Origin of the sequence: Promicromonospora sp. NPDC023987, assembly GCF_040639055.1 — a bacterium.
In the GTDB taxonomy this organism is placed as follows: Bacteria; Actinomycetota; Actinomycetes; order Actinomycetales; family Cellulomonadaceae; genus Promicromonospora.
This window is the reverse complement of the sequence record NZ_JBEZZF010000049.1, coordinates 1-45,803: the sequence shown is the minus strand read 5'-3', so window position 1 is coordinate 45,803 and position 45,803 is coordinate 1. Positions and strand designations below refer to the sequence as shown.

General features: G+C 68.2%; 39 protein-coding genes and 1 pseudogene. 18 read left to right on the top strand and 22 right to left on the bottom strand.

Annotated elements, in window-relative coordinates:
- On the top strand, nucleotides 1–363 hold a 363-nt coding region (locus AB0F40_RS19565), incomplete at its 5' end, for a hypothetical protein (RefSeq protein ID WP_357471253.1).
- Between the two features lie 67 nt (nucleotides 364–430).
- On the opposite strand, the gene AB0F40_RS19560 is transcribed toward AB0F40_RS19565, so the two are convergent.
- From AB0F40_RS19560 to AB0F40_RS19520, 9 genes are all read right to left on the bottom strand, one after another.
- Entirely contained in the window at nucleotides 431–1,651 is a 1,221-nt protein-coding gene (locus AB0F40_RS19560; RefSeq protein ID WP_357471250.1) for a restriction endonuclease subunit S, read from the bottom strand.
- A complete protein-coding gene (locus AB0F40_RS19555) occupies nucleotides 1,648–3,255 on the bottom strand; it encodes a class I SAM-dependent DNA methyltransferase (RefSeq protein ID WP_357471247.1) in 1,608 nt (535 codons plus the stop codon). Before AB0F40_RS19555 ends, AB0F40_RS19560 begins: the two co-directional genes overlap by 4 nt.
- A 14-nt stretch (nucleotides 3,256–3,269) precedes the next feature.
- The gene (locus tag AB0F40_RS19550; protein ID WP_357471244.1) at nucleotides 3,270–5,354 is read right to left on the bottom strand and encodes a hypothetical protein; all 2,085 of its coding nucleotides are present in this window, start codon (nucleotides 5,352–5,354) and stop codon (nucleotides 3,270–3,272) included.
- Nucleotides 5,351–8,689, bottom strand: a complete 3,339-nt coding sequence (locus AB0F40_RS19545) for a type I restriction endonuclease subunit R (protein WP_357471242.1) — start codon at nucleotides 8,687–8,689, stop codon at nucleotides 5,351–5,353. The genes AB0F40_RS19550 and AB0F40_RS19545 overlap by 4 nt, the downstream gene beginning before the upstream one ends.
- A gap of 118 nt (nucleotides 8,690–8,807) precedes the next feature.
- Nucleotides 8,808–11,837 carry a DEAD/DEAH box helicase gene (locus AB0F40_RS19540; RefSeq protein ID WP_357471239.1) on the bottom strand — a complete coding sequence of 1,010 codons (3,030 nt, stop codon included), beginning with the start codon at nucleotides 11,835–11,837 and terminating at the stop codon, nucleotides 8,808–8,810.
- A complete protein-coding gene (locus AB0F40_RS19535; RefSeq protein ID WP_357471236.1) occupies nucleotides 11,837–13,369 on the bottom strand; it encodes an EH signature domain-containing protein in 1,533 nt (510 codons plus the stop codon). Before AB0F40_RS19535 ends, AB0F40_RS19540 begins: the two co-directional genes overlap by 1 nt.
- Nucleotides 13,369–14,166: an OmpA family protein gene (locus AB0F40_RS19530; RefSeq protein ID WP_357471233.1), complete on the bottom strand. Its 798-nt coding sequence runs from the start codon at nucleotides 14,164–14,166 to the stop codon at nucleotides 13,369–13,371. The genes AB0F40_RS19535 and AB0F40_RS19530 overlap by 1 nt, the downstream gene beginning before the upstream one ends.
- Entirely contained in the window at nucleotides 14,132–15,757 is a 1,626-nt protein-coding gene (gene zorA, locus AB0F40_RS19525) for an anti-phage ZorAB system protein ZorA (RefSeq protein ID WP_357471230.1), read from the bottom strand. The genes AB0F40_RS19530 and zorA overlap by 35 nt, the downstream gene beginning before the upstream one ends.
- A 210-nt stretch (nucleotides 15,758–15,967) precedes the next feature.
- Complete coding sequence (locus AB0F40_RS19520) at nucleotides 15,968–16,843, bottom strand: DUF4352 domain-containing protein (RefSeq protein WP_357471228.1); 876 nt, start codon at nucleotides 16,841–16,843, stop codon at nucleotides 15,968–15,970.
- A gap of 137 nt (nucleotides 16,844–16,980) precedes the next feature.
- On the opposite strand from AB0F40_RS19520, the gene AB0F40_RS19515 reads away from it, so the two are divergent.
- Nucleotides 16,981–19,392 carry an AAA family ATPase gene (locus AB0F40_RS19515; RefSeq protein WP_357471225.1) on the top strand — a complete coding sequence of 804 codons (2,412 nt, stop codon included), beginning with the start codon at nucleotides 16,981–16,983 and terminating at the stop codon, nucleotides 19,390–19,392.
- Complete coding sequence (locus tag AB0F40_RS19510) at nucleotides 19,389–19,766, top strand: hypothetical protein (RefSeq protein ID WP_357471222.1); 378 nt, start codon at nucleotides 19,389–19,391, stop codon at nucleotides 19,764–19,766. Before AB0F40_RS19515 ends, AB0F40_RS19510 begins: the two co-directional genes overlap by 4 nt.
- A gap of 94 nt (nucleotides 19,767–19,860) precedes the next feature.
- Here the strand turns inward: AB0F40_RS19510 and AB0F40_RS19505 are convergent, their stop codons facing one another.
- Nucleotides 19,861–20,529, bottom strand: coding sequence for a YdcF family protein (locus AB0F40_RS19505; protein ID WP_357471219.1), 669 nt, complete (start codon nucleotides 20,527–20,529; stop codon nucleotides 19,861–19,863).
- 86 nt (nucleotides 20,530–20,615) lie between these two features.
- Here AB0F40_RS19505 and AB0F40_RS19500 point away from each other — a divergent pair, with 86 nt between their 5' ends.
- Nucleotides 20,616–23,819: a tetratricopeptide repeat protein gene (locus AB0F40_RS19500; protein WP_357471217.1), complete on the top strand. Its 3,204-nt coding sequence runs from the start codon at nucleotides 20,616–20,618 to the stop codon at nucleotides 23,817–23,819.
- 10 nt (nucleotides 23,820–23,829) lie between these two features.
- On the opposite strand, the gene AB0F40_RS19495 is transcribed toward AB0F40_RS19500, so the two are convergent.
- The 5 genes and pseudogenes from AB0F40_RS19495 to AB0F40_RS19475 all read right to left on the bottom strand — a co-directional run bounded on the left by AB0F40_RS19495 (nucleotide 23,830) and on the right by AB0F40_RS19475 (nucleotide 29,238).
- Complete coding sequence (locus tag AB0F40_RS19495) at nucleotides 23,830–24,630, bottom strand: protein phosphatase 2C domain-containing protein (RefSeq protein ID WP_357471214.1); 801 nt, start codon at nucleotides 24,628–24,630, stop codon at nucleotides 23,830–23,832.
- 9 nt (nucleotides 24,631–24,639) lie between these two features.
- Nucleotides 24,640–25,437: an NUDIX hydrolase gene (locus AB0F40_RS19490; RefSeq protein ID WP_357471211.1), complete on the bottom strand. Its 798-nt coding sequence runs from the start codon at nucleotides 25,435–25,437 to the stop codon at nucleotides 24,640–24,642.
- Between the two features lie 7 nt (nucleotides 25,438–25,444).
- Nucleotides 25,445–27,000, bottom strand: a pseudogene (locus AB0F40_RS19485) (gamma-glutamyltransferase family protein).
- A 254-nt stretch (nucleotides 27,001–27,254) separates the two neighbouring features.
- Nucleotides 27,255–27,860 carry a response regulator transcription factor gene (locus tag AB0F40_RS19480; protein WP_357471209.1) on the bottom strand — a complete coding sequence of 202 codons (606 nt, stop codon included), beginning with the start codon at nucleotides 27,858–27,860 and terminating at the stop codon, nucleotides 27,255–27,257.
- A gap of 115 nt (nucleotides 27,861–27,975) precedes the next feature.
- Entirely contained in the window at nucleotides 27,976–29,238 is a 1,263-nt protein-coding gene (locus AB0F40_RS19475; protein ID WP_357471206.1) for an FAD-dependent oxidoreductase, read from the bottom strand.
- A 119-nt stretch (nucleotides 29,239–29,357) separates the two neighbouring features.
- On the opposite strand from AB0F40_RS19475, the gene AB0F40_RS19470 reads away from it, so the two are divergent.
- Entirely contained in the window at nucleotides 29,358–29,876 is a 519-nt protein-coding gene (locus tag AB0F40_RS19470) for a DUF6650 family protein (RefSeq protein ID WP_357471203.1), read from the top strand.
- A 16-nt stretch (nucleotides 29,877–29,892) separates the two neighbouring features.
- On the opposite strand, the gene AB0F40_RS19465 is transcribed toward AB0F40_RS19470, so the two are convergent.
- Both AB0F40_RS19465 and AB0F40_RS19460 read right to left on the bottom strand, forming a co-directional pair.
- On the bottom strand, nucleotides 29,893–30,657 hold the full coding sequence (locus AB0F40_RS19465; protein WP_357471200.1) for a glycerophosphodiester phosphodiesterase: 765 nt from the start codon (nucleotides 30,655–30,657) through the stop codon (nucleotides 29,893–29,895).
- Nucleotides 30,654–31,904, bottom strand: a complete 1,251-nt coding sequence (locus AB0F40_RS19460; RefSeq protein WP_357471197.1) for a hypothetical protein — start codon at nucleotides 31,902–31,904, stop codon at nucleotides 30,654–30,656. The genes AB0F40_RS19465 and AB0F40_RS19460 overlap by 4 nt, the downstream gene beginning before the upstream one ends.
- Nucleotides 31,905–32,325: 421 nt before the next feature.
- On the opposite strand from AB0F40_RS19460, the gene AB0F40_RS19455 reads away from it, so the two are divergent.
- Complete coding sequence (locus AB0F40_RS19455; RefSeq protein ID WP_357471193.1) at nucleotides 32,326–32,919, top strand: hypothetical protein; 594 nt, start codon at nucleotides 32,326–32,328, stop codon at nucleotides 32,917–32,919.
- A 139-nt stretch (nucleotides 32,920–33,058) separates the two neighbouring features.
- Nucleotides 33,059–34,888, top strand: a complete 1,830-nt coding sequence (locus AB0F40_RS19450; protein ID WP_357471190.1) for a calcineurin-like phosphoesterase family protein — start codon at nucleotides 33,059–33,061, stop codon at nucleotides 34,886–34,888.
- 146 nt (nucleotides 34,889–35,034) lie between these two features.
- On the opposite strand, the gene AB0F40_RS19445 is transcribed toward AB0F40_RS19450, so the two are convergent.
- Nucleotides 35,035–35,373, bottom strand: a complete 339-nt coding sequence (locus AB0F40_RS19445) for a nucleotide pyrophosphohydrolase (RefSeq protein ID WP_357471187.1) — start codon at nucleotides 35,371–35,373, stop codon at nucleotides 35,035–35,037.
- 186 nt (nucleotides 35,374–35,559) lie between these two features.
- Between AB0F40_RS19445 and AB0F40_RS19440 the strand changes: the two genes are divergently transcribed.
- The 3 genes from AB0F40_RS19440 to AB0F40_RS19430 all read left to right on the top strand — a co-directional run bounded on the left by AB0F40_RS19440 (nucleotide 35,560) and on the right by AB0F40_RS19430 (nucleotide 38,349).
- Nucleotides 35,560–37,212, top strand: coding sequence for a polymorphic toxin-type HINT domain-containing protein (locus AB0F40_RS19440; RefSeq protein ID WP_357471183.1), 1,653 nt, complete (start codon nucleotides 35,560–35,562; stop codon nucleotides 37,210–37,212).
- Between the two features lie 481 nt (nucleotides 37,213–37,693).
- Complete coding sequence (locus tag AB0F40_RS19435) at nucleotides 37,694–37,849, top strand: hypothetical protein (protein ID WP_357471180.1); 156 nt, start codon at nucleotides 37,694–37,696, stop codon at nucleotides 37,847–37,849.
- On the top strand, nucleotides 37,846–38,349 hold the full coding sequence (locus AB0F40_RS19430) for an HAD domain-containing protein (RefSeq protein ID WP_357471177.1): 504 nt from the start codon (nucleotides 37,846–37,848) through the stop codon (nucleotides 38,347–38,349). Before AB0F40_RS19435 ends, AB0F40_RS19430 begins: the two co-directional genes overlap by 4 nt.
- A gap of 281 nt (nucleotides 38,350–38,630) precedes the next feature.
- On the opposite strand, the gene AB0F40_RS19425 is transcribed toward AB0F40_RS19430, so the two are convergent.
- Nucleotides 38,631–39,350 carry an ASCH domain-containing protein gene (locus AB0F40_RS19425; protein ID WP_357471174.1) on the bottom strand — a complete coding sequence of 240 codons (720 nt, stop codon included), beginning with the start codon at nucleotides 39,348–39,350 and terminating at the stop codon, nucleotides 38,631–38,633.
- Between the two features lie 307 nt (nucleotides 39,351–39,657).
- Here AB0F40_RS19425 and AB0F40_RS19420 point away from each other — a divergent pair, with 307 nt between their 5' ends.
- Nucleotides 39,658–40,119 (top strand): NUDIX domain-containing protein, encoded by a 462-nt coding sequence (locus AB0F40_RS19420; protein WP_357471171.1) that lies wholly within the window; start codon nucleotides 39,658–39,660, stop codon nucleotides 40,117–40,119.
- An 18-nt stretch (nucleotides 40,120–40,137) separates the two neighbouring features.
- Here the strand turns inward: AB0F40_RS19420 and AB0F40_RS19415 are convergent, their stop codons facing one another.
- The gene (locus AB0F40_RS19415; protein ID WP_357471168.1) at nucleotides 40,138–40,632 is read right to left on the bottom strand and encodes an SMI1/KNR4 family protein; all 495 of its coding nucleotides are present in this window, start codon (nucleotides 40,630–40,632) and stop codon (nucleotides 40,138–40,140) included.
- Nucleotides 40,633–40,638: 6 nt separating this feature from the next.
- On the bottom strand, nucleotides 40,639–42,321 hold the full coding sequence (locus tag AB0F40_RS19410; protein WP_357471165.1) for a polymorphic toxin-type HINT domain-containing protein: 1,683 nt from the start codon (nucleotides 42,319–42,321) through the stop codon (nucleotides 40,639–40,641).
- Nucleotides 42,322–42,491: 170 nt separating this feature from the next.
- On the opposite strand from AB0F40_RS19410, the gene AB0F40_RS19405 reads away from it, so the two are divergent.
- Entirely contained in the window at nucleotides 42,492–43,007 is a 516-nt protein-coding gene (locus tag AB0F40_RS19405; RefSeq protein WP_357471162.1) for a GNAT family N-acetyltransferase, read from the top strand.
- A gap of 73 nt (nucleotides 43,008–43,080) precedes the next feature.
- On the opposite strand, the gene AB0F40_RS19400 is transcribed toward AB0F40_RS19405, so the two are convergent.
- Nucleotides 43,081–44,202, bottom strand: coding sequence for a GTP-binding protein (locus AB0F40_RS19400; protein WP_357471159.1), 1,122 nt, complete (start codon nucleotides 44,200–44,202; stop codon nucleotides 43,081–43,083).
- 123 nt (nucleotides 44,203–44,325) lie between these two features.
- Here AB0F40_RS19400 and rpmB point away from each other — a divergent pair, with 123 nt between their 5' ends.
- Genes rpmB through rpmF form a run of 6 tightly spaced genes read left to right on the top strand, consistent with a single transcriptional unit; the run spans nucleotide 44,326 to nucleotide 45,729 of the window.
- Nucleotides 44,326–44,562 (top strand): 50S ribosomal protein L28, encoded by a 237-nt coding sequence (gene rpmB, locus AB0F40_RS19395; protein ID WP_357471156.1) that lies wholly within the window; start codon nucleotides 44,326–44,328, stop codon nucleotides 44,560–44,562.
- Nucleotides 44,562–44,867 (top strand): 30S ribosomal protein S14, encoded by a 306-nt coding sequence (gene rpsN, locus AB0F40_RS19390; RefSeq protein WP_357471153.1) that lies wholly within the window; start codon nucleotides 44,562–44,564, stop codon nucleotides 44,865–44,867. The genes rpmB and rpsN overlap by 1 nt, the downstream gene beginning before the upstream one ends.
- A gap of 37 nt (nucleotides 44,868–44,904) precedes the next feature.
- The gene (ykgO, locus tag AB0F40_RS19385) at nucleotides 44,905–45,027 is read left to right on the top strand and encodes a type B 50S ribosomal protein L36 (protein ID WP_253871467.1); all 123 of its coding nucleotides are present in this window, start codon (nucleotides 44,905–44,907) and stop codon (nucleotides 45,025–45,027) included.
- 16 nt (nucleotides 45,028–45,043) lie between these two features.
- Nucleotides 45,044–45,349, top strand: coding sequence for a type B 50S ribosomal protein L31 (locus AB0F40_RS19380; protein WP_357471150.1), 306 nt, complete (start codon nucleotides 45,044–45,046; stop codon nucleotides 45,347–45,349).
- The gene (rpmG, locus tag AB0F40_RS19375) at nucleotides 45,349–45,516 is read left to right on the top strand and encodes a 50S ribosomal protein L33 (protein WP_253871463.1); all 168 of its coding nucleotides are present in this window, start codon (nucleotides 45,349–45,351) and stop codon (nucleotides 45,514–45,516) included. The genes AB0F40_RS19380 and rpmG overlap by 1 nt, the downstream gene beginning before the upstream one ends.
- A 42-nt stretch (nucleotides 45,517–45,558) precedes the next feature.
- Nucleotides 45,559–45,729, top strand: coding sequence for a 50S ribosomal protein L32 (rpmF, locus tag AB0F40_RS19370; protein WP_357471147.1), 171 nt, complete (start codon nucleotides 45,559–45,561; stop codon nucleotides 45,727–45,729).
- The last annotated feature ends 74 nt before the right edge of the window (nucleotides 45,730–45,803 follow it).

The window sequence follows — 45,803 nt, the reverse complement described above, 5'->3', positions numbered from 1 at the left end:
CTCTTGGACAACGAGAACGGCCGCATCTTCCGCGAAGCCTGGATCGCCGGAGTCACCAACCACTACCCCGGCGAACCCAAGCCCGGCTACATCACCCCCTGGGACAGCACCCCGGAATGGGAACGATCCGCCGCCGCAGCCGTCCACGACCAAGTCCGCGCGTTCATCGACACCACCGACGGCGCAGCCGGACGCCTCACCCGCGAGCAGAAGAGCCGCTTTGTCGCGCTGTGCTGGATCGGCCAGATCTACAAGCACATCCCAGACCCCAAGCCCTCCTACGTCGCCGACTGGAACGACCTGCCCGCCTGGCAACGGGAAACCGACGCAGACATCTTCGAGACGATCGAACGAATCTCGTAGGGCTGCTCGGCAACATGGCCGGTCGGTTCCCGGTAGGCGGCGGCGGACTCTGGCCCGCCGCCGATGGTCACCAGAGGGCGCCGCTTGCCACCGGTTCGGGTTCGATGGCTCCGCTATCAACGGCACGCTCGACGGCAGCCTCCGCGTCTCGGACAGCGAGTCGACCAGACATGAGAGCGGGTAGGAGGGCATCGCGGGTCGCTGCGAGGCGGCGGTTCTCAACCATTTTTAGAGAAACCGCACTACGCACCGCAGCCGCGAGTTCGTTGAAGACTTCTCGGGCTGCCGAATCAACAACCGGCAACTTCGCATCGAGGAATTTGTCTGCCCGCACCGCTGGGTATGCACTCCCCTCAGCAACCGTCTCAAGGTAAGCGGTAAACTCTGGCCGCCGCATGGCCTCGTAAACCCATGGCCACTCAACCGATCGGATAACCGCCAGGCCGGTCGAGACTACCAGCGATGGTTCCTCCTCAAGAATGATCGCATGGGATCGGCGATTCGGCCGGACTGTCGACCAAACAATATCTCCCGAACGAACCCCTCGGCGCGCTCGACCGGGCGCGTCGGCCCATGACGTCTCCTTTGGAAACTCGAAGGACCCGACGGCGACAGACGCAATGTCAATGTAGCGCAGGAAGCCATCCGAGGGTGATCGTTTTTCAGGATTAACTTCGGCAATGTCCCGTAGCCTCACTTCACCTCTGCCGTTTCGAAGGGCGCCTTCAAAGAGCGCGCTCAAGTAGACGTCCGCGGCGGAAGCGAGCTTGGTGTTGGTCGCAATCTTGTCGTCGAGGGCGCTCAGGACGTCGGCGATGGCACGCTGCACTCCGAGGACTGGGATACGAACAGTCCACTCGCCCATCGTTTTTAGCGGAATCCGATTCACAGTCGCACCCTGAATCGTGTTCTGCTCGATTGTCGCTTGAAAAGCTGGGGCTAGGTACATGTAGAGCAGGAACCTAGGATCTATGATCGATCGGTCTGGCCGAAGAAGAGCCATCCTCCGCCCGAGGCACGCTTGGACACCGGCGGGCATCAGTGCGGCATCACCCAGCCGAGTCTCGTAGGAGAAAAGGAGGTCACCTTCCTCTGGCTCCACACGTTTGGTCCAGCGTGCGAAGTCATCCGCAGAGACATGATCGGATTCCGAAATGTCGAGGCGACCATCTTTCAGGCTCGAGATACTCAAAAAATAGGGGCCTTCATCGATTCGCTCGGGAGTTGCATGTGGGCCGTCGAAGATCTTCCCAAGAGCTCCGAAGGTCGTCTCCCGCCACTCGCTCACTCGACCCTCCCCAGTTGCTCCCGCACAACAGCCTCCAGCCGTGCCGACTCATCAAAAGCTGCGTAAAGGTCCTTCGTCAGCCGCGCAACCTTCTCGTCCAGCGGCTCCCCGTCCTCCTCGACCTCGGCAGCCCCGACGTACCGACCAGGCGTCAACGCGTACCCGGCGTCCTTGATCTCCCCGAGAGTCGCCGAACGGCAGAACCCGGCCACGTCCTCGTAGACGAGCCCCTTCTCGGCAGCCGAAGGCTTCCCCCTCCACGCGTGGTACGTGTCCGCGATCTTGGCGATGTCCTCGTCGGAGAGCGCACGCTCGGCCCGGTCCACCATGTGCCCGAGATTCCGAGCGTCGATGAACAGCACCTCACCCGCCCGCGCGCCCTTGTCCCGCGCGAAGAACCACACGCATACCGGAATCCCGGTCGACCGGAAGAGCTGCGTCGGCAGCGCGACCATGCACGAGACGAGGTCCGCCTCGACGATCTGCGCCCGGATCTGGCCCTCTCCCCCGGAGTTGGACGACATCGATCCGTTCGCCATCACCACCCCCGCGGTACCCGTCGGGCCCAGCTTGGACAGGATGTGCTGGATCCACGCGTAGTTCGCGTTGCCCGCCGGAGGCACCCCGTAGGCCCAGCGCGCGTCGTCCTCCGACCGTGCCCAATCCTTGATGTTGAAGGGCGGGTTGGCCATGACGTAGTCCATCTTCGTGTCCGGGTGCAGATCCCGGACGAAGGTGTCCTCCCACTTCGCGCCCAGCTGGGCGGTCAGACCGTGCACGGCCAGGTTCATCTTGGCCATGCGCCAGGTGCGCTCGTTGAGCTCCTGACCGAACACGTAGATGTCCTGCGGGTTGGCGCCGTGCCGCTCGAGGAATTTCTCGGCCTGCACGAACATGCCGCCCGAACCACATGCCGGGTCGTACACGTTGCCCTGGTACGGCTCCAGCACCTCGACGAGCACCCGCACCACACCGGGCGGCGTGTAGAACTCTCCGCCCCGCTTGCCCTCGGCCGCGGCGAACTTACCCAGGAAGTACTCGTACACCTCTCCGAGCACGTCCCGTGCCCTGCGCGCACCGTCTCCCCGGAAGCGCGCGGAGTTGAGCAGGTCGACCAGCTCGCCCAGGCGGCGCTGGTCCACCGAGTCGCGGTTGAACAGGGTCGGCAGCGTTCCGTTGAGGGACGGGTTGGAGCCCATGATGTGCTCCATCGCCGCGTCGATCAGCTCGCCGATCGTCGCGGGGTCCACCGCCTCACCGTCGGCTCTCGCGGGCCGGCCCTTTGCGAACCGCGCGAGGTACGACCAGCGAGCGTGCCGCGGAACCCAGAACACGCCGGTCGCGCGGTACTCGTTCGGGTCGTCGAGCAGCTCGGCGATCGTGGCCTCGTCCAGGCCCTCCGCCTCAAGCTCCGCGCGCACCGTCTCGCGCCGCTCGTCGAACGCGTCGGACACGTACTTGAGGAACACCAGCCCCAGCACCACGTCCTTGTACTGGCTCGCGTCCATCGAGCCCCGGAGCTTGTCCGCGGCCTTCCAGAGCGTGTCCTTGAGCTCCTTCATCGTCGACGCCGCAGGCGCCGACAGCTTCAACTTCGGAGGCACAATGCCTTCCTCTCTCATCGACCGCGCTCATCCTCGCGCGGCACACTGACATTCTCGGTGCTCAGCCCGACCACCCCGGACGCGACGCCGTCGAGCAGGCCTCCCCGGAGGTCGGTGAGCGTCTCCAGGCGAGCACGGAGCGCGTGTTCTTCCTCGCGCAGCACCGTGAGCGCCTCGGACAGTGCAGGGCCTTGGTCCAGCGGAACGAGCCGGACGGTCCAGCCCTCGGGATCCCGGGTCTCGACGCCGGCCGCATTGATGTCCGCAGCCAGCACCTCCGGCACGACCCTGCCGCGCGCCCGGCCTGGAACGCGGAAGATCCGTGCCGGTGTCTCGACCACGCAGAATCCCTCGACGTCTACGACGGCCGCCGGTCGCGGGGCGGTCACGTAGACGATGTCGCCAGGTTCGGTCAGCCGTCCGCTGCTGTACCGGGCCAGGAAGCCGAGCCGGTCGATCCTGCGGCCACCCCAGGCAGCAGCCCCGAGCACCTCCGCAGTTCCGATCACGGGCACCGTACCTTCCAGGACACCCTGCACGACGTCTTCGACGCACAGCCGGTGACCGGGCCGGCGATGGACGAACCCGTGCCCGACCAGTCCCTCGATCGTGTAGCGCCCACCCGGCTCGCCACCGGACAGTCCGCGAACCACGGGGAGCTCGCTGGGTCGGACGGGATCCGTCAGGTGTGCCATCAGCTCGTGCAGGTAGTGCTCGGTCCCGGCAGGATCACGGAAGACCAGGTCTCGGGTCGCCTTCGCAGCGCCGAGCAGGCTCTGTCGGCGAGCGACCACCGCGCCCGAGTCCAGGAACTTGGCGAACCGGAAATGGTGCGCGTCGGCGTCACGGTCGGTGCCCTGCGCGGCGATGAGGTCGGTCAGCAAATCACCCACCACACTGCCGTCGAACTCGTCGCCGTCGGGGGCGTGCTCGCTGAGGTCGGCCACGACCAGGTGCTTCTTACCGAACGATGCGCTCGGCAGCACCGTGCCCAGCACCCAGATCGCCATCTTCTGCCGCGGGCGGGACACCACGAGCCCCGCCGGCAGCAGCACCACCGACCGCAGCCGCCCGGATCTCATCAGGTCGTCGCGGATCTTCTCCGCGCCAGGATCGCGGAGCTCGTCGACGAGAGCCGACGCCGGCCCCACCACGACCGCTGCGCGACCGATCGGCAGGCCCAGCACGGCGTCTTCGACCCTACTCAGCACGTCCACAGGGTCGAGGTCAGGTTCGTCGAGCGCCGGCACCTGCGTCACGAGGTGCGCGTCCACGTCGCCAGAGGAGGCCTCGACCGGCCAGGAATTCGCCGCGAGCCGACGGCGGGCGAGCCGCAGCACGTGGTCGCCTCCGGCGGGCACGTGGGCCAGCACGGGCTCGACCCGCTCCGTACGTCCGAGCACCGCGGCCAGCAGGTCACCGCAGCCGGGCCTCGGGTCGGTGACGACCAGATCCTCGTCGTCCGGCGCCAGAGCGGCAAGCACGTCCGCGACCAGGTTCAGGACCGGCGCCCGCAGCACCGTCCCGGTCAGACGCGGGTCACCGGTGCGGTGCCTGGCCCCCAGCAGACGCTCGATCGCACTCGCGGGGTTGTAGGCGGCCGAGGCCACCGCCCCAGCGTGCCGAGCCGCATCGCGCAGGTGCGGCCCGAGACCGACGGTCTCGCGGTAGGCGAACCGGTCGTGCGGGTCCACCTCGTCCGCAAGGTCCACCAGGTCGTCCGGGTCGATCGTGGCAAGCGGCGCGGACGTGTACGGCGCGAGCGCGAGCAGCGCTGTCAGCGCGTCGAACGCCCGCGTAGGATCGCCGTCGTCGGTCAAGGCGGCCACGACCGCGGCGTCCGCGCGAAAGTCGGGGTTGTTGCCCTGTCCGCGCCGCTCGACCCAGGCCGCGACCTCAACGGCGCGGAAGCGGGGCTGCTTCGCCTCTGCGTCGACCGGCGCGGGAAACGGGAGGGCACCGTTCGCGTACCGCCTGCGCCACATGGAGACGACCGCTCGCTTCACCTGCGCGAGCTCCGCGACGTCAGGCATCGTGAGCGTGAGACCGCTCAGCGCCGGATCAGACTCCTGGCCGGGCGCACCCTGATCAGACGTCACGACGCCCATACCTGCCGGGTGACGACCGCCATCTGCTTGAGCACGAGCACCACGGCGTCCTGGCGCAGGTCGGCCGGGTAGCGGTGCTTGGCCAGGAGGCGGTTGACGGAGGTGAACAGCTTGGCCTTGACGTCGTCGCGCACCGTCCAGTCGGTCCGGGTGTCGCGGTTGACGATCCGGGTGAGCTCTTCCGCGACCTCACGCAGCGCGCTGTCGTCCAGCACGTCGCCCACGCTGCCGGCCGCACGCAGCACGTCGTAGAACGCCACGGCCCGCACGGAGAGATCGAGCTCCGCCGCACGACCCTCCTCCTTGGCGAGGTCCTGCGCCAGCTCGAAGAGCGCCACGATCACCTCGGCCGAGGTGAGGTTGGTGTTCGTGTAGCGCAGCATCACCTTCTGCAGCCGCTCGGAGAACAGCTCGCGACGCACGATGTTGCCGTCGGTCAGGCGCACGGTCTCCTGGGCCACCAGGTCACGCAGCGCCTCCACGGCGAGCTGCTGGTTCTCCGACTTCTGCGCCCGCTCCAGGTAGGACCCGTCCAGCTGGTCCAGGCGCGGCGTCGCCAGGCCGGCCTCCTCGTAGATGTCGACCACGGAGTCGGACTCAACCGAGGTCGCGACGAGCTGGCCGAGCAGGCGCAGCACCTCCTCGGGGATCGGCTGCCCGGTCGCCTGACGCTCGCGCGCGTCCTGCTTGCCGTTGCAGATCCGCAGCTCCTCGTAGAACCGCACGTCCTCGGCCACGTCCCGCAGCGCTGCGGCCCGACCCGCGAGCGCCCATGCCCGGTTCAGCATGGCGGCCCGGCGCCGGAACTGGTCCAGGCGGGACTCGAACCCCTGGTCGCCACCGTCGGGTACGGCACCGGTCGGTGGGCGGTTTCCCGGTGTGTCCGGGCTCCGCAGCCAGCCGAGGGTCCTCAGCAACGTGTCGGTCCAGGCGAGGTGCGGGCTCTTTTGCCGGAGGTCCCGGAGGCGCGCCCGCCAGCCTGACGGGTCGACCAGATCGGCGATCTGTGCGATGAGCTCGCGGGCGAGCTTCTCGGCGTCCTCCACGGTCCGCCCGACTGGCTTCTCCCGGCGGTCGTCGTCGGTGTACTCCGCCAGGGCCTCGCGCAGGTTGTCGGCCACTGGGGCGTATCCGACGAGCAGGCCGGCGTCCTTGCCACGGAAGGTGCGGTTCACGCGGGCGAGGGTCTGCATGAGCAGGGCGCCGCGCATCGGGCGGTCGAGGTAGAGCGTGTGCAACGACGGCGAGTCGTAGCCGGTGAGCATCATGTCCTTGACAATGACGATCTCCAGCGGGTCCGTGGGATCCTTGAGCCGCTGGCGGATCGTCGCATTCTCCTGGTCCCGCCGCACGTGGTCGCTGATCGGTGCCTGGTCCCTGGTGTCGCCGGAGTAGACGACCTTGATCCGCCCGGCCGCCAGGTCCGGCGAGTGCCAGTCGGGGCGCAGCGCGACGATCTGGTCGTAGAGCCGTGCGCAGATCTCGCGGGTGGAGCACACGACCAGGGCCTTGCCGGGCGCCCCTGCCGCGAGCACGACCGGCGGCTCAGTCGCCGATGTGGCCGCGGGGACCGTGTCGCGTACGAGCTCGACCATCGCGTCGCGGCGCGCCTCCCAGTGGGTCACCAGGTCCTGGGCCAGCTCCTCCAGGCGCGCGGGGGCGCCGTAGATGGCGTTGATCGCCGCGACCGACTTCTGCAGGCGGTCGCGTTCCGCGTCGTCCAGTCCAGCGGTGACCTCGTCCGCCGTGGCGTCGATGGTCTCGGCATCGATCCCACCGTCCAGAGCGACCCGGATCATGCGCTGCTCGAAGTAGACGGGCACGGTGGCGCCGTCGCGCACGGCGCGGGTCAGGTCGTACACGTCGATGACGTCGCCGAAGACGGCCTTCGTGTCGCGGTCGCGCTCGGAGATCGGGGTGCCGGTGAACGCGATGAGGGTGGCGTTCGGCAGGGCGTTCTTCAGGTGCCAGGCGTACCCGTCGAGATCGTCGTAGTGGCTGCGGTGCGCCTCGTCGACGATCAGCACGATGTTGCGGCGTGCGGACAGGACGGGGTGCGCGTGCCCAGCCCGCTTCTCGTCCACCGTGAGGCTGAACTTCTGCAGGGTCGTGAAGTAGATCCCGCCCGACACGCGGTCGCCCAGCTCCTGCCGCAGCTCTGCGCGCCGCAGCACGCGGCGTGGGACCTCGGGGAGCAGCGCGGAGGACTCGAACGTCTGGTGCAGCTGGCCGTCGAGCTCGGACCGGTCGGTGACCACGACGATCGTCGGGTTCAGCAGCTCCGGGTGCCGCGCCACCTGGTTGGCGTACAGCTCCATCTCCATCGACTTGCCCGAGCCCTGGGTGTGCCAGACGACACCGGCCCTGCCGTCGTCACCGACCGCCTGCACGGTGGCGCCGACCGCCTTGGTGACCGCGAAGTACTGGTGCGGCTTGGCGATGCGCTTGACCAGGCCGTCGTCCCCCGTCGAGAAGGCGACGAACCCGTGCAGCAGCTGTCCGAACCGCTGCTGGTTGAACAGGCCTTCCAGCGCCACCTCCAGCGCGGACAGCGGCTGGTCGTCTTCCACCACGCCCAGCCCGCCCGCGACCTGGCGCACCTGCGCGCCGAAGGTGACCTCCGCGCCGTCGTCGTCCACGTTCCACGGCGAGAAGTGGTTCAGGGGCGTGAAGGGTGTGCCGTAGCGGGCGTCCACCCCGTCGGAGACGAGCGTCAGCACGCAGAACCGGAACGCCAGGGGCAGCGCGCGTACGTAGCCGGCGACCTGGGCGTGTGCCGTCGCGACCGTCGCGTGCTCGTCACCGGCGTTCTTCAGCTCGATCACGACCACCGGCATGCCGTTCACGTACAGCACCACGTCGAACCGGCGCTCCACGTCACCGACGCGTACCGTCACCTGGTTCACCGCGAGGTACTCGTTCGCGGACACGTCGTCCGAGACCAGCCGGACGGACGGCGTGCGCTCGCGCCCGTCCTCGATGTACGTCAGCGGGTATCCGTTGGTCAGGATGTCGTGGATCCGCTTGTTCTCGGTGATCGCGTCCTGCGACGTCGGGCGGAGGATCTCCAGCAGGGCCTGGTCCAGGAACCGCGTGGGCACGCCGGGGTTCAGGCGGCCCATCGCGGCACGCAGCCGCGACGGGATCGCCACCTCGTCCCACGACTCACGCTGGGGTAGTGCAGCACCCGACGCCGCGTACAGCGGGTGGCCCTTCGTGGACGTGGCTCCCGGCGCGATCTCGGTGCCGTTCACGCGCTCCCACATGAGGGACGTCCCGAGGTACTCCAGTGCGCGGTGCTCCCACTCGGACTCCGTGCCGTGCATGGTGCCTCCCCTACGAAGGTGCTGGTCAGTGAGCCTAGTTGCGTACGTGCGGTGTGACTCGTCCAGGATGCTTCCGGCGCCGCACCAGGCAGCAGCGAGACCTTGTGAACCCGGGTTATCAGCCGTCTCGGTCGACCGGGTCAGACGCGGTGCCGGCGTCCAGGCCCAGGCCGTTCAACAGCTCGTCGCCGCTCACGGTCTCCGGCGCGACCACGGCATCGGACAGGAAGGTCTTGTTCGCCAGCAGCCGGTCGAGGTTGACGTCGAACGAGTCCCGGTCCGGGTGCAGCGCCATCGGCAGGTAGACGTGCACGTCCCGCTTCTGTCCGATGCGGTAGATGCGGTCGGTCGCCTGTGCCTCCTTGGCCGGATTCCAGTGCCGCTCCAGATGGATGGCGTGGTTCGCGCCGACGATCGTCAGACCGACCCCGACAGCCAGCGGAGACATGATGATCACGTTGAAGCCGTCCGCCTGCTCGAAGCGGCGGATGACGCTCTTGCGGGTCGCACCGCCGCCCGTCGAGGTCGCCGCCGTGTCGCCGTTGACCACGCTGACGGCCAGGCCGTAGCGCTGCATCATCCAGCCGGACAGCGCCCGCTGGACCCCCTTGTCGATGACGAAGACGATCGCCTTCTCTCCGCGGTCCCGCACCTCGTCGAGGATCTCCGCCGTGGCGTGTGTCCGGGCTGACAGCTGCAACGCGCTCTGGTCGCCGCCGAACGGACCTGGCGCCTGTGGATGCAGGCTCACCAGCCGCAGCCCGTGCAACGCCTTGAACGCAGCGCCCTGGACACCGCGGCCGAACGTCCGGAAGCGGTGCAGCACCTCGTCGTAGGCGTCGACCTGGACCTGGGGCATGGCATGCCGGACAGTGTGCAGATGCTTGGCCGGCAGCTCCTTGAGGTGGTCCTCCTTGACCCGGCGCAGCATGAACGGGCCGACCGCGGCGCGCAGGTCGCGACCGAGCTCACTCTTCTCGACACCCGATGCCGACTCCATCGGCTTGACCCACCGCGACCGGAAGTCGGCGGGTGTGCCGAGCAGGCCCGGCTGGGCGGTGTCGACGAGGGACCAGAAGTCCCCGAGCTCGTTCTCCACCGGCGTGCCCGTCGCGAGCAGCTTGAACCGCGCTCTCAGGCCCTTGGCTGCTCGGGCGGCCAGCGTCTCGGGGTTCTTGATCTTCTGTGCCTCGTCCATGACCACGACGCCCCAGTCCACCCGGCTCAGCGAGATCTGGTAGCGCTGAAGCGTCTCGTAGGTGGTCAGCACCAGCCGGTTCGGCATGTCGAGGCGAGTCGCACCGTGCTCCGGCCCGATCCGCAGGCTGGTCCGCTGCGCGATGACGTCGTCGCGAACCATCCCACGGGAGTCCAGGTCGTGCTCCCCCACCGCGGTCTCTCGTCGCGCACCGCGGACCCGGAACTGTTTGAGCCCTGGGCCCTGGAGCAGCACGACGTTGTCGAACGGCGACTCCGGGAAGACACGGTCCAGCTCCTCGAGCCAGTTCTCCAGCAGCGCGACCGGCAGGACCGCGAGCGTCGGACGGCCCTGACCGACAAGGCCGTGTCGCTCGTCGTCCTGCTCCGCGCGGAGGTACTCACGCAGGGCGACCAGTGTCATGAACGTCTTGCCCAGGCCCATGTCGTCCGCGAGGATCGCCCCCTGGATGCGCGCCGGGGCCTCACCGTCGGCGTCGAGGGTGCCGTGCATGAGACCGGTCATCCACTCGATGCCCTCACGCTGGTGCGGATACGGGTCCATGCGCAGGTCGTCGTAGGTGACGGCGCGCCGCGGCTGAGCGGCCCGCGCTGCGCCGCGCTGCTGCTCGGCGAGGTCAGTGGCATCGGCAACGATCACCCCGACCCGAACGGTGTCGCGCTGCTCCTCGTCCGGGCCGGAGAAGGCGCCGGCCAGGTCCGCTCCGAGTTGTTCGAGCTGGGCCCGCGACGCTTCCAGCACCTCACGCACCCGGCTTCGGTCGGCGATGTCGACCAGCCCGTCGTCGAGCGTGACGACGTCACGGCCGGCCTGCCAGGCCTCGTCGACCTTTGTCTCGATCTCGGCGTGCTCGGGCAGGGAACGCGCCTTCGTGGCGAGCGCCTCCGGGCCAGCTACCCCGTCCCGGGCGAGCCAGGATATGCCGCTCTCGCCGGCCTTGGCGAAGGTCATCGGCGCGATCCTGCCGATGCCCGTGACCCGGAACCCGAATCCGAGCTCGACATCGACCAGATCGGGGTCGAAGAAGTCGCCGGGCGCCTGGATGAAGTCGTCGACCTGGTCCGCGGCGATGTGGGCGTTCTCCCGGACCTCGCTGACAGCGGCGCGCTCGTGCTCGTCCAGCAGCACCAGGTCGTCCTCGATGCGCAGCACGCCGCCGTCGGCGGCGTCAGAGTCCAGGTGGTGCCAGCGGCGGGCAGCCTTGTCCGGGTCAACGCCGGCGCCGAGGTCCGGCTGGACGTCGAGGCCGCCGTCGGGCCGCTGCTCGACGATCAACCCGACACGATCGGGCCGGACCACCCGTGTACCGGCGAGCTGGCGCAGGTCGACGTCCAGGGCCGGGGACTCGCGTTCCGGCTCGTCCTTGGTGGCCCCGTCCAGTGCCTGACGCAGCTCGGCGAGCAACCGCACGTTGCGTGTCTCGGTGCGCTGCTCCGGTACGAGGGCAGCGTGCGCCTCGACGGCCCGGACCCCATCGAGCACCGCGGGCGCCAGGCGGTAACGCCGAGTCCCGACGTCGATGAACGGGCCCGAACGCCGTACCGGCTGCGCGTACCTGCCGTCCATCACCTGCAGATCGACAGCGAAGTGTTGGCCCGTGGTCGTCCCGCGGACCTGGCCGGCGATCGTCCCAGGGAATACCTCCGGAATCCCGAGGAAGGCGGCCTCGTCGGTGTCAAGGTTCGCGACGACGTCGTCGGGTACCACGTAGCCGTCTGTGACCGGAAGGGCCACCCCCTGTTCGGCCAGCGCTTCCAGCGCGAGGAGCTGCAGCCGTCGTCGCACCGGTCCGGTGCCGGTGCGGAGCGCTGACAGGTCGTCCGCCGTGGTGGTGAAGGCGACCATGCCGTCGCGCGGCTCGACGGCGAAGCCGGTGTCCTCCGGCTCGGCTGTGGTGCCGCTTCCTCGCAGCAGATTGCGCAGCTTCATCAGTTCCATCCCCTGGGACGGTGGGTCGTGGTGTAGGTGGTGGCGCCGTACAGCTCGCGCCGGCGTTGCTTCTCGTAGTCCTCGGCCGAGTACACGACCCGCGGGTCCACGCTCACTCCGATGCCACGGAGGAAGTCGAGCGCCTTGGGCTGCCAGATCTCGTTGTGCCGGTACTGCGTCTGCCGACCGTCGCCATGGATCTCGCGGTGGCGGGCGGGGACGGTGTCCTTGAAGTCGGTCAGCGAGTAGACGCGCCGACGAGGGTCGGTCAGGATCGGCAGGGGATCGCCCGCGTACAGGTAGATCTGGAAGTTGTGCGATCCCTCGACCACCGTGAATCCCTCGCAGGTGAGCACCACGACGGCGGTCTCGGCTGCATTCGTTCCCGTGTACCGAGCGGGGTGGACTGGAAGCCCTCCGGACCGGCGCGAGACACCGCGGCGCACCTCGTCACCGAGGATCAACCGCACCTCACGGACCAGGCCGCTCCGGTAGAGGCCGCTCAGGAACGTCGTGCGGGCGGGGAGCATCCGCCGCATCGCCTCGCTGCCGTGCGAGGTCGCGTAGGCGTCCAACGCGTCGAAGTACACCTGGAGGTCGGCACCGACCATCCAGCGCGCGGCCCGCTCGGTGAGTTCGGTGGGAATCGCCGACCACCAGCGGCGCCACTGCACGGTCTCTCGCAGCCGGGGGTCACCGCCAATCCCGGTGACCGCCTCCAGCCAGTCGGCGGACGGGTCCCGCGTGACAGGCTTGTCGCACAACGCCGTGAGCAGGCTGTGACCGAAGGACAGGTCGTCCTCTGTCTCGGCGGCCTTCACGGCCTCCCGGGTGACGTCAGCCAGGAAGGCGTGGCCGACGGCGGTGTGGTCAGCTCGGTCGATCTCGGCGAGGTAGTACTCGCGGCGGGCGAGGATGCCGAACCGGCCCTCCATCCCGGCGACACCGACCGCGCGGAAGTGGTCGTCCATGCTCCGACCGGTAGCGACGAGGTCCGCGGCCAGTGTGGCCGGCGACTCCGCAGTGAGCCAGTGCCCTGGTGCCCGAACGATCGCCCCGAGCGGGCCCGCCGTGTCCCCGTCGTCGGCCATGGCCTGGCGAGCCACCTCGTAGAGCGTCCCGCCGACAGCGGCAAAGAGGCCAGGACTGGCGGCGTCGAGCCGGTCGAAGACACGCCAGAAGAGCGCGGCGAGCACCGTGCCGGCCAGCCGGCTCGGCCGTTCGATCAAGCGCTCCCGGGCGGCGGGGAACAGCGTGGGCATCGACATCCAGGCGAGATCGTCGCCCGCCCAGACGGTGAGCAGCGCGCGCAGCACGCGCCGCTCCCCGAGGCGTTCCAGGACGGCGTCGAACGCCCCCTGCGCGAGCAGGCTCCGGATATGCGCGACGAGATCGGCGAACCGAGGCCCCGAGGACCCCATCCCCTGCCCGACGCCAGAGGCCTGTTGCGCGAGTCCTGACCAGCGGACCGCGTTGTCGGCGGGCCACTCCGGGGTGGAGAACCGCACGACGCGCTGGAACATGTCGGCCATCAGCCCTGTGCCTCGCCGAGGTCCGCCTCGTGCTCGATGATCGCGGCCAGGTCGTCGGCCGTCGGTCGCACCACCGTGAACCGCAGGTCGATGCGGCGGTTCTTCGCCCGGGCCGCTTCCGTGGTCTGGTCCGGACCGGTCGGCCGGGTCTCGCCGTAACCGGACACCGAGAACAGCGGTTGGTCGGCCTCGCTGCGCAGCTCCTTCAACGTGCTCGCGCCGGCGTCCGACTCCCAGAGCCGCCACAGCGAGATCGCTCGGAACGTCGACAAGCCCCAGTTTCCCGTTCCTTCCAGGCCTGTGAACGGCGCATTGTCGGTGTGCCCCTCGACGAACACCGTGTCCAGTGCCTTGTAGCGGTCGTCCTTCGCGACGACCTCGGCGACGACCTGACCGATCGTGAGTGCGGTCTGCTGCTTACCCTCCGCGATCTCGTACGAACCGGAGTCGAAGCCCAGCAGTGAGGTCGGGATACTGAGGACCGACGATGACTCGTCGACCTCGACCGGGATGCCACGCTGGGCGAGCTGCTCCTGAATCTCGAGAAGCATCTGCGCACGGACAAGCTCTGACTCGCGGACCGAGTCGATCTGCGCGGTGAACATCGCTTCCTGCTCCTGGACCGTCTTCTGCGCGACGACGAGGTCTTCCTGCTGATCCTGCAGACGGATGATCACCACCATCAGGGTCAGGATGAACACGAACAGCAGTGCCGACATCAGGTCCGAGAACGAGATCCAGTAGGGGCTCTCGCCCGCCTGCTCAGCCCTGCGCGTTCGTGACGTCCGACGGAACACCGGTCACCTCCCCTGCGCGTGCCACCTGCGTGTCTGCGGTGCGCGCCACAGGCTCGGGGGCGATCCGGGTGATCGCGGTGCCCAGCGTGTCGGTGTAGACACCCAGGCTTTCGTGGAGCCGGTCGAACTGGTTGCCGGAGCGGCTGGCCGACGACTCGAGCTCCTCCAGCAGGTCCGCGAGCGCACGGGTGACCCGGGTCATCTGGTCGGAGTAGTCACGGGTGTGGGTGTTCCACTCGGACATGCGGGTCTCGACCTGCTTGCCGACCTCGCGCTCGTAGTCGTTCAGCCACTCGTTGACCGACGTCGTCAGGGCCTTGAGCCGGTCCTGAAGCTCGGTGAAACCGCCGTTCACCTGGCCGGCGGCCTCCCCGATGAGCTCGGCCGCCGTGAGGGTGGTCGCCGAGAGCGACTCCAGCTGCTCACCGACCCGGGCGACCGTCGTGACCGCCGACGCCGTCCGGTCCCCCAGGTCGTCGAGCTTCTCGACGCCGTCGGCCACAGCGTCTCCGAGTGCACCCGCGGACCGATCGAAGATGTCAGCGGTGGCGCGAAGTTTCTCGGCTGCGGGCCCGAGACCGTCACTGACTTCCTTGATGCGCACCGCCGCGTGGTCCAGGTTCGTCACGACGCGCGGCAGATGCTCGTCGAGCAGCGCCACCTGGCGCGCAGTCGCCTCGGCCACGCCGTTGAGCGTGGTGGAGAGCTCGGTCGTGGCGTTCTCCAGCCGGGACGCGAGGCTGGTGCCCATAGCCCGGAACTCTTCGGTGAACTTTTCGACGAGTACCTCGAAGACCTCGCTCGACTGCACGGCGGCCTGAGCGTAGCCCTGGCCCATGACCTCCTGGAGCTTGTTGCCGATCTTCTCGCCCATGGCGTTGATCGCCTTGACCGACTCGTTGGTGTCCTGCTGGATGTGCAGCAGGGACTCTTCTGGCGAGTGGTTCTCGAAGAGCCCGTCGATCGTCCGCTGCAAGGCATCGATCCTGCTGTCGGTGCGCTGCTCGATGATCCGGTGGGTGATCGTGAGGACGACGCTGAAGAACACACCCCACAGTGACGTGACAAAGGCTGCTCCGGCACCTTCGATCAGCACATCGAGGCTCGACATCAGGTCTTCCAGGGACGCCCGCGAAGACAGACCCATGTTTCCGAGTCCGTACGCCAGCCCCGCAAAGGTGCCGAGCACACCGAGTGCAGTGAGGATCGACGGTGACGCGGTGAGAAACCGGTTGTGATGGATCTCGGGCGCCAACTCCTGGGTCCCGAAGAACATCTCGGCAGGCTGGGTGTTCCAGATTCGCCCGCCGTCGCTCGTTGCAACGAGTGTCTCGTCGAACTCGCGCCACGCATCCCGGATGTGCTGGTCCGACGAACCGTTCGCGACCTCGGCAAGCTCCCCACGCCGCCAGACCAGGTCGGCCTGCTCAAGGCCCGTGATCATCCGCTGCAGCTCGGCAATACGGCTCTTTGCGTTCCGAGCACCGAGCCACATCATCACCGCCGCTCGCACGGCGATCGCTCCGACCAGCAAACAGACGCCGATGGAGATCGGTGACGTCGGGACAAACGCCATGAGGGACGAAAACATCGCGGTGTGGCACTCCTTCTGTGGACACGTCCGCACACGGATCTGCGGGGTGGTGGACCAATCCTCAGGTCTGGCTCGGGACGCCCGACCCGAAATCGCCAGGGATGACGCAATGTCACCCGGGTGATTCGCACGCTTGCGGCGCCTCCGCCGCGCCAGCCTCGGCTGATTCGACGGAGCGCCGGCTCTCCGGGCACGTGGTCATGCGCGTCAGCCCAGCGTCACCTCGACGCCCCCAGAGAAGGCAGAGTCGTGCAGTTCCAGGCGGCTCAGCTCGACGTCCGCGGGGACGTCGAAGACCACGACGCCCTCCACCGAGTTCCCGGGGTTGATCTCGTTGAGGAACGAGTTGGAGTCGTCGAGGTAGATCGCCGCCTCGGTGTCTGCCGTGAACTCTCGGTTCTTCGCGTCGTACGCCGTGACGTTGTTGCCGTCGAAGTACTGCGACTCGTCACCGATGTTCTCCACCGTGAGGTGAACAAGCACGAACTGCCCCTGCGCTTCCTGGCTGAGGAACTCGTCACCGATCTCCTGTACCCCGGGTTCGACCTGGGTGACGGTGAACTCGAACTTGCCGTCGCGGACGGAGTCGCCGACTCCGGGCAGGGCAGGTTCCGTCGCGGGCTCCTCTGCCGCCTTCGTGGGCTCTGTGGCTGCGCCGTCGTCGGCCTTGTCGTCGTCGGTTTCCTGCTGCTGCACGACAGGGGCCTGCGCACCACCGGATCCTGAGTCGTCGCCACTCGTGAGCGCACTGACGATCCCTATCCCGATGAGCAGGCCAAGCACGGACAGCACGATCCCGGTGATCGCCTTGCCTCTCCCGACCTGCGGTGTGAGCCGACGGGCCCGACCGATGCCGACGATGCCAAGGACCAGGCCGACGATCGCGGGAACGAACAGCAGGCTCGTGATGATCGAGACGATGCCGAGCACCAGGCTGGCCGTCGCCGCACCATTCGTCGGCAGCACCGGCGCGTTCGGGTACGCCGGTGCCGGGTAGGTCGACGCGGGGCCAGCTGACCACTGTGCGGGGACCTCGCTGATGGGTTCCGGCCGCTGAGGCTCGGGAACGGGTGGGACGGACATGATGGCGCTCCTCTTTGGTGTGGTTCGAACGCACTCATCGAATCGACCGGCGCGACAGATGACGAGGTGTCGGCTGATAACCCCGGTTCTCCCGTCCATTCGCGCCAAGCGCTTCACCCGCCGGTTCCATGAGCCCCATGAGCGAACTCACCGAACTCGTCGGCCGCCGCCTCGCTGAGGACGGCGCACTGGACGAACCCGTGCGCCTGACGGTCCGCACCGCCCTGGACGCCGTCGACAGCCCTGTGGGCGGCCCACCGGACGGCGCCGCTGCGCCGACTCCCGATGATGCGAGCGCAGACGCGGCGGGTGGTGTCTACCTTGACCGGATCACTGTCCGGTCCTTCCGCGGGATCGGCCGTGAGACCCACCTCGAGATTCCCGCTGGTCCCGGCTTGACGGTGATCTCGGGACGCAACGGCTCCGGCAAGTCATCGTTCGCTGAGGCACTGGAGGTGGCGCTCACAGGCACCACCTACCGGTGGCGGAACCGCAGCGCTCAATGGCAGGGCCCGTGGCGCAACCTGCACTGCGATGCTCCGCCAAGGGTCGAGGTCCAGCTCCAGGTCGACGGCGGAGACAGGGGTCTGCTGGTCAACGAGTGGACGAGCGACGACTTCGACTCCCGGTCCACCGCTCTGACCGGCGACATCGGCGTCGGCAGCCCGCTCTGGGAGTCCGCGCTGGAGACCTTTCGCCCGCTGCTGACCTACGAGGAACTCGGCCAGGTTCTCTCCGCCCGACCGAGCGAGCTCTACGACGCCCTGTCTACCGTCCTGGGCCTGGGCCAGCTTGCAGATGCGATCAAGCACCTCGACTCCGAGCGCAAGAGGCTTGAGCAGCCGGCACGCGCGCTGAAGCAGTCTCGTGGCGACCTCCTCACCATCCTGGGCACTCACGACGACGGCACGGACCTGCGCATCACCCAGGCTGTCGCCCTGCTGCGGCGCACCATCCCCGACGCCGCCGCACTTCGGACCTTGGCGACCGGCACGGAGGCCACGCCCGGGGCGGGCATCACCACTCTTCGTGCACTCGCGAGCCTGAACAGTCTCAACGCCCCTGCGGCCGAGGCGGCCGCCTTCGAGCTGCGCGCCGCCGTCGCATCGTGCGCACAGGTCGCCGACGAGACCTCGGTCGCCCTGCAGCGCCGCCTCACGGTGATCCGCGCCGCCCTCATGGCGCACCAGCATGACGGTGACATGGCTTGCCCGGTGTGCGGGGTCGGAACGCTCGACACGGGCCGAGCCTCCATCCTCCGCACCGAGGCCGACGCTGCAGATGCCGCCCTCGGCAGGCTGGCTGCGGCGACGTCACGCCTCGACCAGGCCCGCGCTGCGGCCCGTGCCGTGATCCAGGGTGTGCCGGCCGTGCTGTCCGCGGCAGCAGACCCCGCTGTCGAGCGCGTACGGGACGTCACGCTTCGTGCCTGGTCTGAGTGGGCCGATGCCCCCGAAGACGACCTGGAGCTGGCCGACCACATCGCCACCCACCTGCCGCGCCTCGCTACGTCCGTCGCGCACGTACGCGCCGCGGCCGCATCAGCCCTGACCGCGCGCGACGACTCCTGGGCTCCACTGGCCAGCAGGCTCGGGAGCCTTGCCGACCTGGCGGACGAGGCGGCTGCTGCCAAGCCCGACGCCGACAATGTCAAGGCCGCACTGAGCTGGCTGAAGGCGAACGATCAGACCCTCAAGAACGTGCGGCTCGCCCCCATCAGCGAGCATGCGGCCCGCATCTGGGAGCTGCTACGGCAGGAGAGCAACGTCGAGATCGCCGGGCTGTCCCTGTCCGGCACCGCGACCCGTCGCCGAGTCACGATCGAAGCCACTGTCGATGGTGCGGATGCTTCCGGGATCGCAGTGCTCAGCCAGGGCGAGCTGCACGCCCTGTCCCTGGCACTCTTTCTCCCACGCGCCACCATGGAAGCCAGCCCATTCCGCTTCGTGGTGCTCGACGACCCCGTCCAGGCAATGGACCCCGCGAAGGTGGACGGGCTGGTCGAGGTCCTGGCCGAGATCGCCGAGACCCGGCAGGTCGTCGTCTTCTCCCACGACGACCGGCTGGCCGCGGCTGTGCGCCGCTCATCGGTCCGGGCGACGGTGCTGGAGGTGACCCGTGGCGCGTCGTCGGCCGTAGACGTGGTCAACACCTACACGCCGGCCAGACGGTTCCTCCAGGACGCCAGGGCGCTCTGCAAGGACCCGGGCCTGCCCGCGCCGACTCTGCGCAAGGTCCTGCCCGGAATGCTGCGAATGGCGGTCGAGGCCGCGGCCCGGGACCGCTACTTCGCGACTGCACTGGCCAACGGGGTCCCGCACCGCGTCGTCGAACGAGACTGGGAGCGTGCACACCGAACCCGGGAGCGGATCGGACTCGCTGTGGGCGGCGACGCGACGGCCTGGTCCCGGGCACCGGGACACGGCTACCGCAGAGCAGCCCTCGGCGTGGCAGGCGCCGGAGTGCACGAGGGGCTGCAAGGCCCTGCGGAGAGCGCGCTGGACGCTGTCCGCAAGACGATCGAGGACCTGGTTGGAGGCGTCCGATGAGCCGGGGTCGCTGGGCCGCCGACCTTGAGCAGGCCGAGCGTCTGATGCATGGCTCGGGCCCCGTGGGACACCAGTCGCTGCGCATGGTGTGCTGGCTGCTGCGGTCCGTGCTGGAGCAGACGTACTGCGAACTCGTAGATGCTCAGGGCGCGGCGCTCGGCAGTTCATCGAACAGGGCGGCTCTCATCTGCCTGCGGGCGTTGTACGAGGACACCGCGCCGGACCTCGCAGACGATGCGGAGTCAGCGTGGAACCGCCTGTCCCGTGCGGTGCACCACCACGCCTATGAACTGTCCCCCACCCTGGGTGAGGTGAAGGATCTGATGCGTCAGGTGACCGACGTGGCGGAGTTCGCAGCACGGCAGGGCAGATGAAGCAGCACGCAGGAGGAGGGCCGAGCGAGTGGTCGCGGTGCTGACCGACACCGCCTACGTCAAGCACCCCACTTTGGTCACGGACCGCCTCGAGTCAACGAAGAGCGAACGCGTCGTTGACCCGCTGGAGCGAGACGAAGCTGCCGTCGGTGATGCGTCGGCGGGTCTCCTGCCACTCGCGGATCACACGTCGCCGCCCGTCGGGATGCTCGGGCCAGTTGTCCCGTGTGACGGGAACACCCGAGTAGACCGGCTCGTAGCTCAGCCCGTGCAATGGCGCGGCCTCCGGATGCACGGTGGCAAGAACCTGGATCGCGCGACGGTGATACCACTTGGTCACCGCCGTAACGGGCAGGCCGAGCCGAACGGCCTCATGGAGGAACGCGGCCGAGCTCTGCACGTTCTGCCAGGTGTCTACCGACTCGGCCTCGACGCGAATCACGTCCTCGGGGACACCGCGCTCGATGAGCAGGTCGCGCAGTACGTGCCCTTCGACGATGCCGTTGTGCCGGTTGATCCCGCCGGTCACGATGATCAACGGGGCCAGACCCTGCCCGTAGCGGTCGGCGACGAGGTCGGCTGGCAGCGTCTGGTTGGTGCCGAACACGAAGTAGGCCGCCGGGCCGGTCGATGGCGCCTCGATGTCCACGAACGCCGTGATCTGCGGGACCCGTACAGGGCTGATGTCGGCGACGCTGAAGTCGATCCCGTCGTACGCCGAAGCTGCGCCGCCGGGCACCGGTGATTCCCCGCGGATGGTCACGTCCTGTTCCCTGAGTCGTCGGCGTCTGAACCCACTAACGAGGCCCCATGCTCCAAGTACATCGTGCGTCCGGCGAGCCATGCGGCATGCGCCTGCCGGATCCGCCGCTCAAGCCGCGAGATGACGTACTCCCCCAGCTTGCCGAGATCGACCCACTCATAGGCATCAAGCTCCACCCCGTCCACCCGGATCCGCGACTCGTCATCGCCGAGCGGACCGCAGTCGAACAGGTAGAGGATCGCCTGGGCCAGCACGAGCCACGGAGAAACACTCTTCTGGCGTGTCGACACGGACTGCCGCCGAACGCGGCATGCACGTCAGCCAGGTTGCGCCCGTCCTCCAGCCTTACCTTCCCGAATTGTCCGGTTGCTCGTACCCTCGTGAGGGTGACGGAGGCGGGGTTCGGGGGTTACCGGGGCAAGAGCGCGCGACGGCTGTGGGTATACGGCATCGCTTCCACGCTCGCCGTCATCGTGGGGATCGCCGCGGCGATCCTGCCGGAGTCGGTACCGACCTGGGTGCGGCAGACGATGGTCGCAGGCGCAGTCGTGGGCGGCGTCCTGGGCGCGACCCTTTTGGAACGCTGGTTCACTCTGCACGATCGGCACGAGGAAGCAGCCGATAGAGAGGCGCGCGACCGGCTCGCCTCCCAACAGCTCGGCGTGCGGCCGCCGGGGGACGAAGACGCGCCGGGCCGGCTACTCTCGCCTGTTCGAGACGGTGACGAACAGATAGTCCGGTTCGTCGGCCGCGACGACGTGCTTCAACAACTCGTCGACTGGTGCATCGACGACTACGACCCCGGCAGCCGCTCCCTGCGGGTACGGCTGGTGACCGGGGCCGGCGGCGTCGGCAAGACGCGCTTGGCGCATGAGCTGCAGAGAGCCATGCGTACGAACCACGGCTGGGAGTGCCGCAACTTACGCACCGGCGTCGAGCCGGAGGCCATGCAGGTGCTGCGCCGCGGCCACCGCGAGGCACCGGTTCTGTTCATCGTCGACTATGCGGAGAACAGAAGTGAAGGCGTCGCCGAGCTCCTGCGCCAGGCGAACAACGATCCCGGTGCCGTACGCGTCCTTCTTCTCGCACGGCGAGGTGGTCTGTGGTGGTCGGATCTGTGCCAGCAATCCGATGTCGGAGCGGTCGTCGGCAGATACGACCCGATCGAGCTCTCTGCTCGGGTCGTCCCGCACGATGCGGATGACGGGCACCTCGCAGAGCAGCAGAGAATCGTCGACGTCGCGGTCCAGGACTTCGCCGCCTTCCTCGGTAAGAGCTCTGCGCGCCTGACGCTGCCCGAAGTCGTGCCCGGTGCGCGAATGCTCGATCTGCTCTCCATCGCACTTGTCCATGTGCTTCGGGTCGAAGTCCATGCGCCTGACGCCGCGACCAGCCCGCGGCGCCCCCAAGCGGGCGTATCGATGCACGCCGTGTTCGATGAGCTGCTCCGGCACGAGGCACGAAGCTGGACACGATCGGCTGACGAAGCCGGTATCCCCAGCGACGGCCAGACACTGCGAATCCTGGTCGCCGCCGCGTGTCTCCTCGGCGCGGAGAGCCAGGACGAAGCCGAATTGCTGGTCGGCCGCGTCGCTCGGCTGTGTCCGCCCGGTACCCGTCTGGACCCCAGGGCGGCCGCACGCTGGTTGCGTGAGCAGTACCCGCCGAGCACCGGCTTCACGGACAGCTCGGACGACCTGGTCCTCGTCGGCGACCCCGGCTGGATCGGAAGCCTGCACCCGGACCGCCTTGCCGAGCACCTCGTCGTGTCGATGCTGACGGCCACCGACGCCAACGACACGACGCGTGCCTTGGTGAGCGCCGAACGGCGCGACGTCCTGCTGAGCGACCTGAGCGAACGCCAGGCCGTACGGGCCATGATCGTCCTGACGCGCGCTGCCTCCGATCCGTCACGAAGCCAGGACGACAGGCCGTCGAACAACTCCAGCTCGCACGGCCAGGATCATCGGCCCACGAGCGAATCCGATCCGGATCGTCTCGATCCACGCTGGGGCGACGACGTCGCGCGGCTTGCCCTGGACCTCGTGCGAGGCATCGACGTGAAATGGCGCATCGTCAGCGCCGTCCACGAGGTGCTCCCTTGGCCCGATCCACCGAGCGCGCTTCACGAGGTAGGTCACCACGTCGCTGAGCTCCTTGTCCGCGCGGTCAACAGCGATCGGCTCTTCGAGCGCACGGTCCGGACCGCTCACGCACAGCACGTTCTCGGGAACTGGACCTTCACACTTGGCTACTACGACAGGTCCCTGAGCGCGCGGGAAGAAGCGACACGCCTGTATCGGAAGCTCGCCCGATGGCGACCGCGCCGCTACTGGTCGGGCCTGACCAGGTCGCTGGACAACCTGGGCGACTCGTATGCCGTCCTCGGGCGCAACGACGAGGCGCTCGACGCTCGTCAGGAAGCAGCAGGAACCTGGCGCCAGCACGCACAGGTCGACGCCGTACGTCTTCTCCCGGACCTCGCGAAGTCGTTGCACAACCTCGGAGTTTCCTACCGAGACCTCGGCCATCCGCGCGAGGCGCTCGTGACGCACAGGGAGGCGCTGGCTGCCCGACGACGTCTTGCCGGGCAGCACGATCGCCACCGCGCCTCGCTCGCCCGGTCGCTCAGCTCCATCGGGCGCTGCCACACCGACCTCGGCGACACCGAGCAGGCACACTCTGACTACCTCGAGGCGCTGGAGCACTGGCGACAGCTGGACACGCAGACCCCGACTCGCTACGAACCAGATCTCGCGCTGACCCTCGGCGATCTTGGAGCCACGTACGGCCTGCTCGACCTTCCCGAGGCAGCGCTCGCCATGCATGAGGAGGCGCACGAGATCTGGCTCCGACTCGCCGCCCGGAACCCGGTCCGATTCGAACCCGGACGCGCGCGCTCCCTGACCAACCTGGGAGCCGCCTACGCGGACCTGGGCCGCGTGGAGGAGTCCGTCCGAGCACACGACGAGGCCATCGCCGTCTACCGAGACCTCACCCGAAGGTATCCGAGCCGGCGCGAGCAGAACCTCGCCTGGAGCCTCGGAAATTCCGCGGCCTCACTCGTGATGTGTGGACTCGACGACCTCGCTCGGGAGCAGTTCGCCGAGGCGGTCGAGCTGTATCGGCGTCGTTATGAGACGGGCATGCGGACAGTCCTGTTCGTCACCGCCTACCGGTCCACCTTGAACGGGTACGCGACCCTGCTGGCCCGTGCCGGACAGCACGACCGGGCTCGCGAGCTCTATGACGATGCGGAACCGATCGATCAGTTCCTCGCCAACCTCTGACCCCTGTCGCTCACGTGAGCGGCACGACCACCAGAGTCTTGTCATCGTGCCGCTTCGAGCGCGCCCACCGGAGTCCGTCCGGGTCGGCAGCCTCTGCGGCATGAAGATCGTGGAGAACCCGGTCCGGGCCGTGTTCCACGGTCTCGGTGTAGAGGTCCCACCACGTCCCGGCCCGGGGATGCCGGTCCGGGTCCACACCGTCCGTCGCAAGCAACAACCCGGTCAATCCGGCGCGTTCGACCGTGCCGACGACACCCTGGTAGGCGGCGGCCGGATCAGTACCAGCCACGTAATAGCCGCCGGGCCGGTTGCGCCACCGTGCCTGGACCTTCTGAAGTTCGATGAGCAGGTCGCGATGCGCCTCGTCGAAACCGTGTCCGTCCGCGATCCGAGCGCGATACTCCGCCCGCATCTGACCGACCGCGTCGCCTACCTCGTCGTCGAAGTAGACGGACTCGGTCCCGTCCCTGTGCAGCAAAGCGATGGTGCTGTCGCACAGCGCATACGTCTCGACGGTGTCCCCTGACCAACGTGCCACCGCGACCGTGCACGTCGGACTCGTCTCGGGGACGAGCTGGTCCGCGTCGCGGACCTCCGCGATGGCGCCCGCGACCAGATCAGGGATCGGTTTGCCACCAGGAACAGTGCGGGCCAGGACCTCGCCGATCCGCCCAGCGAACCAGCCTGGATCGTGCGAGCGGTCCCCGGCGACCGATGTGGCGCCGTCGAGCACAACCGCGAAGCCTTCACCCGCCACGTAGCGGTCCTGGTTGTTGGAATTGCCGGCAAGGGTTGCTGCGAGCAGAGTCACCCGCAGACCCTAGACGGCCGCGAGATCCCTGGTCGAAGAAACTACCGGTTCGGGTACTGGCTGCTCCAGAGGCCTCGGTTGCCCTCTGTCGCAGAAGACCGTCACGTACGCAGGCTGCGTCGTTTGAGCTGCCAGAGCCGCATCGAACGCGACCCGCAATCTCAACGCCAAGGGCTCGCTCGTCCGCTGCCGAGCTTCGTCAACCGACAGAAGCTGCACTGATCTGATCTCGTTCTCGTTGGCGCTCCCAAGGTGCTCACGCTCAGATTCGCTCAGTGAACCCCCGTCAAAGATCCAGAGCAGCCCTTCAGGTACTCCATCTGGCGTGCGAGGAACGTAGTCAACAACGAGAACCGGCATATTTTGCCGAACCAGACCGAGCTCTTCCTTCAGTTCGCGCTCGGCAGCGACCCACGGTGATTCGTCCGCTTCCACCACACCGCCTGGAATCTCCCAAGCGTCCTTATAGGTCGGCTCGACAAGAACGATCTCGTCCGCATAGCGAAGGAGCACGCCTGCCGCCATTCGCTTGTGCGGCAATCTCCGCAGGTAGTCCTCACGGGAAAGATCTTTCACAGGAGTTAATGCAACACCCACTTTGCGCCACCGCAACTTGGGGCCGGAGCCGCGCACCATCAAGAGAAGCGGTTGCAGCAGTCGAGCAAGGCTCGACGGCTCAGTCAGGCGCCTCAGCCAACCGGTCAAGCGCGCGAGCGTCGCGGGGGGAATCTCCCGTGAGAGTTCAACCACCTGCATGAAGATACTCCCAAATCGGCACTTCTGAGACCACCCGGTCTCAGCCGTCACCAGAACCTCACCGTCCCCCGATACTCCCGTCCCGCCGGTAGTCGGCCCCGCCCACCAGCGCCTCCGACGTCACCTGAATAACGCTCAGCCCGCTGGCCTGCTCCGTCACCGTCACAGGATGGCCCCGAGCCTCGAGCGCGGCCCGCAGCGCCGCCACGTCGTAGTCCAGCGTCACACCCGGTATCGGCGGCTCCAGCGCGGTCGAGCCGTTGTTGTTCTGGACGTGCGGCACGTTGATCGCCTGCTGCGGATCCAGCCCGAAGTCGATCACGTTGACGATCGACTGGGCGGTGTAGCCGATGATCCGAGAACCGCCCGGGGAGCCGGTGACCAGCTCCAGCCGGCCCTCGGCGTCCCGCACGATCGTCGGGGACATCGAGCTGCGCGGCCGCTTGCCCGGCTGCACACGGTTGGCGATCGGCGTGCCCTCGGCGTCGGCCGCGGCGAACGAGAAGTCGGTCAGCTCGTTGTTGAGCAGGAACCCGCCGCCGTCGACCATGACGCCGTTGCCGAAGCCGCTCTCGACGGTGGTGGTCATCGACAGGGCGTTGCCGTAGCGGTCGACGACCGAGACCTGGCTGGTACCCGACTCGTTGGACTCGGTCTGCGGCGCCGCCGGGTCGAACTCCCCCGGTGGGACGCCTGCCTCGGCCGTGCCCATGTCCTCGTCGGTGATCAGCCCGGCCCGCTCGGCGAGGTAGTCCGGGTCGAGTATGCCCTCGGCCGGCACGGTCACGAAGTCGGCGTCGCCGACGTAGAGGTTGCGGTCGGCGAAGGCCAGGCGCCCGGCCTGGGTGAACAGGTGCACCGCATCGGGGTCGAGCGGGTCGGAGCCGAGGTCGAAGTGCTCAGGATGCCCAGCATCTGCCCGACCGCCAGCGCGCCGGAGGACGGCGGGCCCATGCCGCAGACCTCGTGGCCGCGGTAGTCGCTGCACACCGGCGACCGCTCTGCCACCTCGTAGTCGGCCAGGTCCTCCAGCGTCATGTCACCGGGGAGGTGCGGGTCTTCCCGCACCGCCTCGACGACCGCCTCGGCGAGCTGGCCGGTGTAGAAGCCCTCTGCGCCCTCGTCTCGCAGCGTCCTGAGGGTGTCCGCGTAGTCGGGGTTGCGCATCCGGGTGCCGCCGGGCTTGGCCGCGCAGTCAGTCTCGGACCCGTTGGTGAAGTACTCGAACGCCACCGGGTCGCGAAAGAAGAGCCGGTCGCTGCAGCTGTCGTTCTCGGCCAGGTAGGCGTCGACCAGGGCAGCGGTCCGGTCGGTCATCTCGTAACCGCCCAGCGCCAGGCGCATCCCCGGCGCGAACAGCCGCTGCCAGGGCAGCGTGCCGTGCTCGGTGTGGATCTCCTCCATCAGGGCGGGCGTGCCCGGCACGCCGGCCGACAGCCCGCTCTGCCAGGCGTCAGTGAACGACAGTCCGGCGAACCGGTCCTCGGTCGCGGCCAGGGGCGCCTTCTCCCGGCCGTCGTAGGTGGTGGCCTCGCCGCTCGCGCCGTCGTGCCACACGACGAACGCCCCACCGCCCAGGCCGCTGGACTGGGGCTCGACCAGACCGAGCACCATCTGCGCCGCGACGGCCGCGTCGGCTGCGGTGCCGCCGTTGCGCAGCACCTGCGCGCCTGCCCTGGTCGCCAGCGGGTTGGCCGTCACCACCATCTCCTGAGCGGTGGTCACCGCCTCTGGAACGGTCGCTGCGTCCGGAACCGTCTGCTGCTGCGCGGCCACCGGTGCCGCGGCCGTAGCGGCCAGGGCCACCGCGACGGTCAGCGCGCCCAGGCCTCGCCTCGATCGGACTCGCATGGGCCCTCCGAGCCGAGTCACTGGGCCGGCTCGACGAGCAGGTCGCGCCGGGTATCGACTCGCAGCTTGCGAAGAACGCTGCGCATATGGGTCTTGACCGTCGACACCTCGATCGTCAGGCGTGCCGCGATCTCCGGGTTGGTGAGACCGTCTACCACCAGGCCGAGGATCTCCTCCTCGCGCTCGGTGAGCGGTTCCACGGCGTCGAAGGTCGCCGCTGCGGTCTGCGGCGTCGGGCCGGATCCCACGAACAGCGCCTGCCGACCGGCCTTCACCTGCTGCAGGGCAGCGATGAAGACGTCGCTGGCTGCGGTCTTGCTGATCAGCGCGTCGGCGCCGGCCAACATCGCGACCTGGACGTCGACCGTCCTGGTGAACGACGTGAAGACCACCACCCGTGCGCTGCACACGCTCTTGATCGACCGGCAGAGCTCGATGCCGCTGCGGGTGCCGCCGAGCCTGACCGGCACGACCACGACGTCCGGCTGCAGCTCGCGAGCGCACTGCACGGCCTCGGCCGCGGTCGCCGCCTCCCCCACCACGTCGATCGTTGGGTGGTCGGTGCAGATGGCACGCAGGCCGTGCAGCACCACGGGATGATCTTCGACCAACAGGACCCGCATCCGAGCGTTCATATCCTGTGCCCTCTCTCTGGATCAGGCCGTCGTGCCGCTCGCCGGAGCATAGCCGCTGCACGGTTCTTCCGCGCTCGAGCGATGACTGGCTGTGCGGCAGAGATCAGGCTGTGCGCAACGTGCGGTGGTGCCTCGCCGGCCGGCCGTCGTACCGGTCGGGGCTCAGCCACGCGTCCTCGGCCGGCTCGACGTCGTCGACGACGGCGTCGGTGATCATCCGGGCGGTGACCGGAGCCAGGATCATTCCCCACATCCCGTGTCCGGTGGCGACCGAGAGGTTCTGCACCGTCCTCGATCGGCCGATGACCGGCACTCCGTCCGGGGTGCACGGCCGCTCACCGGCCCAGCGGTCGACGACGGCGGCTCGCTCGAGCCCCGGGAGCACGCGCGCGGCCACGGTCTTCAAGGCTTCCGCTCGGCCCGGATCCATCGGTCTGCGCTCGTCCCCGAACTCGATGGATCCGCACACACGGACACGGTCCGCGAGCGGCGTCACGACGACGCGGTGCTCCTTGATGCGAACGGGCATCGCGGGGGCATGGTCACCGGCGGCGACGTCGATTACGTAGCCCCGCCCACCACGTAGCGGAAGGTGCAGACCGACCTGAGCGGCCAGCGTCGCCGACCCGAGCCCGGCCGCGAGGACCACGTGATCGGCGAGGAGGGTCATTCCCTCCGCCGCGACCCCGACGACCCGCCCGTGCTCCGTCAGCAACCGCTCGGCCGCCGTGCCGAAGAAGACGTCGGCGCCATGGCGGCGCGCGTCGTCCAGCATGGCCTTGACGAAGCTGCGGCTCTCCAGCGTCCACTCCTCGGCGTCGTGGGCCCCCGCCGCGACCGGCGCCAGCGCCGGTTCGATGGCTTGCAGCCGTTCGAAGGAGAGCAGGTCGGCACGCCGGCGCCGCGGTGGCCGGAGGTAGACGTCGATGGCCCCCGTCTTGCGCAGCGTCGGACTGAGGCCCTCGTCGGCCAGCAGGCAGTGGAGCCGGGTGCTCTCGGCCGCCAGCCTGCTCAGCCGCTCCCCGGCCAGGTGTGCACGGCGAGGGGCGGCAGATGCCACCAGGCTCCCGGCCCACGGGACCAGGCTCGGATCGGGCTGCATCCGCACGGCCGGCGGGCGGCGCAGCATCTGGACCGGGGCCTCGCGGAGCAGTGCGGGCGTCGCCAGCGGCGTCACATGGTGTGGCGCCACGATCGCGGCGTTCGCGTACGAGCAGCCGCCGCCGATCCCGGGCGCGCTGTCGATCAGTGCGACCCCGACGCCGCGGCGGGCGAGCTGCTGAGTGATGGTCGCTCCCACCACGCCTGCACCGACGACGACGCAGTCGACGTGGTGGACGCGCGGCAGGGGGATGCGGGACTCCATGCCCCGACCGTAGATATCGGGTACCGGTCTGCGCCTCCTCCCTCAGTGGGGAGATCTGTGACGGTCATCCGCCGCACCAAACCCTGCCGGAAATGACCGACCGTCGTTAGCATGACCGGATGGCTCGATGGCGGTTGCCCTGGCGTCTGACCGGATTCTCGACGCCAGTCGTAGGGGTGCAATGGGAGCACCGCGACGGCGACCGCGAAGTGGTGCGCCGAGTGCTGAACGCGCTCGAAGATCGACGGCTCCTCTTCGCGGAGTACGGTGCCGAGTCACCCGATCATTGCGTCGCCTCAGCGATCCAAGTTCGAGGCATCCTGACCGATGCAGTGAACACACGTGGGATCAGCGACCGCTTGGAGCTGGCCCTGAAAGACATCCGTGCGGTGTTCACCGCATTCGTGGACGCCATGCAGAGCGAAGAGGCGCGGAGCCACGGAGTGAACCACTTCGAGTTCACCGCGGCACTGGCAACTCTGCGGTCGCTCGTAGGTGAACGCCTGGCTCCGCTGTGTGCGGAGTACGAGATCGAGATCGTCGGAAGACTTCGGCTGATCGTTCCCGACAGCTCGAACTGGTTCTTTCTGAACTTCAACCACGGCCGCGACGACTACGGGTTCGTCAGGGAGACCTGACCGGCCGCGCCGCGGCCTACGCAGCCTTGACCAGCTCGATCGCACGCTCGGGGTAGTTGGTCGTCACCAGCCACGCGGCATCGGGCGCCAGCCAGTACGCGAGCGCCTCCGGCTCGTCCACGGTCCACACCAACAGCGGCAACCCCCGGCGTCGTGCAAAACGCGCCACCGTGTACCGGGCGATCCTCTGGTGGCAGACGACGAGGTTCGCGCGCGAGCCGCGGATGCGCGCACCGGGGAAGAACTCCGACAGCCGGGTCCGCACAGCCTCCACCAGGGACATGTCCGCCGTGTCCCGCCCGAGGGAGAGCCCGACGAGTAGGTCGAGTCCGGCGCCGTCAGCCCAGTCACGCACCGCCCGCACCGACTGGTCCTCGAGGGTCGTGATGATGAACTGGCCGGCGCCGAGAATCTCCAGCGCCTGCTTCGTTGCGGCCACTTCATACGTGCTCTCGGGGTTCGCGTACGCGGACTCCGGCGAGACGAACTTGAGGTCGATGTGCGCGTGCTTCACACCCTTGAGCGCGGCGAGCACGTCGTCGTACCGCATGAAGTGGTCCGCCATGCCGGAGAACTGCTCGAACGTCAGGTCCGCCATCGGGACGCGACGACCGTCGAGCTCCACGAAGTCGTCGTGGAAGAGCACGAACGTGCCGTCGCCCAGCCGCTGGACGTCGAACTCGACGTAGTCCACGTCGAGCGTGAGCGCCCTGTCGAGCGCGGCCCTGGTGTTCTCCAGGTCCAGGTCGCTCCCGGCCCCGCACCGATGCGCGCTGATCATCGCCATGTCGTACTGTCCCCGTTCTTTGTGCGGAAGTACTGCCTGAGTGTCATCGCGGCGATGGTCACCGCGGAGGCGACCGCCAGCGCCCACACCAGACCGTAAACCGTGAGGTCGTAGATCGACCGGTCCGCAGGGATCGTGGCCTCGCTGGAGACGCCGAAGTACGACAGGAGCAGTGCGACCGGGATCGCGATCCCGGACGCCATACCGACCCCGAGCTGCCAGCGGCGCTCACGCGTGTCGGCGAGCTTGGCCGCACGCAGCTGGATGTCGGCGAGGCTGGAGCCGATCACGTCGCTGAGCGCGTCCATGAGTCCCACCGTCGAGTCGGTGAGCTCGCTGAGCCGGAGCGCCTCGGCGAAGCTCGTGCGGAAGCTGTCGATCACCAGCTCGGGCATGAACAGCCCGTCGGCGTAGCCCTGCACGTCGAGCGCCATGATGGTGCGCTGCCTACGAACCTCCCTGGCGACCTCGCTCAGTCGTTCCGCGTCGTCCCAGATACCGGCGGCCTCGTCCCGAGTGCGTGATCCCTGGAGAAGGTTCTCGATCTTCGCTCGTGCATGCCGCGCCCGCCCGACGGCGAACAACAGCTCGCACGCCGTGAGCCGCACGGTCAGCGCAGTCGCCTCGCTCTGCCCGCCGAGGACGACGACGCCCCGCCCGTGGGCAGCGAACGCACCCGCCAACGAGTTGAGCGCCGCCGGCACGTGAGTCGGGACGCCGCCGTCGGGCAGCCGCTCAGCGGTGCGGTAGATCATTGCGATGGCGTCGTTGCTGGGCTCGTCCTTGTCGGTGGCAAGCCCCGCGGCGTCGTCGAGCTCGACGAACTGCAGGACGTCCTGGTCCAGCCGGGGTGCCCGGTCGAGGCCGGCCTTGCCGACGAGCCAGTCGACCAGCGCAACGCCGTCGAACGACAGGGAGGTCCGCTCGTGGCAGAAGATCGCCAGATGGTTCGCGACCTCGTGCGGGGATGGGTCGTTGAGCCCGTACGACAGGTGCAGCTGTGCGAGGGACGCCCCGTCCGACCACAAGCGTGCGGTGATGTCGAGCGGCGCGAGAGTGGACTGTTCAGTGGTGACCCGGACGTCGGTGTGCCGGCCAAGGTTCGTGACACGCAGCATGTCGCCGGGGCGGTTCACCAGGTGGGGAGTGAATCGCCCGAAGTCATAGGCCTCGGTCAGCGGAACGCCATCGGATACGGTCGGGAAAGCGCGGAACGTGAAGATGTGCACGATGCGGGCCATAGGCGGCATCGTGCCACGTGAGAGGCCTGGACAGTCGCTTCTCAGCGCTCCCCGTCCGTCAACCACGAGGCGATCACAGCCAGATCAGCAGCCGTGACCCCCACATCCGAATCCACCTTGTGCAGTGACGATCACGTGCTCATCTCGAACCGCGTGGGTACCCGATCCGGCGACTGAGCGCATCGGCTACGGTCTCCTGCTCCAGATGCTCAGAAAGCTCGCGGCAGACTTCGCGCTCGGAGCACGAACGGTCGACCCGGCCCTTGCTGCCATCGAGCCGTTCGATCAGTGGCTCACCTGGGCAGACACCGGAGCGGACCGAAAGCACTGACAGGCCCCGGCCAACGGCCAGCAATGCCAAGGGGAAGGTAGACGCCTCGATGTGGAGCCTGTGGTTCCCTGCTCGATGTGCTACGTCCGAATGACCTACACCTTTGCGTGTGACCGATCCGAGTACGGCGCGTTCCTGACCCGCATGCGGCAGGTCATCGATCCCGGGACGCGGCTGCCCGCTTGGCCTTTCCGGTCGGAACTGGGGCAGGTTGACGTCTGCGAGTACAACGAGTTCTCCGACGACGGCTTCGCCAAGGCACTCGAGGTGCTGGCCCGGGTGCACGGTGACGAGAGCATCTCGCTGGTCGTCGTGGATCCCGACCCGGAGGAGTACCACATCCGGGACCTCGGACATTTTCCCTGTTCCTCCGTTCCGACCGGCCACATCGGGAGCTCGTACTGGGAGGCGGTGTCCTACGAGCCGCAGGGCGACCCGGGTGGGGCGGTGCTGTACGCCGACACCTTCGCCATCTTCGGCGAATCGGGGAGCTGGGCCGTATGGGGGCAGCGGGATTGGGAAGTCGTGGTCGTCCGGGCGGAGGGCACGACGCGTTCGTGGCGCGAGCAGACGGACATCTTCGTCTCGCCCGAGGTCGCCGTCCAGAGGTTCATCCAGCCCGAGCTGGGCGGTTCGAGGTGGTCCCGTGAGGAGATCGACGGGTTCGTCTCGCGGATGAGTTAGCGCGAGCCCGCGACACCGCCACCAGGACAGGTCAAGTTCACCCAGCAATCAACAGAAAGCCGGGTCCGGTTCACACCTGATCGCCAGAGTGCGACCTGCCGGCCACACAGGTCGGCGTCGCTACTTCGAGGAGGCCCCCGTGAATCCGGTGTCTGGATCACGCACCCGCTCCCCGCGTTCGGCGCGGTTGGGCGTCGGCGCACTGATCGTCACCCTCTCCGGCGCACTGCTGGCGCCGGTGGCCAGCAGTGCCGCACCCGCGAACAGCACGGCCCCGGAGGCGTCGTCGGCCACGGAGAGCTGGAACGAGACCGCCTACCGCGGCAGCGTCGACGTCGTCGAAGGCTCCGCCGCGGACCGGAAGACCGTCACGGGCACCGTCTTCGTGGACCGGAACCGGAGCTCGGCGCAGGACCGGAACGAGCGCGGCCTCGCCGGCGTCTCGGTGTCCAACGGACGTGCGGTGACCACCACCGACAGCAAGGGCCGCTACGAGCTGCCGGTCGAGGACAACATGACAGTCTTCGTCACCCAGCCCCGCGGTTACCAGGTCCCGGTCGACGAGGACAACGTCGCCCAGTTCCACTACCACCACCTGCCCGAAGGCTCCCCCGAGCTGCGCTACGGCGGCCTGGAGCCCACCGGACCGGTGCCGGACGAGCTGAACTTCCCGCTCACCGCCAGCACCGAGACGCGCTCACCCGAGCAGCACTGCGCGATCGGCGCCGACGTGCAGACCTACAACCCGAAGGAAGCCGAGTACGCGAGGGCAGGCGTCTTCGCCGACCTGGCCGAGCGGGACGACTACGCCGGCTGCGGCGTCCTCTTCATCGGCGACGTGGTCGGCGACGACCTGTCGATGTTCGACGAGACACGCGACCTGACCGCGACGCTCAACGGTCCGGCCCGGTTCCTGCCCGGCAACCACGACCTCGACTTCGACTCCCCGGCCCGGGAGCACAACTTCGACACGTTCCGCGCCCAGCTCGGCCCGGAGTACTTCTCCTACGACGCCGGCAAGGCGCACGTCGTGGCCCTGAGCACGATCGAGTACCCGGGCACCACCAGCAAGTACACCTACGGCCTCGGCGAGCGGCAGCTGGAGTGGCTGCGCAACGACATCGCGGCCGTGCCGGAGGACCGCGCGATCGTGCTGGCCGGACACAGCCCGCTGCTGGAGTTCTGGTACAGCGACTCGCACCGCACCAAGCAGCTGCGGGAGATCTACGACATCCTCGAGGGTCGCGAGGTCATCTCGCTCGGCGGGCACACGCACATGTCGGAGAACCTGCGCGAGGGCGACCTGATGGCGGGGTGGAAGGATCTGCTGGGCGAGGACGGGCTCCCGTTCACACACCTCACCGTCGGGGCGGTCTCGGGTCACTGGTACGCGGGTCGGCAGCTCGACGCCGGCTACCCCACCGCCGTCCAGCGCGACGGGACGCCGCCGGGCGTGCTGACCCTGGACATCAAGAACACGAAGATCACCGAGCGTTACACCGTGCGCGGCGATGACGGCTCTCATCAGCTGGCGCTCGGGCTCAACACTCCCCGGTACCGCGACTGGTTCACCGCGAACAGGAGCAAGGCCGGGTCCGCGCCCGAGCTGGCCGAGCCGCTCTCCGTGTCTCGGGACGGGCTCGCCGAGACCTGGCTGACCACGAACTTCTGGATGGGTTCCACCGGGTCGACCGTGCAGGTTCGGGTCGACGGCGGCAGCCGCGTCGAGGCGGAGCGCACCCAGCAGCTGCGGGGCGAGGGCGTGCGCATCGGCGCCGAGTGGTCGGACCCGACGGCCAACCTGGAGACGCTCCCCCACGGCGGCGGCCTCGTGGAGCGGACCATGCACCTGTGGCGCCTGGAACTGCCCTCCGACCTGGCTGTCGGTGAGCACACCGCCGAGGTGACCGCCACGGACGTGCACGGGCGGGAGTTCACCGAGTCGCTGACCTTCGAGGTCACCGAGTGACTGTCGCTCCCGGGTCCTAGCCCGTTGCAGTGCCGACGTCCCCTGGCCATCCCGGCCAGGGGACGTCGGCGGCATGGGCCACTTGGTCATCGTCTTCATCGCCGACGGCGGATGAGGGCCAGCGAGATGCTGCTGCACGCGCGAGTTCAGGAGGCGTCCGACGACGGCGGGAACCGCCCGTCGTTCCGCGTGATCTTCGCGTGCCCCGCCTGGATCAGGTCGACGCCGCAGATGTCGGCGAGCTGGACCAGGTACAGGAAGACGTCAGCGAACTCTTCCTCGATGCCGTTCCGGGACTCGGGGTCGGCCAGCTTCTCGTGGACCTGGCCATCGGTCAGCCACTGCATCTCGGCGAGGAGTTCACCCACCTCACCGCCGAGCGCCATCGCGAGATTCTTGGGTGTGTGGAACTGCCCCCAGCTTCGCACGGACGCGAAGTCGCGAAGTCTGTCGCGTACGGACTCGATCGTGGCGTCGTCGTTCATGTGGCTCATGATGCCCGGCCACGCGGTCGCCCTGCCTCGAGTCAACTATGCCGGCCGATGGTCCTGGCTGGCAGGACGCACTTTTTCATGGTCCGGGTGACGCTTGATGGGTACGCTCATCAGCGTCGTTGTCGTTGCTGCTCAGGGATGGGGTTGATGAGGCCGTCTGATTGGTCGCCTGTCGGGTTGGACGCTGATCCCACTCCCGGTGATCCGGTGCTGGTGCTCTCTGGCGGGCAGGAGTATCAGGAGGTTGCCCGCTCGATCGACAACGCTGCCTCCGCGATGTCCCGCCTCGATGTTGAGGGGACGATCTCGCAGGCCGTGGACTCGTTGATGAGTGCCAAGGAAGACACCATCGGTGAGATCCGCAAGGCCCACTCCCGGTACGTCGCCGCCGGGGACGCGCTCGTCGGGTACGCGTCGTCGTTGGAACGCGTGCAGTCCGAGACGCTCGCAGCGTTGGACCGGGCGCGCGAGGCGCAGGATGCGGCGCAGGCGGCTGCGGGCTCGAAGGACCGATGGCAGGACCTGGCCGATGGCGCGAAGGACGAGGCCGAGAAGGCCGAGTACGAACAGAAAGCCCAGCAGGCGAGCGGTGACGCGGACCAGGCGGCCGGGGTGCTCTCCTCAGCGAAGTCGACCGTGGAGTCGGCCGTGTCGGATCGGGATCGGGCGGCGGGGCATGCGGTCGACCAGATCGAGGAGATCACCTCCAGTGATGATCTGAATGATGGGTGGTGGGACAACTGGGGTTCCAAGCTCGTCGCCGCGATCGCGGACATCGCCGACATGATCTCGGCGATCGCCGGGATCCTCGCGATCATCGTCGCGTTCATCCCTGTGGTCGGTACGGCGCTGGCTGGGGTGTTGATCGTCATCGCGGCAGTAGCGGCGATCGTCAGTGCGGTCGCGAACATCACCCTCGCCGCTACCGGGGAGCGGTCGTGGGCGGAGGCGGGGATCGCGATCGCCGGTGCGGCACTGTCGTTGATCGGTCTGGGTGGCGCCGCGAAGGCCGCTACCGGGCTGGCGAAGGGGATCGCGAAGTCGGGCGGGTTCCGGCAGGCGATGAGCAAGGGGTGGTGCAAGTTCGGGTTCGGGAAGTGCTTCGTCGCCGGCACCCTGATCCATACCCCGGACGGCCCGCGGCCGATCGAGGAGATCCGGGTCGGGGACAAGGTCTGGGCGCACGACGTCGTCACCGGGCGGGACGAGCTGCAGCTAGTCGTCGAGACGTTCGTCCGCACGACCGACGAGCTGTTCCACCTGACCATCAACGGCGAACAGGTATCGACCACAGCGGAGCACCCGTTCATGGTCCACGGCCGCGGCTGGCTGGACGCCGCGTTCCTCAAGGTCGGCGACCTGCTCGTCACCCCCGACGGCACCACCGTCCCGGTCGAGGCCATCGAGACCGAGACCCGCGCCGACACGGAGCCGGTCTACAACTTCCACGTCGAGACCCACCACAACTACTACGTCCAGGCCGGCGACACACCGATACTCGTCCACAACAGCAGTCACGGAGATGCTGGAGACGCAGCCGCCGGGATATCCAGCCGAATGGAAGACGCTGGCACCCTACCCGGAAAGTACGCAGAGGGTCAGGGCGGGCGTCGTGACTGGAGTTCGCAGATCTATCACGAGGAGATGGATAACCCGGCACTACTGGACTCTATAAATAACGCCACTCCGGGCGATGGTATCTTCGTTTCGCCCGAAGGCACGATTCTTGGTGGGCATCACCGCATGGACGAACTCCTGACAAGGGTTGATGACGGCAGAATTGCTCCAGAAACACCAATTCGTATCGATGTTCTTGAAGGCGGTCTGTGATGCCAGTCGTTCGTTCGACCGACTCTGACTTCCGTGTATGCCAGGTAGACCTCGAAACCTTGGTTCAAATCCAGACACGTGCCCAGAGCGAAGGATGGTCAACGCGATGGTCATCCGTGGAAGCGCTCCGCAGCCAGGTCAAAGATGCGACGATTCTTCTTTACCCGATTCTGCGTGAGGAGCGGTCCGGGGTGCTACGCGCCTACCGTTGTCTCGCATTATTCGCGACAGCGGGCGCGATCTCCCGGGGTGGGACCACCACCATTGACGTTCATCCAGAGGTATTCAATTCGTTGGATCGCATAGACCGAGACGCGGCCGCTCGAAAGGCGCTGGTCGGAGTATTTTCTCTCGCATCAAGCGGGATCTCATCGATCAACAAGGACTAGCATCGGCCCACTGAGCGCGCAACCCGTCACTGAGGTATGGCGAGGGGTAACGCCCTGGCCCGATGTCCGATCGGTGCGTACGGTCGTTTCCAATGAACATCCCGATGCGTCACGTCCGCGACGTCAATACCAGTTCCATCCATCAGGCCAACTCGCCCGAGGCGGCCGTCAGCGGCCGTGGCACCAAGCTCGTCCGCGAGCGTCTGTACGCCTGCCTGATTGACCGTCCCGCTCGGGGGATGCTGTGACGAACACGCCCCGACCGATTCTGTTCCTCGATGTGGACGGGACCATCCTGCCGTTCGGTGGTTCCGGCATGCCGTCAGTTCCTGGCGCTCCGGACTCGTGGACAGCATCGACGAATCCCCACCTGGCGAGGGTCGACCGCGGGCTCGGTCCACTGCTGGCCGAGCTGGATTGCGACCTGATGTGGGCGACAGCGTGGATGGACGAGGCGAACGAGGTCATCGCGCCGCTGCTGGGGCTACCGCGCTTGCCCGTGGCCGACCTGCTTGACGACGGCGACGGCCAGGACGACACCTTGGAGTGGAAGACGAAGTCCTTGGTGCGGATCGCTCGCGGGCGTCCGTTCATCTGGGTCGACGACGCCATCGGGCACGCTGACCGGTGGTGGGTCGAGCTGGCACACCCTGGCGCTGCGCTGCTGTACCAGGTCGATCCGACCGTTGGGTTGACTGCCGCGGACATTGCTGCGATCGCGGCATGGCTGCAGGGCGTGGAACGGTGATCCATGCCCTGGGCGACCCCACTCCAACAGCCCTGGTCCGGTCTCTGCCGCCTCGTCGACGTCGTGTGGTTGAGGGCGCGAACTCATTCTGCGCGAAGACTCACGGAGAGCGAGGCTTCAGTCGGGCCGAGCAAATTTCCGTGGGCCTGGTGATCGACCAGGTCGAGTCCGCGATATCCGGTGCGGACCAGCTCGTGAGTGCCTCACCCGACGCGGTCCTCCCACACCAGAGCCGCTCGACACACCAGTCAGCCCAGGCCCGACGGCGCGCACCTCGCCGGTCAGTCCTTCCCAGTGACCCGGAACCGCACGAAGTCGACGACGTCGTCGTCGGCGACCTCCGGGTAGTAGTAGGTCCGCAGCGCCGTGCGCAGCTCGTCGGCCGTGCAGTCCTCCAGGGCCGCCTGGGCGTCGGTGATGTCGGCGAACCGGACGTGCTCGACCGACTCGACGACGCCGGGCAGGGACCGGTACCGGTCGTCGAACTCGAACAGGAGCGTGGCCGGCCCCGGCGTGGCGGGGTCGTTGAAACGGGTGGTGGCGGTCTTGACGCCGTCGACCACGTTCTCCCAGTGCTCCGGGGAGAACCGCAGCAGGCGCGGCGGGTCGGCGTCCGGGTGCTGCGACGGGTACGGGAGCAGCTCGCGGGCCGGGACGGAGGACGCGTCATCGCCGTCGGGCACGATGACGCGGCAGTCCGGCTGCTGATCGAGCATGACCTGGCGGCATCGTCCGCACGGGGGCATCACGCCGCGGCCCCTGTCCCCCACCGCGACGATCCGCGAGATCGGCCCGGCGCCGGCGGCCGCCGCCACCCCGAGCGTGACGAGCTCGGCGCACGGGCCACCCGTGAAGTGGCCGACGTTCACGCCGGTGTAGATGTCGCCATGGATGTCCATCACCGCGGACGCGACGGTGTGCAGGTACTTGCCGTCGGCCGGAAGACGTGAGGCGGTGTCGAGCGCCGCGTCGAGGAGGCGCTGCTCGGGAACGTTCAACATGCAAGGACCCTGACACGGCCCGTCGCCACAGATCGAGGTCATTTCGCCGGTCCGCACCGACCACGGTGGCCGCGACCATGGCCCGGGGGTGCTCAGGGAGGTCGCCGACGCCGGGTTCCGTACGACCAGCCTCGCCGTTCGACGCGGTCCGCTCGGTGGCGGTGAGCCGGTCGCCACTCGACTTGACCAGCTGTGTCATGAGCACGCCGTCACGCTAGGTGCAAACTCACTTGCATTGAGCGCAAGTGGCGCACGTCCATGTGCTGTTCAGCGAACTGCCGATTCGACGAAAGGTGACAGGAGCCAGATGCTCAACCCCCGCTCCCCCGGCGAGCCCTACCTGATCGAGCGCGACGCCGGCTACTTCGAGTACCAGCTCCCCGTCTCGCTCAAGGCGGTCGTCGGCTGGAAGGGCCGGCTCCCGCTCCTGCGCAACGAGCGCGACGAGTGGGAGCTCCCCGGCGGCAAGCTCGAGCCGGGCGAGGAGCCCGCCGCGTGCCTCGCCCGGGAGATCCGGGAGGAGCTCGCCTGGGACGCCGCCGTCGGCGAACCCTTCCACACCTGGGTCTACCGGGTGTTCCCGGACCGCCACGTCTTCGTCGTGACGTTCCTCGCGACGTACGACGGCGACGCGCCGCCCGTCTACAGCGACGAGCACAAGGAGCTGGCGCTCGTCAAGCCCGGCGAGGCCGCCGCGCTGGACATGCCTGAGGGCTACCGGACGGCGATCCGGCTGGCCGTGGAACGCGGGCACTTTCAGCAGGGTTGAAGGCCTTGGCACCGCCGATCAGTCGTCGAACTCACTGCAGTCGCGCAACCCGGCGACAAACTCCGCGAACGACGCTGCAATCTGCTGCGGCACCCGGTCTTCGTCGATGTAGGCCACCGACGGTTCTCCCTGTGGTCCCGCAGCCCTGTAGTCGAGCATGACGGTGTCGTGCCCCCCTGACGGCATCATGCAGATCATGATGCCAATGTCGGGATATCCCCATTCGCCGATCATGTCACCGCTCGCGAACAAGGAGTCATCGCCGTAGAAACCGCGCTTGCCGCCGATCCCCAGGATTGCCTTGATCTGAATGTGATCGCTGGCCCATGACGTAGGCGACGCCATGGGAAAGCAGGAACGGGCGGGGGTACCGCCATTGCAGTCGTTCAGGAGTTCGACCATGGACCGCGGCAGGGTATAGCCGAGCGACTCCTCAGCCGCTGAGACCATTTCTGGGGTGAGGTCGGGACCCGTGTAGCGGCTCGAGGGATTGAGGAATCCGGCCATGTTCATCGTGCATCACTTCTTTCCGACTGAGAAGCCACCAGTGTGGCCGGTGGCTGCGTGGATGTCCTCATCGATCAGCTGCATGAGACCAGGATCCTGATGATGGTGCCACGTGTAGTTTTCGGGGGTCTCGGTGAGACCAGCTTTCTCGTTCGCAGCCTTAAAGTCCTTGGTACGACTTCCCGTGAGCTCGATACGGACGTCGTCCACGTCAGGGTGCCGCCACGCTGAGAAATCTGGGTACCCGTCCTTGTCGAACGGTACGTCTGTCTTGGGGTGCTGACCGCCTGCAAGCTTGAAGTTTCTCGGCTTCTTGGGAGCGTGGGCGTTGTGGACCAGGACGGGCGTGTCGCCGGCGTGGACGTAGTAGTTGAGGTTGTTCTCGACGTGGAAGTTGTAGACGTTCTCGATGTCCGCGAGGTCGCGTTCCTCGACGTCGACGGCCTCCAGGACGGTGGTGCCGTCGGGGGTGATCAGCACGTCACCGGGGCGCAGGTTGCCGGCCATCTGCCAGCCCCGACCGTCGACCATGAACGGGTGCTCCGCCGTCGTGGAGACCACGGACCCGTTGATCGTCAGGTGGTACAGCGCCAGGGTCTGGTGCACGAACGTCTCGGCGACCAGTTGCAGCTCGTCCAGCCCGGTTTCGAGGTTCCGGGTCCAGACCTTGTCCCCGACGACGATGTCCTCGATGGGCTTGGTGCCGTCCGCGGTCAGGACCGGGGTGCCGGCCACGAAACAAGCCCCGAACCCGAGCTTGCACCACCCCTTGCTCATCGCCTGCCGGAACCCACCCGACTTCGCGATGGTCTTCGACAACCCCATCGCAGCCTTCGCGGCGCCACCCAGCCCGATCAGGGACAGCGCGGCGCCGGCGATCGCGATCCCGGCCTCCGCCCACGACCGCTCACCGGTCGCGGCGAGGGTGATGTTCGCGACCGCACTGACGATCGCCGCGACTGCCGCGATGACGATCAACACTCCAGCCAGGGCGGTACCGACCACGGGGATGAACGCGACGATGATCGCCAAGATCCCCGCGATCGTGGAGATCATGTCGGCGATATCAGCGATCGCCGCGACGAGCTTGGCACCCCAGTTGTCCCACCACCCATCATTCAGATCATCACTGGAGGTGATCTCCTCGATCTGGTCGACCGCATGCTCCGCCGCCCGATCCCGATCCGATACCGCAGTCTCGACCGTGGACTTCGCTGAGCTGAGCACCCCGGCCGCCTGATCCGCGTCACCGCTCGCCTGCTGGGCCTTCTGCTCGTACTCGGCCTTCTCCGTCTCGTCCTTCGCACCATCGGCCAGGTCCTGCCACCGGTCCTTCGACCCCGCAGCCGCCTGCGCCGCATCCTGCGCCTCCCGCGCCCGGTCCAACGCCGCCAACGTCTCCGACTGCACCCGCTCCAACGACGACGCATACCCCACCAGCGCGTCACCCGCCGCGACGTACCGGGAGTGGGCCTTACGGATCTCACCGATGGTGTCTTCCTTGGCACTCATCAACGAGTCCACGGCCTGCGAGATAGTCCCCTCGACATCAAGGCGGCTCATCGCGGAGGCCGCGTTGTCGATCGAGCGGGCAACCTCCTGATACTCCTGCCCACCAGAGAGCACCAGCACCGGATCACCGGGAGTCGGATCCGCATCCAACCCCACCGGCGACCAATCAGACGGCCTCGTCATGTGTCCCCCTGCTCGCCTGCACGAAACGCCCGACATGGACGTCATTCCCGATGAGTCAGGCTAGACGAAAGCCCCATGTCAGGCAGCAAAAATGCTCCGGCACCGGAGCACGCCATCCGCCCCCGAACAGCCGAGCGCCAGCACCTCCGACGTCGGATACCTTGAGCCCCGTGCCCGACCTCATGATCGCCCCGCGCCACGCCGCCCACCTCGACCGGGTGGCAGAGGCGCTGTGGCTGGTCCATGAGCGTGACGGCTACCCGATGGCCTGGCCGGACGACCCGACCGCCTGGCTCACGCCCCCCGGCACGATCAACGGGTGGGTGGCTCTGTCCGACGGGGAGATCGTCGGCCACGTCATGCTCGTCGACGGCGGCAAGGTCGAGTTCGCCGCCGAGCTCGCGGAGGCCGCCGGCGTCCCCGTGACCGGGCTCGCCGGGGTGAGCCGCCTGTTCGTCACGCCCGCGGCGCGCGGCGCGCGAGTGGCCGCCGCCCTTCTGGAGCGGGCCGAGGACATGCCCGCGCGGCGCGGACGCCGGCTCGTGCTCGACGTCGTGGACGACGGCGGCCCCGCGATCCGCCTGTATGAACGGCTCGGCTGGACCCGTGTGGCCGCAGGCCCGGCAAGCTGGACGGATCCGGCCGGCACCCGCCCGCAGACGGCCGCCTACCTCTCCCCCCGCTGACCATTGAGTGCTGGGTATTTGTGCCTCGGACGCGGTCTGAGCCGCAAATACCCAGCACTCAACGGAGGGAGGGTTAGACGGTTCGGGCGCCCAGCCACGGGGACAGGGGGTCCCCGTGGCCCAGCCACTCCACGCCGGCCGACAGCTCCTCCGAGGTGCACAGCGCCGCGTGGAACGCCTCGCGCAGCTGCTGCCGGTCGTCGGCCACACCGACCACCACGATCCGGGTGTGCGGCGAGGTCCCCGCACACACCTCCGGCCACGGCCCCAGGTCCGCGAAGGCCAGCTGGCCGCCCGCGCCGTCCCACAGGCAGGCGAGGCCCGGCCGGTCAGCGACGTGGAACACGCCGCGGGCCCGTAGGCCGCCCGTGCTCAGCTCCTCGATGCGGTCCAGGAGCCGCTCCGGGTGGAACGGCAGCGGAGAGCGCAGCTCGAGCGTCCAGCTCCGGTCGTCGGGCGAGCCGCCCGAGCCCTTGACCACGCGGGCGCCCAGGGGGTGAGCCCTGCGCTCGGCGCGGGCCGGCGCGTGCGTGGCGGCGGCCAGATCCGCCGCCGACAGCGCGTGCAGGCCGTCGACGCGGCGCGTCCCGGTGCCGCGCAAGCGGTCGATCAGGCCCGACGTCGTCGCTGACAGCGGCTCGCTTCCGCAGGCGACCACCAGGTCCGCCTGCTCGATCTGCGCCGCGAGCGCCTCGCCGACCGAGCGTTCGTCGTCGGCGGTGAGCTCGAGGCCGCGTTCGACGAGGGTGTCGTCGCCGAAGAGGTCCTGCTGGAGCGTGTCGACGTCGGCGATGGTGAAGGAGGTGGCGACGCGGGTGTGGTCGAGCGCTCCCCCGGGTTCGGTCTCGGTCGCGAGGGCGCGGGCGGCGGGCAGGGGTTCGGCGCTGACGGGGAGGGCGAGCAGGACGTGGGTCCAGCGATCGTCGTGCGCGAGGCGGGCGATGGTCGGGACGGCGTCCTCGCGGACGGCGCAGGACAGGCAGGCGTGCTCGAGCGGTACGAGCACGTCGTCGATCACGCCGGTGGCGTCCAGGACGACGCGGCGGAGGTGGACGGGGTGGATGTCGTGCCGTACAGCGACGACTCCGGGGGCGTCCATGAGGAGGCCGAAGAGCGCGGAGTCGCGCAGCACGGGGTCGCCGCTGGCCAGGACGCTCACGGGGATGGTTCCGGGGTTCTTTCCGGTTCGGTGCATGCTGCCTCCTCGCCCCGGCCCAGCCGGGAATTATTGATAACCGTTCTCAGTTCTGGTTCACTGTAGCGCGTTATGAGAACGGTTCTCACTCACGGCGGTCAGCCCGTCGTCACAGGAGGTCATGTGTCAGCCAGATGTCAGGCGCTGGGCACCGTGCCAGGTTTCGGCCACTCGGTCTCGCACTCCCACGTGCGTACCAAGCGCCGGTTCAACCCGAACATCCAGAAGAAGCGCTACTGGGTTCCGTCGCTCGGCCGCAACGTCACGCTCCGCGTGAGTGCCAAGGGCATCAAGACCATCGATCGCCGGGGCATCGACGTGGTCGTGGCCCAGATCCTCGCCCGAGGGGAGAAGGTCTGATGGCCAAGAAGTCCAAGATCGCCGCCGATGCCCGACGCCGCGAGGTGGTCGCCCGTTACGCCGAGCGACGCGCCGAGCTGCGCGGCATCATCCGGAACCTGGAGCTGCACCCCACGGTGCGCGCCGCCGCCGTCAGCGAGCTGGCCAGGCAGCCGCGCGACGCCAGCCCCACGAGGCTGCGCAACCGCGACGTCGTGGACGGCCGGCCCCGCGCGTACTCGCGCAAGTTCGGCCTGTCCCGGATCCGGCTGCGCGACATGGCACACCGGGGCGAGCTGCCCGGGGTTACGAAGTCCAGCTGGTGACCGCTGGACCCCAGGTTCGACATCGAAGGAGCGGCACATGAAGGTTCGCGCGTCCCTGCGTTCCCTGAAGAGCAAGCCCGGCGCGAAGGTAGTGCGCCGGCGCGGCAAGACGTTCGTGATCAACAAGCTCAACCCGCGCTGGAAGGCGCGCCAGGGCTGAGCGAGAGGAGCAAGTCATGAAGAACATCCACCCCACCTACGGCCCCGTGGTGTTCCGGGACGCGAGCGCAGGATTCACGTTCCTGACCCGCTCCACGCTCGCAGCCGACACCGACTCCGGACCCGGGCGCCCGACGGCCACCATCGAGTGGACCGACGGCAACACCTACCCCGTGGTCGACGTCGAGATCAGCAGCGCGAGCCACCCGTTCTGGACCGGCTCGGCCCGCGTGGTCGACACCGCTGGGCGCGTCGAGAAGTTCCGGCAGCGCTACGCCAAGCACGGAAACAGCAACACCAACGACAGCAAGGACGGTAGCTGATGGCCTCGCGCGTAGACCTCCGACCGATCATCAAGCTGCGCTCGACGGCGGGCACCGGGTTCACCTACGTGACGCGGAAGAACCGGCGCAACGACCCCGACCGGCTCGTCCTGCGCAAGTTCGACCCCGTCGCCCGCAAGCACGTGGACTTCCGCGAGGAGCGCTGACCTCAGCGCTCCGGACGGAGCACCGACAGGAAGGAGGCCGTCATGGCGGTCCCCAAGAGAAAGATGTCCCGCTCGCGCACGCGGTCGCGCCGCTCGCAGTGGAAGGCTCAGGTGCCTGAGCTCGTCCCGGCGACCACCGCGGACGGGCGTCAGGTCAAGGTCCCGGCCCGGCTGGTTCCCGCCGTCCGGCGCGGCCTGGTCGTCCCGGACTGACTCCACCGGGACGTGTAGAGCGCCTGTCCGGGTCTCGACAAGCTCGACCAGCGCTGGTCGAGCTTGTCGAGAAT

Bases quoted from the DNA above. Each gene is read 5' to 3' on its own strand.
- rpmF (WP_357471147.1), top strand. From the start codon at position 45,559: ATGGCGGTCCCCAAGAGAAAGATGTCCCGCTCGCGCACGCGGTCGCGC.
- AB0F40_RS19515 (WP_357471225.1), top strand. From the start codon at position 16,981: ATGAGCGAACTCACCGAACTCGTCGGCCGCCGCCTCGCTGAGGACGGC.
- AB0F40_RS19520 (WP_357471228.1), bottom strand. From the start codon at position 16,843: ATGTCCGTCCCACCCGTTCCCGAGCCTCAGCGGCCGGAACCCATCAGC.
- AB0F40_RS19445 (WP_357471187.1), bottom strand. From the start codon at position 35,373: ATGAACGACGACGCCACGATCGAGTCCGTACGCGACAGACTTCGCGAC.
- AB0F40_RS19415 (WP_357471168.1), bottom strand. From the start codon at position 40,632: ATGAACATGGCCGGATTCCTCAATCCCTCGAGCCGCTACACGGGTCCC.
- AB0F40_RS19475 (WP_357471206.1), bottom strand. From the start codon at position 29,238: ATGGAGTCCCGCATCCCCCTGCCGCGCGTCCACCACGTCGACTGCGTC.
- ykgO (WP_253871467.1), top strand. From the start codon at position 44,905: ATGAAGGTTCGCGCGTCCCTGCGTTCCCTGAAGAGCAAGCCCGGCGCG.
- AB0F40_RS19455 (WP_357471193.1), top strand. From the start codon at position 32,326: ATGACCTACACCTTTGCGTGTGACCGATCCGAGTACGGCGCGTTCCTG.
- AB0F40_RS19380 (WP_357471150.1), top strand. From the start codon at position 45,044: ATGAAGAACATCCACCCCACCTACGGCCCCGTGGTGTTCCGGGACGCG.
- AB0F40_RS19500 (WP_357471217.1), top strand. From the start codon at position 20,616: ATGCGCCTGCCGGATCCGCCGCTCAAGCCGCGAGATGACGTACTCCCC.
- rpmG (WP_253871463.1), top strand. From the start codon at position 45,349: ATGGCCTCGCGCGTAGACCTCCGACCGATCATCAAGCTGCGCTCGACG.
- zorA (WP_357471230.1), bottom strand. From the start codon at position 15,757: ATGTTTTCGTCCCTCATGGCGTTTGTCCCGACGTCACCGATCTCCATC.
- AB0F40_RS19510 (WP_357471222.1), top strand. From the start codon at position 19,389: ATGAGCCGGGGTCGCTGGGCCGCCGACCTTGAGCAGGCCGAGCGTCTG.
- AB0F40_RS19435 (WP_357471180.1), top strand. From the start codon at position 37,694: ATGAACATCCCGATGCGTCACGTCCGCGACGTCAATACCAGTTCCATC.
- AB0F40_RS19540 (WP_357471239.1), bottom strand. From the start codon at position 11,837: ATGAAGCTGCGCAATCTGCTGCGAGGAAGCGGCACCACAGCCGAGCCG.
- AB0F40_RS19420 (WP_357471171.1), top strand. From the start codon at position 39,658: ATGCTCAACCCCCGCTCCCCCGGCGAGCCCTACCTGATCGAGCGCGAC.
- AB0F40_RS19470 (WP_357471203.1), top strand. From the start codon at position 29,358: ATGGCTCGATGGCGGTTGCCCTGGCGTCTGACCGGATTCTCGACGCCA.
- AB0F40_RS19460 (WP_357471197.1), bottom strand. From the start codon at position 31,904: ATGGCCCGCATCGTGCACATCTTCACGTTCCGCGCTTTCCCGACCGTA.
- AB0F40_RS19410 (WP_357471165.1), bottom strand. From the start codon at position 42,321: ATGACGAGGCCGTCTGATTGGTCGCCGGTGGGGTTGGATGCGGATCCG.
- AB0F40_RS19535 (WP_357471236.1), bottom strand. From the start codon at position 13,369: ATGGCCGACATGTTCCAGCGCGTCGTGCGGTTCTCCACCCCGGAGTGG.
- AB0F40_RS19480 (WP_357471209.1), bottom strand. From the start codon at position 27,860: ATGCGGGTCCTGTTGGTCGAAGATCATCCCGTGGTGCTGCACGGCCTG.
- AB0F40_RS19465 (WP_357471200.1), bottom strand. From the start codon at position 30,657: ATGATCAGCGCGCATCGGTGCGGGGCCGGGAGCGACCTGGACCTGGAG.
- AB0F40_RS19400 (WP_357471159.1), bottom strand. From the start codon at position 44,202: ATGCACCGAACCGGAAAGAACCCCGGAACCATCCCCGTGAGCGTCCTG.
- rpsN (WP_357471153.1), top strand. From the start codon at position 44,562: ATGGCCAAGAAGTCCAAGATCGCCGCCGATGCCCGACGCCGCGAGGTG.
- AB0F40_RS19545 (WP_357471242.1), bottom strand. From the start codon at position 8,689: ATGCACGGCACGGAGTCCGAGTGGGAGCACCGCGCACTGGAGTACCTC.
- AB0F40_RS19425 (WP_357471174.1), bottom strand. From the start codon at position 39,350: ATGTTGAACGTTCCCGAGCAGCGCCTCCTCGACGCGGCGCTCGACACC.